The 55,439-nt window shown below is 67.6% G+C and carries 56 protein-coding genes and 3 tRNA genes (2 of these 59 running past the window's edge); 18 read left to right on the forward strand and 41 right to left on the reverse strand.

What is annotated here, in order from left to right:
- A protein-coding gene (locus tag ASC67_RS13765; protein ID WP_056321793.1) for a TldD/PmbA family protein crosses the window boundary here: on the forward strand, positions 1–473 show its 3' end. Its footprint begins 997 nt before the window's first position; 473 of the gene's 1,470 nt are visible here — the last part of the coding sequence; its start codon lies beyond the left edge, outside the window; the stop codon is at positions 471–473.
- Positions 470–1,804 carry a metallopeptidase TldD-related protein gene (locus ASC67_RS13770; protein ID WP_056321797.1) on the forward strand — a complete coding sequence of 445 codons (1,335 nt, stop codon included), beginning with the start codon at positions 470–472 and terminating at the stop codon, positions 1,802–1,804. The genes ASC67_RS13765 and ASC67_RS13770 overlap by 4 nt, the downstream gene beginning before the upstream one ends.
- Positions 1,805–1,830: 26 nt before the next feature.
- Here ASC67_RS13770 and ASC67_RS13775 read toward each other — a convergent pair whose 3' ends face one another.
- The 5 genes from ASC67_RS13775 to ASC67_RS13795 form a co-directional block, all read right to left on the reverse strand.
- The gene (locus ASC67_RS13775; protein WP_056321802.1) at positions 1,831–2,229 is read right to left on the reverse strand and encodes a hypothetical protein; all 399 of its coding nucleotides are present in this window, start codon (positions 2,227–2,229) and stop codon (positions 1,831–1,833) included.
- Positions 2,230–2,242: 13 nt separating this feature from the next.
- A complete protein-coding gene (gene aroC / locus ASC67_RS13780; protein ID WP_056321807.1) occupies positions 2,243–3,349 on the reverse strand; it encodes a chorismate synthase in 1,107 nt (368 codons plus the stop codon).
- Positions 3,350–3,434: 85 nt separating this feature from the next.
- Positions 3,435–3,872 (reverse strand): hypothetical protein, encoded by a 438-nt coding sequence (locus ASC67_RS13785; protein ID WP_056321810.1) that lies wholly within the window; start codon positions 3,870–3,872, stop codon positions 3,435–3,437.
- A gap of 152 nt (positions 3,873–4,024) precedes the next feature.
- Positions 4,025–4,489, reverse strand: coding sequence for a CBS domain-containing protein (locus ASC67_RS13790; protein ID WP_056321813.1), 465 nt, complete (start codon positions 4,487–4,489; stop codon positions 4,025–4,027).
- Positions 4,490–4,615: 126 nt separating this feature from the next.
- Complete coding sequence (locus ASC67_RS13795) at positions 4,616–5,845, reverse strand: YihY family inner membrane protein (RefSeq protein ID WP_056321816.1); 1,230 nt, start codon at positions 5,843–5,845, stop codon at positions 4,616–4,618.
- A 19-nt stretch (positions 5,846–5,864) separates the two neighbouring features.
- Between ASC67_RS13795 and ASC67_RS13800 the strand changes: the two genes are divergently transcribed.
- Both ASC67_RS13800 and ASC67_RS13805 read left to right on the forward strand, forming a co-directional pair.
- Positions 5,865–6,233 (forward strand): DUF2069 domain-containing protein, encoded by a 369-nt coding sequence (locus tag ASC67_RS13800; protein ID WP_235566331.1) that lies wholly within the window; start codon positions 5,865–5,867, stop codon positions 6,231–6,233.
- Positions 6,230–7,636 carry an FAD-binding oxidoreductase gene (locus ASC67_RS13805; protein WP_056321824.1) on the forward strand — a complete coding sequence of 469 codons (1,407 nt, stop codon included), beginning with the start codon at positions 6,230–6,232 and terminating at the stop codon, positions 7,634–7,636. Before ASC67_RS13800 ends, ASC67_RS13805 begins: the two co-directional genes overlap by 4 nt.
- A 45-nt stretch (positions 7,637–7,681) precedes the next feature.
- Here the strand turns inward: ASC67_RS13805 and ASC67_RS13810 are convergent, their stop codons facing one another.
- The 24 genes from ASC67_RS13810 to ASC67_RS13925 all read right to left on the reverse strand — a co-directional run bounded on the left by ASC67_RS13810 (position 7,682) and on the right by ASC67_RS13925 (position 30,437).
- Positions 7,682–8,122, reverse strand: a complete 441-nt coding sequence (locus tag ASC67_RS13810) for a DUF1178 family protein (RefSeq protein ID WP_056321828.1) — start codon at positions 8,120–8,122, stop codon at positions 7,682–7,684.
- 7 nt (positions 8,123–8,129) lie between these two features.
- Complete coding sequence (locus ASC67_RS13815; protein WP_056321832.1) at positions 8,130–8,753, reverse strand: NUDIX domain-containing protein; 624 nt, start codon at positions 8,751–8,753, stop codon at positions 8,130–8,132.
- A gap of 11 nt (positions 8,754–8,764) precedes the next feature.
- Positions 8,765–9,073, reverse strand: coding sequence for a DUF2818 family protein (locus tag ASC67_RS13820; RefSeq protein ID WP_056321837.1), 309 nt, complete (start codon positions 9,071–9,073; stop codon positions 8,765–8,767).
- A 7-nt stretch (positions 9,074–9,080) separates the two neighbouring features.
- On the reverse strand, positions 9,081–10,565 hold the full coding sequence (nuoN, locus tag ASC67_RS13825; protein ID WP_056321840.1) for an NADH-quinone oxidoreductase subunit NuoN: 1,485 nt from the start codon (positions 10,563–10,565) through the stop codon (positions 9,081–9,083).
- Between the two features lie 16 nt (positions 10,566–10,581).
- Positions 10,582–12,057: an NADH-quinone oxidoreductase subunit M gene (locus ASC67_RS13830; RefSeq protein WP_056321844.1), complete on the reverse strand. Its 1,476-nt coding sequence runs from the start codon at positions 12,055–12,057 to the stop codon at positions 10,582–10,584.
- Positions 12,058–12,072: 15 nt separating this feature from the next.
- Positions 12,073–14,076: an NADH-quinone oxidoreductase subunit L gene (nuoL, locus tag ASC67_RS13835; protein ID WP_082536020.1), complete on the reverse strand. Its 2,004-nt coding sequence runs from the start codon at positions 14,074–14,076 to the stop codon at positions 12,073–12,075.
- A gap of 65 nt (positions 14,077–14,141) precedes the next feature.
- Positions 14,142–14,450 carry an NADH-quinone oxidoreductase subunit NuoK gene (nuoK, locus tag ASC67_RS13840; RefSeq protein ID WP_011829012.1) on the reverse strand — a complete coding sequence of 103 codons (309 nt, stop codon included), beginning with the start codon at positions 14,448–14,450 and terminating at the stop codon, positions 14,142–14,144.
- Positions 14,447–15,094 carry an NADH-quinone oxidoreductase subunit J gene (locus ASC67_RS13845; protein ID WP_056321850.1) on the reverse strand — a complete coding sequence of 216 codons (648 nt, stop codon included), beginning with the start codon at positions 15,092–15,094 and terminating at the stop codon, positions 14,447–14,449. The genes nuoK and ASC67_RS13845 overlap by 4 nt, the downstream gene beginning before the upstream one ends.
- A gap of 40 nt (positions 15,095–15,134) precedes the next feature.
- Complete coding sequence (gene nuoI / locus ASC67_RS13850) at positions 15,135–15,632, reverse strand: NADH-quinone oxidoreductase subunit NuoI (protein ID WP_056321853.1); 498 nt, start codon at positions 15,630–15,632, stop codon at positions 15,135–15,137.
- 13 nt (positions 15,633–15,645) lie between these two features.
- Complete coding sequence (gene nuoH, locus ASC67_RS13855) at positions 15,646–16,710, reverse strand: NADH-quinone oxidoreductase subunit NuoH (protein ID WP_056321857.1); 1,065 nt, start codon at positions 16,708–16,710, stop codon at positions 15,646–15,648.
- Between the two features lie 2 nt (positions 16,711–16,712).
- Positions 16,713–19,025: an NADH-quinone oxidoreductase subunit NuoG gene (gene nuoG / locus ASC67_RS13860; RefSeq protein ID WP_056321860.1), complete on the reverse strand. Its 2,313-nt coding sequence runs from the start codon at positions 19,023–19,025 to the stop codon at positions 16,713–16,715.
- 14 nt (positions 19,026–19,039) lie between these two features.
- Positions 19,040–20,386: an NADH-quinone oxidoreductase subunit NuoF gene (gene nuoF / locus ASC67_RS13865; protein WP_056321863.1), complete on the reverse strand. Its 1,347-nt coding sequence runs from the start codon at positions 20,384–20,386 to the stop codon at positions 19,040–19,042.
- Between the two features lie 11 nt (positions 20,387–20,397).
- Entirely contained in the window at positions 20,398–20,886 is a 489-nt protein-coding gene (gene nuoE, locus ASC67_RS13870) for an NADH-quinone oxidoreductase subunit NuoE (protein ID WP_056321865.1), read from the reverse strand.
- Complete coding sequence (locus ASC67_RS13875) at positions 20,883–22,136, reverse strand: NADH-quinone oxidoreductase subunit D (protein ID WP_056321870.1); 1,254 nt, start codon at positions 22,134–22,136, stop codon at positions 20,883–20,885. The genes nuoE and ASC67_RS13875 overlap by 4 nt, the downstream gene beginning before the upstream one ends.
- Before the next feature lie 25 nt (positions 22,137–22,161).
- The gene (locus ASC67_RS13880) at positions 22,162–22,773 is read right to left on the reverse strand and encodes an NADH-quinone oxidoreductase subunit C (RefSeq protein ID WP_056321875.1); all 612 of its coding nucleotides are present in this window, start codon (positions 22,771–22,773) and stop codon (positions 22,162–22,164) included.
- 22 nt (positions 22,774–22,795) lie between these two features.
- Entirely contained in the window at positions 22,796–23,272 is a 477-nt protein-coding gene (locus tag ASC67_RS13885; protein ID WP_011829003.1) for an NADH-quinone oxidoreductase subunit B family protein, read from the reverse strand.
- Between the two features lie 24 nt (positions 23,273–23,296).
- Complete coding sequence (locus ASC67_RS13890; RefSeq protein WP_056321879.1) at positions 23,297–23,656, reverse strand: NADH-quinone oxidoreductase subunit A; 360 nt, start codon at positions 23,654–23,656, stop codon at positions 23,297–23,299.
- A gap of 191 nt (positions 23,657–23,847) precedes the next feature.
- A tRNA-Leu gene (locus tag ASC67_RS13895) sits at positions 23,848–23,932 on the reverse strand.
- 180 nt (positions 23,933–24,112) lie between these two features.
- Positions 24,113–24,526: a preprotein translocase subunit SecG gene (gene secG / locus ASC67_RS13900; protein ID WP_056321881.1), complete on the reverse strand. Its 414-nt coding sequence runs from the start codon at positions 24,524–24,526 to the stop codon at positions 24,113–24,115.
- Positions 24,527–24,562: 36 nt separating this feature from the next.
- A complete protein-coding gene (tpiA, locus tag ASC67_RS13905; RefSeq protein WP_056321884.1) occupies positions 24,563–25,318 on the reverse strand; it encodes a triose-phosphate isomerase in 756 nt (251 codons plus the stop codon).
- A gap of 13 nt (positions 25,319–25,331) precedes the next feature.
- The gene (locus ASC67_RS13910; protein WP_056321889.1) at positions 25,332–26,318 is read right to left on the reverse strand and encodes an NAD(P)H-quinone oxidoreductase; all 987 of its coding nucleotides are present in this window, start codon (positions 26,316–26,318) and stop codon (positions 25,332–25,334) included.
- 62 nt (positions 26,319–26,380) lie between these two features.
- Positions 26,381–28,636, reverse strand: a complete 2,256-nt coding sequence (gene pnp, locus ASC67_RS13915) for a polyribonucleotide nucleotidyltransferase (RefSeq protein WP_056321894.1) — start codon at positions 28,634–28,636, stop codon at positions 26,381–26,383.
- 224 nt (positions 28,637–28,860) lie between these two features.
- Positions 28,861–29,130, reverse strand: a complete 270-nt coding sequence (gene rpsO, locus ASC67_RS13920; protein ID WP_056321897.1) for a 30S ribosomal protein S15 — start codon at positions 29,128–29,130, stop codon at positions 28,861–28,863.
- Positions 29,131–29,270: 140 nt separating this feature from the next.
- A complete protein-coding gene (locus ASC67_RS13925; protein WP_056321900.1) occupies positions 29,271–30,437 on the reverse strand; it encodes a pyridoxal phosphate-dependent aminotransferase in 1,167 nt (388 codons plus the stop codon).
- Between the two features lie 153 nt (positions 30,438–30,590).
- Here ASC67_RS13925 and ASC67_RS13930 point away from each other — a divergent pair, with 153 nt between their 5' ends.
- Positions 30,591–31,046, forward strand: a complete 456-nt coding sequence (locus ASC67_RS13930; RefSeq protein WP_056321903.1) for an Hsp20/alpha crystallin family protein — start codon at positions 30,591–30,593, stop codon at positions 31,044–31,046.
- 27 nt (positions 31,047–31,073) lie between these two features.
- Here the strand turns inward: ASC67_RS13930 and tsaD are convergent, their stop codons facing one another.
- A complete protein-coding gene (gene tsaD, locus ASC67_RS13935; RefSeq protein WP_056322194.1) occupies positions 31,074–32,120 on the reverse strand; it encodes a tRNA (adenosine(37)-N6)-threonylcarbamoyltransferase complex transferase subunit TsaD in 1,047 nt (348 codons plus the stop codon).
- A gap of 198 nt (positions 32,121–32,318) precedes the next feature.
- On the opposite strand from tsaD, the gene ASC67_RS13940 reads away from it, so the two are divergent.
- The 5 genes from ASC67_RS13940 to ASC67_RS13960 all read left to right on the forward strand — a co-directional run bounded on the left by ASC67_RS13940 (position 32,319) and on the right by ASC67_RS13960 (position 36,529).
- On the forward strand, positions 32,319–32,600 hold the full coding sequence (locus ASC67_RS13940) for a hypothetical protein (protein WP_056321907.1): 282 nt from the start codon (positions 32,319–32,321) through the stop codon (positions 32,598–32,600).
- A 101-nt stretch (positions 32,601–32,701) separates the two neighbouring features.
- Positions 32,702–33,334, forward strand: coding sequence for an ANTAR domain-containing response regulator (locus tag ASC67_RS13945; RefSeq protein ID WP_056321910.1), 633 nt, complete (start codon positions 32,702–32,704; stop codon positions 33,332–33,334).
- Between the two features lie 194 nt (positions 33,335–33,528).
- Positions 33,529–34,782 (forward strand): CmpA/NrtA family ABC transporter substrate-binding protein, encoded by a 1,254-nt coding sequence (locus ASC67_RS13950; protein ID WP_056321913.1) that lies wholly within the window; start codon positions 33,529–33,531, stop codon positions 34,780–34,782.
- A gap of 15 nt (positions 34,783–34,797) precedes the next feature.
- The gene (gene ntrB, locus ASC67_RS13955; RefSeq protein WP_056321914.1) at positions 34,798–35,718 is read left to right on the forward strand and encodes a nitrate ABC transporter permease; all 921 of its coding nucleotides are present in this window, start codon (positions 34,798–34,800) and stop codon (positions 35,716–35,718) included.
- Positions 35,719–35,728: 10 nt separating this feature from the next.
- The gene (locus ASC67_RS13960) at positions 35,729–36,529 is read left to right on the forward strand and encodes an ABC transporter ATP-binding protein (RefSeq protein WP_056321919.1); all 801 of its coding nucleotides are present in this window, start codon (positions 35,729–35,731) and stop codon (positions 36,527–36,529) included.
- Between the two features lie 184 nt (positions 36,530–36,713).
- Here the strand turns inward: ASC67_RS13960 and lgt are convergent, their stop codons facing one another.
- Together lgt and ASC67_RS13970 are read right to left on the reverse strand one after the other, a co-directional pair.
- Positions 36,714–37,508, reverse strand: a complete 795-nt coding sequence (gene lgt, locus ASC67_RS13965; protein WP_056321922.1) for a prolipoprotein diacylglyceryl transferase — start codon at positions 37,506–37,508, stop codon at positions 36,714–36,716.
- A 73-nt stretch (positions 37,509–37,581) separates the two neighbouring features.
- On the reverse strand, positions 37,582–38,514 hold the full coding sequence (locus ASC67_RS13970; RefSeq protein ID WP_056321925.1) for a LysR family transcriptional regulator: 933 nt from the start codon (positions 38,512–38,514) through the stop codon (positions 37,582–37,584).
- A gap of 107 nt (positions 38,515–38,621) precedes the next feature.
- On the opposite strand from ASC67_RS13970, the gene ilvD reads away from it, so the two are divergent.
- The gene (ilvD, locus tag ASC67_RS13975) at positions 38,622–40,304 is read left to right on the forward strand and encodes a dihydroxy-acid dehydratase (protein WP_056321928.1); all 1,683 of its coding nucleotides are present in this window, start codon (positions 38,622–38,624) and stop codon (positions 40,302–40,304) included.
- Positions 40,305–40,378: 74 nt separating this feature from the next.
- Here the strand turns inward: ilvD and ASC67_RS21280 are convergent, their stop codons facing one another.
- Complete coding sequence (locus ASC67_RS21280) at positions 40,379–40,786, reverse strand: TIGR04438 family Trp-rich protein (RefSeq protein ID WP_082536021.1); 408 nt, start codon at positions 40,784–40,786, stop codon at positions 40,379–40,381.
- A gap of 108 nt (positions 40,787–40,894) precedes the next feature.
- On the opposite strand from ASC67_RS21280, the gene ASC67_RS13985 reads away from it, so the two are divergent.
- Complete coding sequence (locus ASC67_RS13985) at positions 40,895–41,203, forward strand: c-type cytochrome (protein ID WP_056321931.1); 309 nt, start codon at positions 40,895–40,897, stop codon at positions 41,201–41,203.
- Between the two features lie 81 nt (positions 41,204–41,284).
- Here ASC67_RS13985 and acs read toward each other — a convergent pair whose 3' ends face one another.
- On the reverse strand, positions 41,285–43,255 hold the full coding sequence (gene acs, locus ASC67_RS13990; protein WP_056321934.1) for an acetate--CoA ligase: 1,971 nt from the start codon (positions 43,253–43,255) through the stop codon (positions 41,285–41,287).
- A gap of 199 nt (positions 43,256–43,454) precedes the next feature.
- Between acs and ASC67_RS13995 the strand changes: the two genes are divergently transcribed.
- The 5 genes from ASC67_RS13995 to ASC67_RS14010 all read left to right on the forward strand — a co-directional run bounded on the left by ASC67_RS13995 (position 43,455) and on the right by ASC67_RS14010 (position 47,445).
- On the forward strand, positions 43,455–44,060 hold the full coding sequence (locus ASC67_RS13995) for a TIGR00645 family protein (protein ID WP_056321936.1): 606 nt from the start codon (positions 43,455–43,457) through the stop codon (positions 44,058–44,060).
- Between the two features lie 28 nt (positions 44,061–44,088).
- Positions 44,089–44,631: a DUF2062 domain-containing protein gene (locus ASC67_RS14000; RefSeq protein WP_056321940.1), complete on the forward strand. Its 543-nt coding sequence runs from the start codon at positions 44,089–44,091 to the stop codon at positions 44,629–44,631.
- A 94-nt stretch (positions 44,632–44,725) separates the two neighbouring features.
- Positions 44,726–46,249 (forward strand): fumarate hydratase, encoded by a 1,524-nt coding sequence (locus ASC67_RS14005; RefSeq protein ID WP_056321942.1) that lies wholly within the window; start codon positions 44,726–44,728, stop codon positions 46,247–46,249.
- On the forward strand, positions 46,207–46,461 hold the full coding sequence (locus ASC67_RS20335; RefSeq protein WP_082536023.1) for a cysteine-rich CWC family protein: 255 nt from the start codon (positions 46,207–46,209) through the stop codon (positions 46,459–46,461). The genes ASC67_RS14005 and ASC67_RS20335 overlap by 43 nt, the downstream gene beginning before the upstream one ends.
- A gap of 69 nt (positions 46,462–46,530) precedes the next feature.
- Entirely contained in the window at positions 46,531–47,445 is a 915-nt protein-coding gene (locus ASC67_RS14010; protein WP_056321945.1) for a c-type cytochrome, read from the forward strand.
- Positions 47,446–47,457: 12 nt separating this feature from the next.
- On the opposite strand, the gene ASC67_RS14015 is transcribed toward ASC67_RS14010, so the two are convergent.
- The 5 genes from ASC67_RS14015 to ASC67_RS14035 form a co-directional block, all read right to left on the reverse strand.
- A complete protein-coding gene (locus ASC67_RS14015; protein WP_056321949.1) occupies positions 47,458–47,736 on the reverse strand; it encodes a DUF427 domain-containing protein in 279 nt (92 codons plus the stop codon).
- A gap of 14 nt (positions 47,737–47,750) precedes the next feature.
- Positions 47,751–48,761: an L-histidine N(alpha)-methyltransferase gene (egtD, locus tag ASC67_RS14020; protein WP_056321953.1), complete on the reverse strand. Its 1,011-nt coding sequence runs from the start codon at positions 48,759–48,761 to the stop codon at positions 47,751–47,753.
- Positions 48,758–50,008, reverse strand: coding sequence for an ergothioneine biosynthesis protein EgtB (egtB, locus tag ASC67_RS14025; protein WP_056322198.1), 1,251 nt, complete (start codon positions 50,006–50,008; stop codon positions 48,758–48,760). The genes egtD and egtB overlap by 4 nt, the downstream gene beginning before the upstream one ends.
- Positions 50,009–50,120: 112 nt before the next feature.
- Positions 50,121–50,197, reverse strand: a tRNA-Arg gene (locus ASC67_RS14030).
- A gap of 93 nt (positions 50,198–50,290) precedes the next feature.
- Entirely contained in the window at positions 50,291–52,480 is a 2,190-nt protein-coding gene (locus ASC67_RS14035; RefSeq protein WP_056321956.1) for a hybrid sensor histidine kinase/response regulator, read from the reverse strand.
- A gap of 101 nt (positions 52,481–52,581) precedes the next feature.
- On the opposite strand from ASC67_RS14035, the gene ASC67_RS14040 reads away from it, so the two are divergent.
- Positions 52,582–53,544, forward strand: a complete 963-nt coding sequence (locus ASC67_RS14040) for an MBL fold metallo-hydrolase (protein WP_056321959.1) — start codon at positions 52,582–52,584, stop codon at positions 53,542–53,544.
- A gap of 59 nt (positions 53,545–53,603) precedes the next feature.
- Here the strand turns inward: ASC67_RS14040 and ASC67_RS14045 are convergent.
- Together ASC67_RS14045 and hrpA are read right to left on the reverse strand one after the other, a co-directional pair.
- Positions 53,604–53,680: transfer RNA gene (locus tag ASC67_RS14045), tRNA-Pro, on the reverse strand.
- A gap of 45 nt (positions 53,681–53,725) precedes the next feature.
- Positions 53,726–55,439, reverse strand: the end of a protein-coding gene (gene hrpA / locus ASC67_RS14050) for an ATP-dependent RNA helicase HrpA (protein WP_056321962.1). The gene runs 2,345 nt beyond the window's last position; 1,714 of the gene's 4,059 nt are visible here — the last part of the coding sequence; the start codon falls outside the window, past its right edge — the gene reads right to left on this strand; it ends in the stop codon at positions 53,726–53,728.

Raw genomic sequence — 55,439 nt, forward strand, 5'->3', positions numbered from 1 at the left:
GCAGCCTGTCGCAGGCGCGTGCCCGGGCCGCCGGCCACGACGTGGGCGGCGTGGCCACCACGCGCGCCTGCAGCTGGAACCGCGCACCGATCGACCGCATGAGCAACCTCAACGTCGAGCCCGGCAGCAGCACGCTCGACGAACTGATCGCCGCGGTCGACCACGGCGTGGTGATGCACACCAACTGCTCGTGGAGCATCGACGACTCGCGCAACAAGTTCCAGTTCGGTTGCGAGTACGGCCGCATGATCCGCCACGGCCGGCTGGCCGAGGTGATGCGCAACCCGAACTACCGCGGCGTCAGCGCGACCTTCTGGCGCTCGCTGGCAGGGGTGGGCGATGCGTCGACCTGCGAGGTGATGGGCACGCCCTTCTGCGGCAAGGGCGAGCCCTCGCAGGTGATCCGTGTCGGGCACGCGTCGCCGGCCTGCCTGTTCACCGGCGTCGACGTGTTCGGTGGGGTCGACGGATGAGCGCGCTGACGAAGCGCCCTCACTTCGACGCGCTGGCCGACAGCGTGTGCCGCGCCGATCGCGTGGACCGCGTCAGCCTGGCACTGAACGCCGAGGCCAGCGACTTCCTGCGCTTCAACCGCGCGGCAGTGCGCCAGGCCACCCACGTGCTGCAGGCGCAGGCGACGCTGGCCGTGGTGCGCGGCCGGCGCCGCGCCGAGAGCAGCCTCACGCTCACCGGCGACCTGGCGCTCGACACGCAGCGCCTGCTCGCCGAGCGCGCGCTTCTGATCCACGATCTCTCGCTGATCCCCGACGACCCCTGGCTGCTGCTGCCGGAGGAAGCGCTCAGCAGCCACCGCGAGGACCGTGGCGTGCTGCCCTCGCCGGCGGCGGTGATCGACGCCGTGCGCGAGCAGGCCGGCGGCCTGGATTTCGTCGGCTTCTACGCCGGCGGCCCGGTGGTGCGCGCCTACGCCGACAGCCTGGGTGCGCGCCACTGGCACTGCGTGGAAAGCTTCGACTTCGAGTGGTGCCTGGTCCACGCCGCCGACAAGGCGGTGAAGACGCAGTACGGCGGCACGGTCTGGTCGCTGTCCGAGTTCGCGGCACGCCTGCGCGAAGCGGCAGCACAGCTCGCGCTGCTGCGCCAGCCGGCGCGCACGCTGCCGCCGGGTGCCTACCGCGCGCTGTTCAGCCCGGCCGCGATGAACGAACTGCTGGCGACGCTGGGCTGGAGCGGTTTCGGCCTGAAGGCCCGGCGCACCGGCGTGTCCTCGCTGGCGAAGCTGGCGCTCGGCGATGCCCGCCTGCACCCGTCAGTGCGCCTGAGCGAGGCACCCGGCCGCGGCTTCACGCCGGCCTTCACGTCCGACGGCTTCGTGCGCCCGGCCGAGGTGCTGCTGGCCAGCGAAGGCCGCGCCGTCGATACGCTGAACGCGCCGCGTTCGGCGCGCGAGTACGGCCTGCCGGCCAACGGCGCGAACGCGGCCGAGACGCCGGAGGCGCTGGCGCTGGCTCCCGGCACGCTGCCGCACGGGCGCCTGCTCGAGACGCTGGGATCGGGCCTCTGCGTGAGCAACCTCTGGTACCTGAACTACAGCGACCGCCAGGCCTGCCGCATGACCGGCATGACGCGCTTCGCCTGCTTCTGGGTCGAGGGCGGCGAGCTCGCCGCGCCGCTGGCGGTGATGCGCTTCGACGACAGCTTCCTGCGCCTGTTCGGCGAAGGCCTGGTGGGCCTGGGCGACCGTTGCGAGCCGATGCCCGACAGCAGCACCTACCAGTCGCGGCAGCTCGCCTCGATCACGGCGCCGGCGGCCCTCGTCGACGGCTGGCGGCTCACGCTCTGAGTGCCGCGCTGCGCGGCGGCGGCCCGCTATTTCGCCAGGTCGTAGAGCGGCTTGCCCTTGTCGACGACGTGCACCGTGAACACCTTCAGCGAGGTGTCGCCGATCACCTTGAAGCCGCCATGCCGCACGTCGCGCAGGTTGTGGATCGCGATGCCCGTCGGCAGCGCCATCGGTTCCTTGCCGGGCAGCTGGACCGTGGCGCCCTGCACCACGTAAGCCGCCTCGACCCCATGGTGGAAATGCGCCTCCAGCGTGTCGCCGGGCTTGTATTCGGCGATCGAGGAGACCACCTCCATGCCGGGCGCGCCGCTCAGGTCGCTTCGCTTGAGTTCGACGCGCTGCGGAGAATCCTGCGCCCAGGCCGTTGCGGCCACCGCCAGGCAACACGCGGCGACCAACGATCGAACCCGGCGTCCAGGGCACATCGGCAGCTCCCGCTCAGGCGTCCGGCCGGTGCGCCGCGATCGGTGCCACCGGCAAGCGCACGTCACCGCACTGCGCGCGGTGACGCAGCGCATGGTCCATCAACACCAGCGCCAACAACGACTCGGCGATCGGCGTCGCGCGGATGCCGACGCAGGGGTCGTGGCGGCCGAAGGTCTCGACCGTCGCCGGCTGGCCCTGCAGGTCGATCGACTGGCGCGGCGTGCGGATCGAGCTGGTCGGCTTGATCGCGATCGACACCGTGATGTCCTGGCCGGTGCTGATGCCGCCAAGCACGCCGCCGGCATGGTTGCTGCGAAAGCCCTGCGGCGTGAGCTCGTCGCCGTGCATCGAGCCGCGGTGCGCGACGCTCGCGAAGCCGGCGCCGATCTCGACGCCCTTGACGGCGTTCAGTCCCATCATCACGTGGGCGATGTCGGCATCGAGCTTGTCGAACAGCGGCTCGCCCCAGCCGACCGGCACGCCGGTGGCCTCGACGACGATGCGCGCGCCGACCGAGTCGCCCTCCTTGCGCAGGGCATCCATGAAGTCCTCGAGCTGAGCGATCTGGCTGGTGTTGGGCGCGAAGAAGGGATTGTTCGGCACGTGCTGCCAGCCCTCGAAGGCGATGTCGATCTCGCCGAGCGCCGCCATGCCGCCGCGAAAGGCGATGCCGTGGTGTTCGGCCAGCCACTTCTTCGCCACGGCGCCGGCACCGACCATCGGCGCGGTGAGGCGCGCCGAACTGCGGCCGCCGCCGCGCGGATCGCGCAGGCCGTACTTGTGCCAATAGGTGTAGTCGGCGTGGCCGGGCCGGAAGGTCTGGACGATGTTGCCGTAGTCCTTGCTGCGCTGGTCGGTGTTGCGGATCAGCAGGCAGATCGGCGTGCCGGTGGTGCGGCCCTCGTGGACGCCGGACAGGATCTCCACAGCGTCGGGTTCGTTGCGCTGCGTCACGTGGCGCGAGGTGCCAGGGCGGCGGCGGTCGAGCTCGGGCTGGATGTCGGCCTCGCTCAGGCTCATGCCGGGCGGGCAGCCGTCGATCACGCAACCGATGGCCGGTCCGTGGGATTCACCGAAGTTGGTGACGCAAAACAGGTGGCCGAGGGTGCTGCCGGACATGATTCGGGGCGGATGCGGGACTCAGACCGCATTGTGACAGCGGCCCGTGGCACCGCCTTCTCGAAGGCGCCCGACCAGCGCCGGCTCAGAAGCGGCAGGCCAGCCCCAGATGCGCGCGCATCTCGACGCTCGAGCCGTCACGATCCTGCCGCAGCTTGGTGGGCAGGCGAAAGCGCGTCGCGCAGTCGGTGGCCTCGACGCCGATGGAACGCAGCATGCGCTGCGGCGTCTCGGAGCTCATGCTGAGCGCATGGTGAGCCCGGCGGGGTCGCCCGACGCCGGGCACGTCAGCGCGCGGCAGTTCGACGATGCTCAGCTTGAGTGCGCCGTCCTGTCGCGTCGTATCGCGCAGCTCGGTTTGCGCCCGAGCGGGCCAGGACGGGGACGCCGGCTTTACGGTCCACGGCGTGTTGGGGGCCGCATCCTCGCGGGGCGCCGTCTCGACAGCACCGGCGCTGCACAGCGCCGCCGTCAGACCCAGCCACGCGACGCCGCGGCCCAGCAGCCGAAATCGAAGGTTCATGATGGCTCTCCCGCAACCCATGCGGAGAGCATCTGCCTTTCAGATCGACTGCGGCTGATGCGGTAACACCCCGATACCCCTGCGCCGGGGACACCGCCAAATGCCTCACGCCGGGGTGAGACCCTTGTAACGCCGAGGTTGCGACTGGCGCGCTATTGCTGGGGCGCCGGGGCCGGATCTTCCTCGACCGGCCAGTCGCGGATGTAGGCCTTGAGCATGCGGTTCTCGAAATCCTGCCCATCGACCACCGCCTTGGCGACGTCGTAGAACGAGATCACGCCCATCAGGGTGCGCTGCGTCAGGACCGGCATGTAGCGGGCGTGGCGGCCCAGCATCATGCGGCGCACCTCGTCGATCTCGGTATCAGGTGTGCAGGTCATGGGATGGTCCTCCATGACCGTGCGCACGATGGTGTCGCCGACATTGCCCCCATTGCCGACGACCGCCTGGATGACCTCGCGGAAGGTCAGCAGGCCCACCACGTCGCCATGCTCCATCACGACCAGCGAGCCGATATCGCGCTCCGCCATGGTGCGCAAGGCCTCGGCCAAAGGCTGGTCGGGCGTGACGGTGAACAGGGTGCCGCCCTTGACGCGCAGGATGTCGCTGACTTTCATGATGGGCTCCTTCGAGATGCCGTTGAAATCAATATACCCACAATCCTCCAGGAGGGCCACAGAAGGAACTAGGAGCGCGACGGCCGATGCGCCCTGCTCGGCTAACAGGACGTGTGTCAGAACGGCTCAGAGCAGTTCCTGCAGCGTCATCTCGCCGAAGCGCGCGCGCTGCCAGAAACCCCGCAAGGCAGGGGTCGGGTCGAGCAGCAGCGCGGCGAGCAGCGGCTGCGCCGGCGTGGCGTTCGGGTCGCAGAGCAGCACGTAGCGCTTCTCACCGGCCTCGTCGAGGCGGCCGACCCAGTCGAGTTCGACCAGCATCTCGAGCGAGGGCTCGATCTGCAGCGGGTCGGTGCGGAGCGTGGCCGCCAGCCCGCCGAGGTCCAGGCCGCGCTCGCCCCGGGCGCGCGCCGCGGCGAGTTCGCGCAGCAGACGCACGGCGGCCTGGAAACGGTGGCCGGGGGTGTTGGGTTGCCGCACGATGTGCATCGACAGGCTCGGCGCGTAGGCGGCGATCACCGCGCCCAGCAGCACGATCACCCAGCCGAGATAGAGCCAGATCAGGAAGATGGGCACCGTGGCGAAGGCACCGTAGATCGTCGAGTAGGTCGGCACCTGGGCCAAATACCAGGCCAGGACCTTCTTCGCCAGTTCGAAGCCGGCCGACACGAACACCCCGCCCGCCAGGGCATGGCGCCAGCGCACCTCGGTGTTCGGAACATAGTGGAACAACCCCGCCATCGCGGCCGCCAGCAGGCCGAACTCCAGCGCGTTGAGCAGCACGCTCAGGCTGCCCGGCATCGCGCCGACCACGCCGCGCGAGGCCGAGATCGCGTAGGAGGTCAGCGTCAGGCTCGCGCCCAGCAGCAGCGGGCCGAGCGTGGCAGCGGCCCAGTAGACCAGCACGCGCTGTGCGATCGGCCGAGGCTTGCGCACGCGCCAGATCGCATTGAGCGTGCGGTCGATCGTGAGCATCAGCGCCAGCGCCGTGAGCACCAGCACCACCAGGCCAACGGTACCCAGCCGGTGCGCCTTGCCGGCGAACTGCGTCAGCGCGCCCAGCACCGGCTTGGCGATGCCGTCGGGCACCAGCGACTGAATGAAGTACTTCTCCAGTGCCCCCTGGAACTGGCTGAACATCGGGAAGGCGCTGAAGATCGCCAGCGTGACGGTGGCCAGCGGCACAAGCGCGATCGTGGTCGTGAAGGTCAGGCTGCTGGCGGTGAGGCCCAGGCGGTCTTCGCGGAAGCGCTGGCGCAGGGTCTTCAGCGTGTCGAGCCAAGGCCAGGTCTGCAGCGTCTCGGCCAGCAGCGCGATGCGTTCGCGCCAGCCGGCCTTCAGGAGATCGGGAACGGTCATGCTCGATATGATGCCAGCCATGTTTCGATGCAATGCGGTGGACGGCACTCGGGCCGTCGCGGTGGGGAGCCTGCTCGGCCTGATCGTGCTGGGCCTGCTGTGGGAGCTGTGGCTGGCGCCGACCGGCAGCGGCACGTTGGCGTTCAAGGTGCTGCCGCTCGCGCTGCCGCTGGCCGGCCTGTTGAAGCGGCGCATGTACACCTACCGCTGGGTCAGCCTGCTGGTGTGGCTCTATTTCATCGAGGGCGTGGTGCGCGCCAGTGGCGACCGCGGCCTGAGCGCGTGGCTCGCGGGGCTGGAGATCGTGCTGTGCCTGACGCTGTTCGCCGCCTGCGCGCTGCACGTGCGCTGGCGCTTCAAGCAGGCCGCCGCCGGCGCCGCGACATGAGCGCGTCACTGCTCGATGCGCTGCGGGCCACGCTGGGGCCGGCGCAGGTGCTGACCGACGGCGACCGGTCGGCCTGGGAGATCGACTGGCGCAAGCGCTACCACGGCAAGGCGCTGGCGGTCGTGCGACCCGGAAGCGCGGGCGAAGTGGCGGCGGTGGTGCGGGCCTGCGGCGCACATGGCGCCAGCCTGGTGCCGCAAGGCGGGAACACCGGCCTGGTCGGGGGCGGGGTGCCCGATGCCAGCGGCCGCCAGGTGCTGCTGAGCCTGGCGCGCTTGAACCGCGTGCGCGCCATCGATACTTCGAATTCGACGATGACAGTCGAGGCCGGCTGCGTGCTGCAGGCGGTCCAGGAGGCCGCGGCCGCGCAGGGCCTGCTGTTTCCGCTGAGTTTGGCGGCCGAGGGCAGCTGCACGATCGGCGGCAACCTGGCCACCAATGCCGGTGGCACCCAGGTGCTGCGCTACGGCAATGCGCGCGAACTGTGCCTGGGACTCGAGGTGGTGACGGCTGCCGGCGAAATCTGGGACGGCCTGAGCGGCCTGCGCAAGGACAACACCGGCTACGACCTGCGCGACCTGTTCATTGGCAGCGAAGGCACGCTGGGCGTGATCACCGCGGCGACGCTGAAGCTGCACCCACAGCCGGCGGCCCGCTGCACCGCGCTGGCGGCCTGCGCCACGCTGGCGGACTGCGTGGCCCTGCTGCAACGGGCTCAGGCCCGGCTCGGCGCCGGGCTCACCGGCTTCGAGGTGATGGGGCGCTTCGCGCTGTCGCTGGTCGAGAAGCACTTCCCCGCCCTGCCGCGACCGCTGGCGCCCAGCCCGTGGACGGTGCTGCTCGAGCAATCGGACATCGAAGACGAGGCGCATGCACGCACGCTGTTCGAGGGGTTGCTCGAGAGCGCGCTCGAGGCCGGCACGATCGTCGACGCCGCGGTGGCCGAGAGCGTGCAGCAGTCGAAGCAGCTGTGGCACCTGCGCGAGAGCATTCCGCTGGCGCAGGCAGAGGAAGGTCTGAACATCAAGCACGACATCGCGCTGCCGGTCTCCCGCATTCCCGACTTCGTGGCCGCCACCGATGCGCAGCTGCAGGCCGTGGTGCCGGGCGTACGGCTGGTGAACTTCGGCCACCTCGGCGACGGCAACCTGCACTACAACGTGCAGGCGCCGGAAGGGGTCGACGCGGCCTCGTTCCTGAGCGAGCGCGAGCCGGCCGTGAACCGGATCGTCTACGACGCCGTCCAGGCGCATGGCGGCTCGATCTCGGCCGAGCACGGCATCGGCGCGCTCAAGCGCGAGGAACTGCTGCACTACAAGTCGCCGGTGGCGCTGGCGCTGATGCGTTCGATCAAGCAGGCGCTGGATCCGCAGGGACTGATGAATCCCGGTCGCCTGCTCTGAGCGGCGATCCCGGCGCACCCGACGCCGCGGCAGTGGGGGGCTGCGCTACTGCAGCGTTCCCTTCAGCGCCTTGGGCACCGGCAGCGCATGCACCTCGATGCCTTCCTCGCGCAGCGCCTGGGTCTGCTCGGCGCTGGCCTGGCCGCGGATGCCGCGCTCCGCGGTCTCGCCGTAGTGGATGCGGCGGGCCTCGTCGGCGAAGCGCTCGCCGACGTCCTCCGTCTGGGCCATCACATGGTGCACCGCGCGCAACCACAACGCCTCGACGCTCTGTTGCTCGGGTGTCGGCGCACTGGCCACCACCTCGACCCCGCGCGACGGCGAGAGATTCAGACGCGGCGCGCTGGGCAGGCGGCTCACGTCGCCGCTGCCGCAGAGCGGGCACTCGACCAGCCCGCGATCGCACTGCGAGCGGTAATCGTCCTCGGAGCCGAACCAGCCCTCGAAGCCGTGGCCGTGCGTGCAGCGCAGACTCAGAACCTTCATGGCGACATCATGCGCCAACGATGCCTGTCGGTGCGGGCTGCCATTGCAAAACCCAACGACCAGCGCGCCAATGCGTGAGCCATAGCATGCCGATCAGCGTTTTCGCGTCGGTCAGCTCACCGCTCGCCGCCATCGCCTCGAGCTCCTCCAGCGTGATCGTGGAGACGTCGAGGAACTCGCCAGCGTCGAGATGGCGCTCACCGGCCACCAGACCGCGCGCGAACCAGACTTCGATGCCTTCGTCGGAGTAGGCAATGGCGTTGTGCAGCAGGCCGGCCCGCGCCCATTCGCGCGCACGGTAGCCGGTCTCCTCGGCCAGTTCGCGCACCGCGCAGTGCAGCACCGGTTCGCCAGCGTCCAGCTTGCCGGCCGGGAACTCGATGAAAGCGCGGTGCAGCGGGTAGCGGAACTGCCGCTCGACGACCAGGCGCCCATCGTCGAGCAAGGGCACGATCATCACGGCGCCGGGGTGGACGATGTACTCACGGGCCGCCTCGCCGCCGTCCGGCAGGCGCACCGTGTCGCGACGCACGTCGAGGAAATGGCCGCGATAGACCTGGGCGCTGGTGACGCAGTCCTCGCGCAGATGGCGGTCGTCGGTCGGTGACGTGGCGTCGGGTGCGGCACTCATCGCGTCCAGGCTCAGCGAGGATGGTGGCGCCGCAGGTAACGCCACACGAAGCCGGGAAACGCGAAGGTGAGGAACAGGCACAGCATCACCGCATAGAACTCCCAGCCCTGCGGATGGCGCTGGCCGATGCGGGCCTCGAGACCCATGCCCAGCAGCACGACGAACGCGCCCAGGCTCAGCAACTCGAGCAGACGCCAGCCGAGCGACTTGGCCGGCGCACGCTGCGGGCCGACAACGAACAGCCGTTCGTTGACGAACGGCAGGTTGGCCGCCACCAACGCCAGGGCGAGCACCAGCCAGACGGCGGGCGAGGAGGTCACGCCGGCCTCAGGTGGCCAGCGCGAGCCGGATGGCGTCGGCGCACAGCGTCATCAGACCGCCGGGCAGCAGGCCGAACACCAGCACCGCGGCGCCGTTCAGCGACAGCAGCACGCGCACCTCGGTCGGCGCCACGACGAGCGCCGGGCCCGCGACCGGCTCGTCGAAGTACATAGTCTTGACGATGCGCAGGTAATAGAAGGCGCCCACGAGCGACAGCATCACCGCGACGATGGCCAACACGATGTATCCGGTGACGTTGGTCGACACCAGCGCCTGCAGCACCGCAAGCTTGGCGTAGAAGCCCACCGCCGGCGGGATGCCCGCCAGCGAGAACATGCAGATGCCCATGATGGCTGCCAGCAGCGGGTTGCGCTGGTTCAGGCCGCGCAGGTCGTCGATCTCCTCGGCCTCGAAGCCCTGGCGCGCCAGCACCATCACGACGCCGAAGGTGCACAGCGTGGTCAGCAGGTAGGTGACCAGGTAGAACATCGCCGAGCTGTAGCCGTTGGCCGCCGAGAAGGTGTTGCCGGAGATCACGGTCGGCGTCAGGCCCAGCAGCATGAAGCCGAGCTGGGCGATCGCCGAATAGGCCAGCATGCGCTTGAGGTTGCTCTGCGCGATCGCGGCGAGGTTGCCGATCACCATCGACGCGACCGACAGCACGATGAGCATCTGCTGCCAGTCGAGCGCCAGGCCGATCATGCCCTCGACCAGCAGGCGGATGGTGATCGCGAAGGCGGCGAGCTTCGGCGCGCCGGCGATCATCAGCGTGATCGCGGTGGGGGCGCCCTGGTAGACGTCGGGCACCCACATGTGGAAGGGCACGACGCCAAGCTTGAAGCCCAGGCCGGCCACCACGAAGACCACGCCGAACACCAGCACCTGCTGGTTGATCTGCCCGGTGCCGATGGCCTTGAACACCTCGCCCAGGTCGAGCGAGCCGGTGGCGCCGTACATCATCGACAGGCCGTAGAGCAGGAAGCCGCTGGCCAGCGCACCGAGCACGAAGTACTTCATCGCCGCCTCGGTCGACACCGCATGGTCCCGGCGCAGCGCGACCAGCGCGTAGAGGCTCAGCGACATGAGCTCCAGGCCGAGGTAGACGACCAGGAAGTTGTTGGCCGAGATCATGATCGAGATCCCGAGCAGCGAGAACAGCGCCAGCGTGAACAACTCGCCCTTCAGCAACTCGCGGTCGGCGGCGTAGGGGCGCGCGTAGACCAGCGTGATGAAGGTCGCGACGGTGGCGAAGAAGGCCAGCAGGTGACCCATCGGGTCGGCCACCACCATGCCCTGCATCGCGTAGAGCGTGAAGCCACCACGGAAGTAGCTGAGGTGCATCACCGCCACGGCGACGAGCGTCCCCAGCGACAGCGCGTAGGTCAGTGTGCGCTTGGGCGACTGCGAGTACAGATCGACCAGCGCGATCACGCAGGTCATCGCGAGCAGCAGGATCTCGGGGTAGACGGCGAGCCAGTTCATGTCGTTCATAGAGGTGGCCTGGCGATCAGTTCAGCTTCGAGACGGCCACGTGCTTCAGCAGCTCGGTCACCGAGACCTGCATCACGTCGGTGAAGGGCTTCGGGTAGACGCCCATCCACAGCACCGCGGCGGCCAGCAGCGACAGCATGAAGAACTCGCGGCCGTTGATGTCGGTCAGTTCGCGCACATGGTCGTTCGCCACCGCGCCGAAGTAGACACGCTTGACCATCCACAGCGTGTAGGCGGCGCCGAAGATCAGCGTCGTGGCGGCCAGCAGGCCGATCCAGAAGTTGAACTTCACGGCGCCGAGGATGACCATCCACTCGCCGACGAAGCCGGCGGTGCCCGGCAGGCCGCAGTTGGCCATGGCGAAGAACACGGCCAGCGCGGTGAACTTCGGCATGGTGTTGACCACGCCGCCGTAGGACGCGATCTCGCGCGAGTGGACGCGGTCGTAGAGCACGCCGATGCACAGGAACATCGCACCCGAGACGAAGCCATGGCTGATCATCTGCACGATGCCGCCCGAGACGCCCAGTTCGTTGAAGATGAAGAAGCCCAGCGTCACGAATCCCATGTGGGCGATCGACGAATAGGCCACCAGCTTCTTCATGTCCTGCTGCACCAGCGCCACCAGGCCGATGTACAGCACGGCGATCAGCGACAGCGCGATGACGAAGAAGGCCCACTCGTGGCTGGCGTCGGGGGCGATCGGCAGCGAGAAGCGCAGGAAGCCGTAGGCGCCGAGCTTCAGCATGATGGCCGCCAGCACCACCGAGCCACCGGTCGGTGCCTCCACGTGCGCGTCGGGCAGCCAGGTGTGCACCGGCCACATCGGCACCTTGACCGCGAAAGCCGCGAAGAAGGCGAAGAACAGCAAGGTCTGCGAGGACAACGGCAGCGGCAGCTTGTGCCATTCGAGGATCTCGAAGCTGCCACCCGACTTGTAGTACAGGTAGATCAGCGCGATCAGCATCAGCAGCGAGCCGAGCAGCGTGTACAGGAAGAACTTGAACGCCGCATAGACGCGCCGCGGCCCGCCCCAGACGCCGATGATGATGTACATCGGGATCAGCGTGGCCTCGAAGAACACGTAGAACAGCAGGCCGTCGAGCGCCGAGAACACACCGACCATCAGGCCGGACAGGATCAGGAAAGCGCCCATGTACTGGTTCACGCGCTCCGTGATCACCTCCCAGGCGGCGATGACGACGATGATCGTGATGAAGGCCGTGAGCAGCACGAACCACACCGAGATGCCGTCGACCCCCAGGTGGTAGCGCACGTTGAAGCGGTCGATCCAGGCGAGGTTCTCGCTGAACTGCATCGCCGCGGTGGCGGTGTCGAAGCCGGTGACGAGCGGCAGCGTGATGGCGAAGCTGAGCACCGCGCCGACCAGCGCGATCCAGCGCACGACGCCGGCGTGTTCATCACGCCCGGCGGCGAGCAGCACGACGCCGAACAGGATCGGTATCCAGATGGCGAGCGAAAGCAGACCCATGTCAGATGCCCCCGCTCACTTGGCCAGCCACACGAACCAGGTCATCAGCGCGAACACGCCGACGATCATGACCAGTGCGTAGTGGTAGATGTAGCCAGACTGGAAGGGCTTGGTCAGCGCGGCGATCCAGCCGACCATGCGCGCCGAACCGTTGATCGCACCGTCGATCACGGCCACGTCGCCGCCCTTCCACAGGCCGCGCCCCAGGCCGCGGGCGGCCGGCGCCAGCAGGTTCTCGTTGATCCAGTCCATGTAGTACTTGTTCTCGAGGAGACGCACGATCGGCGACAGCGCGCGAGCGATCGCCGCGGGGATGCCCGGCTTGAGCATGTAGAACACGTAGGCCGTGACCACGCCGGCCAGTGCCAGCCAGAACGGCAGCGTCTGGAGACCGTGCAGCGCCATCGCCGCCGCGCCGTGGAACTCGTGCGCCAGCTCTTCCATCGCCGGATGCAAGGCTGCGTTGACGACGATCGAATCCTTGAAGAAGTCGCCGAACAGCATCGGCTGGATCGTCAGGTAGCCGATCACCACCGACGGGATCGCCAGCAGCACGAGCGGTACCGTCACGACCCAGGGCGACTCGTGCGGATCGTGATGCTCGGCGTGGCCGTGGTCGTCGTGGTGGTCGTGCTCGCCCGGGAAGGGCTTGTCGTGGAAGCGCTCCTTGCCATGGAAGACCAGGAAGTACATCCGGAACGAATAGAAGGCCGTGACGAACACGCCAGCGATGACCGCCAGGTAGGCGAAGCCCGATCCCCACAGGTGGCTGGCATGCACCGCCTCGATGATCGAGTCCTTGCTGTAGAAGCCCGAGAACAGCGGCGTGCCGATCAGCGCCAGCGAACCCAGCAGCGAGGTGATCCAGGTGATGGGCATGTACTTGCGCAGGCCGCCCATGTTGCGGATGTCCTGGTCGTGGTGCATGCCGATGATCACCGAGCCTGCGCCGAGGAACAGCAGCGCCTTGAAGAAGGCGTGGGTCATCAGGTGGAAGACGGCGACCGAATAAGCCGAGGCACCGAGCGCCACCGTCATGTAGCCCAGCTGGGACAGCGTGGAATAGGCCACCACGCGCTTGATGTCGTTCTGGATGATGCCCAGGAAGCCCATGAACAGCGCCGTGATCGCGCCGATCACCATCACGAAGGACAGTGCCGTGTCGGACAGCTCGAACAGCGGCGACATGCGCGCGACCATGAAGATGCCGGCGGTCACCATCGTCGCCGCGTGGATCAGCGCCGAGATCGGCGTCGGGCCCTCCATCGAATCGGGCAGCCAGACGTGCAGCGGGAACTGCGCGCTCTTGCCCATCGCACCGATGAAGAGGCAGATGCACGCGACCGTGATCAGCCGCCAGTCCATGCCGGGGAAGCCGAGCTGCGCCAGTTCCGGCGCCTTGGCGAACAGTTCGCCGTAGTTCAGCGTGCCGCCGTACGCCAGCAGCAGGCCGATGCCGAGGATGAAGCCGAAGTCGCCGACCCGGTTGACCAGGAAGGCCTTCATGTTGGCGAAGATCGCCGTCGGCTTGGTGTACCAGAAGCCGATCAGCAGATAACTGACCAGGCCCACCGCCTCCCAGCCGAAGAACAGCTGCAGCATGTTGTTGCTCATCACGAGCATCAGCATCGAGAACGTGAACAGCGAGATGTAGGAGAAGAAGCGCTGGTAGCCCGGGTCCTCCTCCATGTAGCCGATGGTGTAGATGTGCACCATCAGCGACACGAAGGTCACGACGCACATCATCATCGCGGTGAGGCCGTCGACCAGGAAGCCGACCTCCATCTTCAGGCCACCGATGACCAGCCATTCGTACAGGGTGGCATTGAAGCGTGCACCGTCGAGCACCACGGCCTTCAGCGTGATCGCCGAGAGGATGAAGGCGATCAGCACGCCGAGGATGGTGACGCTGTGTGCGCCACGTCGCCCGACGACCTTGCCGAACAGACCGGCCACCACGGCGCCCACCAGGGGCGCGAGCGGCACGGCGACCAGCATCGATTGTGAAAGTCCTGCCATCTTGTTGTTCTCTGCTCTTTTCGAACGGACGGACCCTCCGGCCCCTCCCTGCGTTGGGTCGCGGGTCAGCCCTTCAGCGCGTCGAGTTCATCGACGTTGATCGTCGAACGGTTGCGGAACAGCACCACCAGGATCGCCAGGCCGATCGCCGATTCGGCGGCGGCCACGGTCAGGATGAAAAACACGAACACCTGACCGGCCATGTCGCCCAGGTAATGCGAGAAGGCGACGAAGTTCAGGTTGACGGCCAGCAGCATCAGCTCGATCGCCATCAGCAGCACGATGAGGTTCTTTCGGTTCAGGAAGATGCCGATGACCGACAGGGCGAACAGCATTGCGCCCAGCGAGAGGTAGTGACCCAGCGTGATGCTCATGGCTTCCCTCCGGTCGCGGCGGGTTCCGTCGGCGCCGGCGGTGCGGGCGGACGCTCGGGTTGCATCTGGACGATGCGCACGCGGTCGGCCTTGCGCACCTTCACCTGGACGGACGGATCGACGTACTTGCTGTCCTTGCGCTTGCGCATCGTCAGCGCGATCGCCGCGATGATGGCCACCAGCAGCAGCACGGCGGCGATCTGCAGCGGATAGAGATAGTGCGTGTAGATCTCGATGCCGAGCAGCTTGGTGTTGCCCAGTTGCGCCGCTGCAGCGTCGAGCGGCGGCGCCTCGGGCAGGTCGAAGCCACGGCGCAGCACCCAGATCATCTCGGCCGCGATCACCGCGCCGATCGTGCCGGCCACCGGGAACAGCTGCCAGAAGCCCTTGCGCACCGTATCGGCGTTCGCGTCGAGCATCATCACGACGAACAGGAACAGCACCATCACGGCGCCGACGTAGACCAGCACCAGCGAAATCGCCAGAAACTCGGCCTTCAGCAGCATCCACACGCAGGCCGCATTGAAGAAAGCCAGCACCAGGTAGAGCGCCGCATAGACAGCGCTGCGCGCGGTGATGACGCGAAAGGAGGCGAACAGGAGGATCGCCGAGAAGACGTAGAAGAGCGCTGATTCTGTATTCATGGTGTCGTCCGCAACCGATGGCCGGGCCCCTGCGGGCCCGTCACCGGTAGGCTGCGTCGGCCTCCCTGTTGGCGGCGATTTCTTTCTCGTAGCGGTCGCCCACGGCCAGCAGCATGTCCTTCGTGAAGTACAGATCGCCGCGCTTCTCGCCGTGGTACTCGAAGATGTGGGTCTCGACGATCGAGTCGACCGGGCAGCTCTCTTCGCAGAAGCCGCAGAAGATGCACTTGGTCAGGTCGATGTCATAGCGCGTCGTGCGGCGGCTTCCGTCGTCTCGAACCTCGGACTCGATGGTGATGGCCAGCGCCGGGCAGACCGCCTCGCACAGCTTGCAGGCGATGCAGCGTTCCTCGCCGTTCTCGTAGCGGCGCAGCGCGTGCAGGCCGCGAAAGCGCGGTGACAGCGGCGTTTTCTCTTCCGGGAACTGCACCGTGATGGCCGGCGACAGGAAGTGCCGGCCGGTCAGCTTCATGCCCTTCAGCAGTTCGAGCAGGAAGAAGGTATTGAAGAACTCCTTGATGGAGGCCACAGCGGACATGGTCAGGCCCTCCTTATTTCCAGATGTTCCAGGGAGACTGGATCCACAGTCCCACGACGACCAGCCAGATCAGCGTGATCGGGATGAAGATCTTCCAGCCCAGCCGCATGATCTGGTCGTAACGGAAGCGCGGGAACGTGGAGCGCACCCACAGGAACATCGTCACGACCACGAAGGTCTTCAAGCCCAACCAGATCCAGCCCGGGATCCAGTTGAAGACGGCGCTGTCGATCGGCGGCAGCCAGCCGCCGAGAAACATGGTCACCGCCAGCGCGGAGATCAGAATCATGTTGGCGTACTCGGCCAGGAAGAACATGGCGAAGGCCATGCCCGAGTACTCGATCATGTGGCCGGCGACGATCTCGGACTCGCCCTCCACCACGTCGAAGGGGTGGCGGTTGGTCTCGGCCAGGCCGGAGATGAAGTAGACGATGAAGATCGGGAACAGCGGCAGCCAGTTCCAGCTCAGGAAGTTGAGCCCCATGTCGGCGAAGCGGCCCTTGTCCTGTCCGAGCACGATCTCGGTCATGTTCAGCGTGCCGGAGACCATCAGCACGACCACCAGCGCGAAGCCCATCGCGATCTCGTAGCTGACCATCTGCGCCGATGCCCGCAGCGCGCCGAGGAAGGCGTACTTCGAGTTGGAGGCCCAGCCGGCGATGATCACGCCATACACCTCCATCGACGTGATCGCCATCAGGAACAGTAGGCCGGCGTTGATGTTGGCCAGCGCCACTTCCGGACCGAACGGCACGACCACCCAGGCGGCGAGCGCCGGCATGATGGTCATCACCGGGCCGAGCAGGAACAGGCCCTTGTTGGCCGCCGTCGGCAGGATGATCTCCTTGAAGACCAGCTTCACCGCATCGGCGATCGGCGTCAGCAGGCCCCAGGGCCCCACGCGGTTCGGGCCGGGACGGATCTGCGTCCAGCCGATGGCCTTGCGCTCCCACAGCGTGAGGTAGGCGACGCAGCCCATCAGCGGCGCGATCAGCGCCACGATCTTGATCAGGTTCCACACGACCGGCCAGAAGCCGCCGAGCAGGCTGCTGCCGAACTGATTGAAGCTCTCGATCATGCTCAGGCCTTCTCGACGGCGATCTCGCCGAACATCGCCCCCAGCGCCGCGGTGGCGGCGTGGCCGGCCGGCAGGCGCACGGCGGTCGGCGCCAGCGTGGCATCGTGATAGGCCGCGAGCCGCAGCGACGCACTGCCCTGCTGCACGTGGACCTGGCCGCCCGCGACCAGTCCCAGGCGCTGCCACAGTGCCGTCGGCAGGCCGGCGCGCGGCGTTCGCGCATCGGCGGTGGCCTGGAGCGACGGCGCGCGGCGCACGATCGCGTCGCTGGCATAGATCGGCACGTCGGCCACGCGCTCGAGCGCAGGGCGATCCGTGGCGATCGCCACGCTCGCGCGGCTGGCGTTGCCGAGTCGCGACGCCAGCGCGGCCACGTCACCCAGGGCCTGCGCCTTGACTTCCTCGGAGGTCTCGAAGCCGAAACCCGGCAGGCCCAGCATCGAGCCGAGCACGCGCAGGACCTTCCAGGCCGGGCGGGCGTCACCGCGCGGCCGGACAACGCCGTGGAAGCCCTGCACACGGCCTTCCGCGTTGACGAAGCTGCCCGAGGTCTCGGTGAACGGGGTGATCGGAAGCAGCACGTCGGCGTGCTCGAGATTGGCGTTCTTGAACGCGCTCAGCGACACCACCATGCCGGCCTTGGCCAGCGTGGCGGCGGCCTGCCGCCCGTCGGCGGCGTCGAGCACCGGCTCGGCATTGAGCAGCAGGTAGGCCTTCAGCGGCTGCGACAGCATCTGGCCGGCATTCAGCCCGCCACTGCGCGGCTGGGCGCCGACGAGCTGCGCTCCCACGCTGTTGGCCGCCTCGCCGAGCACCCCGAACGTGGCCCCGGTCTGCTCGGCAATGAACTGGGCCAGTGCCAGCAACTGGGCGGCTTGCGGATGTTGGACCGCGGCATTGCCGAGCAGCACCGCCTTGCGTTGCCCGCTCAGCAGCGACGCGGCAATCTTCCTGGCCGGCTCGCTTGCCTCGACCGCCACCGGCGCCACGGCGCCGGTCTGCGCCGCCACCGCCGCGGCCACACCGGCCAGCGCGGCCACCCAGGCGCTCGGCGCCGCGGTGAGCTGCGTGGACACCGGCATCAGCCAATCGTCGGCCAGCGCGTGCAGGCTGGAGACCTGCGCGCCGTGCTTGGCAGCCTGGCGCAGACGCTGCGCGAACAGCGGATGGTCCTTGCGCAGGAAGGAGCCGATCACGAAGGCACGGTCCAGCGTCGACAGCGACTCGATACGGGTGCCGAGCCAGCGCGCCTGTTCGCCGGTGTCGAACGAGGCATGACGCAGCCGATGGTCGATGTTGTCCGACCCGAGGCCACGCACCAGCTGCCCGAGCAGGTAGAGCTCCTCCACCGTGCTGTGCGCGGTGGCCAGCGCACCGATGGAAGCTGCACCGTGCTCGGCCTGAATCGACTTCAGGCCGTTTGCGACGTACTCCAGCGCGGTATTCCAGTCGACGGCGCGCCATTGCCCGTCGTGCTTGATCATCGGTGTGGCGAGCCGCTCGTCGGTGTTCAATGCCTCATAGGAGAAGCGGTCCCGATCGGCGATCCAGCATTCGTTGACGGCCTCGTTCTCGAGCGGCACGACACGCATCACCTGGTGGTTCTTGACCTGCACGATCAGGTTCGCTCCGGTGGAGTCGTGCGGGCTGACCGACTTGCGGCGCGACAGCTCCCAGGTGCGGGCGCTGTAGCGGAAGGGCTTGCTGGTGAGCGCGCCGACCGGGCAGATGTCGATCATGTTGCCCGACAGCTCGGAGTCGACCGTGTCACCGACTACCGTGGTGATCTCGCTGTGCTCGCCGCGATGGATCATGCCCAGCTCCATCACGCCGGCCACCTCCTGGCCGAAGCGCACGCAGCGGGTGCAGTGGATGCAGCGACTCATCTCCTCCATCGAGATCAGCGGGCCGACGTCCTTGTGCAGCACGACGCGCTTCTCTTCCTCGTAGCGCGAGGCCGACTTGCCGTAACCGACCGCCAGGTCCTGCAGCTGGCACTCGCCGCCCTGGTCGCAGATCGGGCAATCGAGCGGGTGGTTGATGAGCAGGAACTCCATCACCGAGCTCTGGGCCTTGAGCGCCTTGTCGCTCTTGGTGCGCACGATCATGCCCTGCGTCACCGGCGTGGCGCAAGCCGGCATCGGCTTAGGCGCCTTCTCGATGTCGACCAGGCACATGCGGCAGTTGGCCGCGATGCTGAGCTTCTTGTGATAGCAGAAGTGCGGGATGTAGGTACCGGCCTTGTCGGCGGCATGCATCACCATGCTGCCTTCCTGCACCTCGACCTTGCGGCCGTCGAGTTCGATTTCAACCATCTTTAGGTGTCCCGTCAGACGTAGGCCGGGACCATGCAGGTCTTGTGCTCGATGTGATGCACGAACTCCTCGCGGAAGTGCTTGATCATCGCGCGCACCGGCATGGCGGCCGCATCGCCCAGCGCGCAGATGGTGCGCCCCTGGATGTTGTCGGCCACGGAGTTCAGCAGATCGATATCTTCCATCCGGCCGTGGCCACGCTCGATGCGATCGACCATGCGCCACAGCCAGCCGGTACCTTCACGGCACGGCGTGCACTGGCCGCAGCTCTCGTGCTGATAGAAGTAGGACAGGCGCAACAAGCTCTTGACCATGCAGCGCGTGTCGTCCATGACGATCACCGCCCCGGAGCCCAGCATCGAGCCGGCCTTCGCGATGGCGTCGTAGTCCATCGTCGTGTCCATCATGATCGAGGCCGGCAGCACCGGTGCCGACGAGCCGCCCGGGATCACCGCCTTCAGGCCGCGGCCGCCCTTCACGCCACCGGCGAGCTCGAGCAGCTTGGAGAACGGCGTGCCGAGCGGGATCTCGTAGTTGCCGGGACGCTCGACGTCGCCGACCATCGAGAAGATCTTGGTGCCGCCGTTGTTCGGCTTGCCGCATTCGAGGTAGGCCTGGCCGCCGTTGCGGATGATCCAGGGTACCGCGGCGAAGGTCTCGGTGTTGTTGATCGTCGTCGGCTTGCCGTACAGGCCGAAGCTGGCCGGGAACGGCGGCTTGAAGCGCGGCTGGCCCTTCTTGCCCTCGAGCGATTCGAGCAGCGCCGTCTCCTCGCCGCAGATGTAGGCGCCGAAGCCATGAAAGGCGTGCAGCTGGAAGCTGTGGCCGGAGCCGAGGATGGCGTTGCCCAGGTAGCCGGCGGCGCGGGCCTCCTCGAGCGCTTCCTCGAAGCGTTCGTAGATCTCGAAGATCTCGCCGTGGATGTAGTTGTAGCCGACCGAGATGCCCATCGCGTACGCCGCGATGATCATGCCCTCGATGACGATGTGCGGGTTGTAGGCAAGGATGTCGCGATCCTTGCAGGTCCCCGGCTCGCCTTCGTCGGAATTGCAGACCAGGTACTTCTGGCCCGGGAACTGGCGTGGCATGAAGCTCCACTTCAGTCCGGTCGGGAACCCGGCGCCACCGCGTCCGCGCAGCCCGGAGGCTTTGACCTCGGCGATCACCTGTTCGGGCGTCATCGGCTCGGTACCGGCGCCACCCTGCAGGATCTTGCGCAGGGCCTGGTAGCCCCCGCGCGCCTCATAGTCCTTCAGGCGCCAGTTGCGGCCGTCGAGCCCGGCGACGATCTGCGCGCCGATGTGACGGTCGTGGAAGCAGGTCTCGCGACCGGTGGCCTGGAACTTCGACAGGTCGAGCATCGTCGGTGCCCTCACTTCGGTTGCGCTGCCAGCAGCGCGAGCAACTCGTCGAGCCGTTGCTCGGTCATGTAGCTCAGCATCTGGCGGTCGTTGAGCAGCATCACCGGCGCGTCCGCGCAGGCGCCGAGACATTCGCTCGGCTGCACGGTGAACACGCCGTCGGCCGTCGAACCATAGGGCTCGACGCCGAGCTTCTTGCACACGTGCTGGAGCGCCGTCTCACCGTCGCGCAGCTGGCACGGCAGGTTGGTGCAGACGTTCAGCTTGAAGCGGCCGACCGGCTGCTGGTTGTACATGTTGTAGAAGGTCGTCACCTCGTGCACCGCGATCGGCGGCATGCCCAGGTGCTCGGCGATGGCCTTCTCGGCCTCGGCCGACACGTGGCCCTGCTCCTGCTGAACGATGGCCAGACAGGCCATCACGGCCGACTGCCTCTGGTCCGTGGGGTACTTGGCGACCTCGCGATCGAAGCGCGCCTTGGTGGCAAGCGAAAGTGTCATCGGTCAATCTCGCCGAATACGATGTCCATGGTGCCGATCACCGCCACGGCGTCGGCGATCATGTGGCCGCGCGACATCTCGTCCATCGCCGCGAGGTGGGCGAAACCGGGGGCGCGGATCTTGAGCCGGTAGGGCTTGTTGGCCCCGTCGCTGACGAGATAGATGCCGAATTCGCCCTTCGGGTGCTCCACCGCCGCATAGGCCTCGCCCTCGGGCACGTGGAAGCCCTCGGTGAAGAGCTTGAAATGGTGGATCAGCTCTTCCATGTTGGACTTCATGTCCACGCGACCGGGTGCCGCCACCTTGTGGTTGTCGGTGATCACCGGGCCGGGGTTGGCCCGCAGCCAGGCCGCGCACTGCTGGATGATGCGGTTCGATTGGCGCAGTTCCTCGACGCGCACCAGGTAGCGGTCGTAGCAATCGCCGCCCGCGCCGACCGGGATGTCGAAGTCGACGCGGTCGTAGACATCGTAGGGCTGCGTCTTGCGCAGGTCCCAGGCGATGCCCGAGCCGCGCAGCATCGGACCGGTGAAGCCGAGGTTCAGCGCGCGCTCCGGCGTCACGACGCCGATGCCCACGGTGCGCTGCTTCCAGATGCGGTTGTCGGTGAGCAGCGTCTCGTAGTCGTCGACGTTCTTCGGGAAGCGACGGCAGAAGTCGTCGATGAAGTCCAGCAGCGAGCCCTGCCGGTTCTCGTTCATCTTCGCCAGTGCCTTGGCGTTGCGGATCTTCGAGACCCGGTACTGCGGCATGGTGTCGGGCAGGTCGCGGTAGACGCCGCCCGGGCGGAAGTAGGCCGCGTGCATGCGCGCACCCGACACCGCCTCGTACATGTCGAACAGGTCCTCGCGCTCGCGGAAGGCGTAGATCAGGATGTTCATCGCGCCGCAGTCGAGCCCGTGCGCGCCGATCCACAACAGGTGGTTCAGGATGCGCGTGATCTCGGAGAACATCACCCGGATGTACTGCGCGCGGACCGGCACGTCGACGCCGAGCAGTTTCTCGATCGCCAGGCAGTAGGCGTGCTCATTGCACATCATGGACACGTAGTCGAGACGGTCCATGTAGGGCAACGACTGGATGTAGGTCTTGCTCTCCGCGAGCTTCTCGGTCGCGCGGTGCAGCAGACCGATGTGCGGGTCGGCGCGCTGGATCACCTCGCCGTCGAGCTCGAGGATCAGGCGCAGGACGCCGTGGGCCGCCGGATGCTGCGGCCCGAAGTTGAGGGTGTAGTTCTTGATCTCGGCCATGAGGGACTCGGGTTCTCGCAGCGCGTCAGTGCAGACCGCCGTAGTTGTCCTCGCGGATGATCCTCGGCGTGATCTCGCGCGGCTCGATCGTGACGGGCTGGTAGATCACGCGCCGCTGCTCGGCGTCGTAGCGCATCTCCACGTACCCGGTGGTCGGGAAATCCTTGCGGAACGGGTGACCGATGAAGCCGTAGTCGGTGAGGATGCGGCGCAGGTCGGCATGGCCCTCGAACACGATGCCATAGAGGTCGAAGGCCTCGCGCTCGAACCAGTTCGCGGCGGCCCACACCTCGTTGACCGAAGCCACGACCGGCAGCCCGTCGTCGGGGCAGAACACCTTGAGGCGCAGACGCCAGTTCTTGCTGACCGACAGCAGGTGCAGCACGACGCAGTAGCGCGGGCCTTCGGTGTACGGCGAGCCGGCGCCGTCCTTGTAGGACGAGTAGTCGAGGCCGCACAGGTCGATCAGTTGCTCGAGCTTCAGCTCGGCGTGATCGCGCAGCGTGGTGCACACGCCCAGGTAGTCGGCGGCCTTCACCGTCAGCGTCAGTTCGCCGCGATCGCGCACCAGCGAATGGATCTTGCCGGCCAGCACGGCTTCGATGGCCGGCTGCAGGAGGTCGATTTTGTGGTCCATGGTGGGGGCAGCAGCGTCCGGCTCAGCGGGCGATCGTGTTCTCGCGCCGGATCTTGGCCTGCAGTTGCAGGATGCCGTAGAGCAGCGCTTCGGCCGTCGGCGGACAGCCCGGCACGTAGACGTCGACGGGCACGATGCGATCGCAACCGCGCACGACCGAATAGCTGTAGTGGTAGTAGCCGCCGCCATTCGCGCACGAGCCCATGCTCAGCACCCAGCGCGGCTCGGCCATCTGGTCGTAGACCCTGCGCAGCGCCGGCGCCATCTTGTTGCACAGCGTACCGGCGACGATCATCAGGTCGCTCTGGCGCGGGCTGGGGCGGAACAGCATGCCGAAGCGGTCGATGTCGTAGCGCGCTGCGCCGGCGTGCATCATCTCCACCGCGCAGCAGGCGAGGCCGAAGGTCATCGGCCACAGCGAACCGGTCTTCGACCAGTTGATCAGCTTGTCGGCGGAGGTGGTGATGAACCCCTCCTTGAGAACGCCTTCGATGCCCATCTCAGCAGCTCCTGGTCATTGCGGTCATTCCCAATCCAAAGCGCCTTTTTTCCATTCGTAGGCGAAGCCGACGACGAGGATGCCCAAGAAAACCATCATGGCCCAGAAACCTGCCGGACCGATCTCCTTGAGCGCAACGGCCCAGGGGAACAGGAAGGCGATCTCCAGGTCGAACAGGATGAACAGGATGGCGACGAGGTAGTAGCGCACGTCGAACTTCATCCGTGCGTCCTCGAAGGCCTCGAAGCCGCATTCGTAGGGAGAATTCTTGTCCGCGTCGGGCCGGTGCGGCCCGAAGATGAAGCCGATCAGCTGCGGCGCGATGCCGACCGCGGCGCCCACGAGGATGAACAGGATCACCGGCAGGTAGGACTCGAGGTTCATCGTGGTGCGTGGCTCGGTACGTCGATCGGTTGGCTGCGCTCATCCGGCAAAAACAAAGCGCGCTGCGGTGACGCGGCCTGTTGCCAGACCCCTCCACACGCTCAGCGCGCCCGGTCCCCTGTGCATTGCTGTCAGGGCGCTTTGGGCTGTGCCGGATGCTGCTCCAGCCCGAAACGAACTTTCTTTGTTCTTGGTGCCGTCGGCGAGACTCGAACTCGCACAGCTTTCGCCACTACCCCCTCAAGATAGCGTGTCTACCAATTTCACCACGACGGCCTGCACTCGCTCCGCAGCCACATGCGCTGCAGAATTTGCCGCCCGACTTGCATGAGGAATTGCTCACCGGACAGCCAACGATTCTATCGTCAAACCGACCCGACTTTGCGCCATTCGCAGCATGACAACAGCGAGTTGCGATGCCATGCCACGCGCGTCGGGATTGCTAACAGCTGACTGTCACTTCGCCGGTATCTGAGCGGCGCCCGAGGCTTCGGGAGCAGGCGATTGCGGCACGGCGACCGGCGCTGCAGCCGATGCCGCACCGGGGATCTGGGATGCGGGAGCCGCGCTCGCCGACGACGACGCAGGGACGGCACGTTCCAGGATGGATTCGCCGCCGCCCGTGCTCGCGCGCAGGTTGCCGAAGTAGGCCAGCGCCAGCGTGCAGGCGAAGAAGACCGCCGCGCACACCCCCGTCGAGCGAGACAGGAAGTTCGCGCTGCCGGTCGCCCCGAACAGGCTGCCCGAGGCTCCGCTGCCGAACGACGCGCCCATGTCGGCGCCCTTGCCGTGCTGGATCAGCACCAGCCCGATCATCACCAGCGCAGAGAGCATCTGCACCACCACCATCACCGTCAACAGCATCTGCATAGATCGACTCCAGGATTCTTCGAGGACTAGCGACGTTCAGCGCGTGCTCGCGGCACGGCAGATCGCAAGAAAATCAGCGGCTTTCAGCGAGGCGCCACCGATCAGGCCGCCATCGATGTCGGCCTGCGCGAACAGCGTCGCCGCGTTGTCGGGCTTGACGCTGCCGCCGTAGAGCAGCTTCATCTGCGCGGCGCGCGGCGTGGCGGCGGCGAGTTGCGCACGCAGCAGCGCGTGAACCGCCTGCGCCTGCTCGGGGGTGGCCGTGCGGCCCGTCCCGATCGCCCATACCGGCTCGTAGGCCACCACCATCTCGCCGACGCAATGCGCCAGCGTATGGATCACGGCCGAGAGCTGGCGCTTGACCACGTCTTCGGTCTCGCCCGCATCGCGCTGCGCGAGCGTCTCGCCGACGCAGACGATCGGCGTGACGCCCTTGGCCAACGCCGCCTGCGCCTTGTCGGCCACCAGTTGGTCGCTCTCGGCATGCAGGGCGCGACGCTCCGAGTGCCCGACGATCACGTAGCGGCAGCCGAAGTCGGCCAGCATCGCCACCGACACCTCGCCGGTATAGGCCCCCTGCTCGTGCACCGAGCAGTCCTGCGCGCCCCAGGCGATCGCGCTGCGGGCCAGGCGCTCCGCGGCCTGCGCCAGGTAGGGAAACGGCGGGCACACCGCGGTGTCGCACAGCAAGGGTCCGGCGGACTTCAGCCCTTCGAGCAGGACCTCGTTCGCGGCATGCGTGCCATGCATCTTCCAGTTGCCGACCACCAGCTTGCGGCGGGTTTCGCTCATTCGGTTCTCCTTGTCACCAGGTCAAGACGAGCTTGCCCACGTGCTGGCTGGACTCCATCAGCTCATGGGCCTGCGCGGCCTGCGCGGCGGGAAACGTCTTGTGGATCATGGGCTTGAAGCGCCCAGCCTCGATCAGCGGCCAGACCCTGGCACGCAGCGCCGCGCCGATGGCGGCCTTGTATTCGGTCGTGCGCGGACGCAGCGTGGAGCCGGTGATGGTGAGCCGTCGGCGCAGCAGCGCGCCGGCGTCGAACTCCGCCTTGCTGCCGCCCTGCACCGCGATGATGGACAGGCGCCCATCGTCGGCCAGGCACTGGATCTCGCGCGCCACGTAGCTGCCGGCGACCATGTCGAGGATGACATCGGCCCCGCGGCCCTCGGTGAGGCGCCGGACCTCGGCGACGAAGTCCTGCGTCCGGTAGTTGATCGCCTCGTCAGCGCCGATCTCGCGGCAGGCTTGCGCCTTGGCGTCGTCGCCGACCGTCACGATCACCCGGCAGCCGAAGGCCTTGGCCAACTGGATCGCCGTCACGCCGATGCCGCTCGAACCGCCCTGCACCAGCAGCGTTTCGCCGGGCTGGAGCCGGGCCCGTTCGAAGACATTGATCCAGACCGTGAACAGCGTCTCCGGCAGGCTCGCCGCCTCGATGTCACTGTATGCCGCCGGCACCGGGAGACACTGGCCGAACGGCGCCACGCAGCGCTGCGCATAGCCGCCGCCGTGGGTGAGCGCACAGACGCGGTCGCCGAGCCGGAACCCGGCCGCCGACAGCGCTGCCGCATCGCCACCGACGATGCGTCCCGCAACCTCCAGCCCCGGCAGGTCCGATGCACCCGGCGGAGGCGGGTAGGCCCCCGCACGCTGCAGCACGTCGGGCCGGTTGATGCCCGATGCGGCGACCTCGATGAGCAGTTCGCCCGGACCCGGCATGGGCTCGGGCCGCTCGACGAGACGCAACACCTCGGGCCCGCCGGGCTGAGAGATTTCGATGGCTTGCATGCGTCGTGCGTGTCTGCAGCGTCAGCGGCAACGGGCCGGCGACGCCACCTCCATCGTCTGCCTCACTCGGCCTGCGGCGACGGCACGTCGGTTTCGGGGGTGGCCTGCGGCGCATCGCTGCGCTCGCGGCGCGGCGGGCGGTCGCCCCGGTCGCGGCCGCGGTCACCGCGATCGCCCCGGTCACCGTATTCACGGCGCGGACGCTCCTCCTCGACATAGCCTTCCGGACGCTCGAGCAGCGCCTTCAGCGACAGCTTGATGCGCCCCTTCTCGTCCGTCTCCAGGACCTTGACCTTGACGATCTGGCCTTCGGTCAGGAAGTCGGTGACCTTCTCCACGCGCTGGTGCGCGATCTGGCTGATGTGCAGCAGGCCGTCCTTGCCGGGCAGGATGTTGACCAGCGCGCCGAAGTCCAGGATCTTGGTGACAGGGCCTTCGTAGATCTTGCCGATCTCGGCCTCGGCCGTGATCTCCTCGATGCGCTTCATGGCCGCCTGGGCCTTGTCGCCGTCGGTCGAGGCGATGGTGATGGTGCCGTCTTCCTCGATGTTGATTTGGGTGCCGGTTTCCTCGGTCAGCGCACGGATCGTGGCGCCGCCCTTGCCGATCACGTCGCGGATCTTCTCGGGGTTGATCTTCATCACGTAGAGACGCGGCGCGAACACCGACAGCTCTTCCTTCGCACCGCCGAGCGCCTCGACCATCTTGCCGAGGATGTGCAGGCGCGCTTCCTTGGCCTGTGCCAGAGCCACCTGCATGATCTCCTTGGTGATGCCCTGGATCTTGATGTCCATCTGCAGCGCGGTCACGCCGGTGGTCGTGCCGGCCACCTTGAAGTCCATGTCGCCGAGGTGGTCCTCGTCGCCCAGGATGTCGGTCAGCACCGCGAAGCGATTGCCGTCCTTGATCAGCCCCATCGCGATGCCGGCCACGTGCGCCTTCAGCGGTACGCCGGCGTCCATCATTGCCAGACAGCCGCCGCAGACCGAGGCCATCGACGAGGAGCCGTTCGATTCGGTGATCTCCGAGACGACGCGGATCGCGTAGGCGAACTCGTCCTTCTTCGGCAGCACCGGGATCAGCGCGCGCTTGGCGAGGCGGCCGTGGCCGATCTCGCGGCGCTTGGGCGAGCCCACGCGGCCCGTCTCGCCGGTGGCGAAGGGAGGCATGTTGTAGTGGAACATGAAGCGGTCCTCGAACTCGCCAGCCAGCGCATCGATGCGCTGCGTGTCGCGTTCGGTGCCCAGCGTGGTGATGACCAGCGCCTGCGTCTCGCCACGCGTGAACAGCGCCGAGCCGTGGGTGCGCGGCAGCACGCTGGAGCGGATCTCGATCGGGCGCACGGTGCGGGTGTCGCGACCGTCGATGCGCGGCTCGCCGGCCAGGATCTGGCTGCGCACGATCTTCGCCTCGATGTCGAACAGCAGGTTCTCGACCTTGACCTTGTCGACCGCCGTGCCGTCGGCCGCCAGAGCGGCCAGCACCTCGGCATAGGCCGCGCGGGTGGCCTGCGTGCGATCCTGCTTGGAGCGGATCTGGTAGGCCGCGCGCAGCTTGGCTTCGCCCAGGCCGTTGACCTTGGCGATGAAGTCCTCGTCCTTGGCGGGCGGGGTCCACTGCCACTCGGGCTTGCCGGCCTCGCGCACCAGTTCGTTGATCACGCGCACGGCGATGTTGCCCTGCTCGTGGCCGAACACCACGCCGCCGAGCATGATGTCCTCGGGCAGTTGGTCGGCCTCGGACTCCACCATCAGCACGGCCGCCTCGGTGCCGGCGACGATCAGGTCGAGCCTGGACTCGGCCAGTTGCGTCGGGCCCGGGTTGAGCACGTACTCGCCGTTGATGTAGCCCACGCGCGCCGCGCCGATCGGGCCGTTGAACGGGATGCCGCTGATCGCCAGCGCGGCGCTGGAGCCGATCAGCGCGGCGATGTCGGCCGACGCCTCGGGATTCAGCGACAGCACGTGCACGACGACCTGCACCTCGTTGTAGAAGCCTTCGGGGAACAGCGGACGCAGCGGCCGGTCGATCAGACGCGAGGTCAGCGTCTCCAGTTCGCTCGGGCGGCCTTCACGCTTGAAGAAGCTGCCGGGGATCTTGCCGGCGGCATAGGTCTTCTCGATGTAGTCGACCGTCAGCGGAAAGAAATCCTGGCCCGGCTTCGGGTTCTTGGCCGCGACGACCGTGGCCAGCACCACGGTGCCGTCCATGTCGACGACGACCGCGCCGCCCGACTGGCGGGCGATCTCGCCGGTTTCCAGCGTGACGGTGTGCTGGCCCCATTGGAAGGTCTTGGTGATCTTGTTGAACAGGCTCATGCTTGTCTCCAGTTGGATGCCCGGCGCGGTGCGTCGGGGCGACTCGGGGCGCGATCGGTGGCGCCTGTCACCGGGAGCTCAGCTCTCGAGCGGGATGCCATTCCAGCGCGCCTGCGGCGGCAACCGCGTTGGAATGACACATCGACGCTCTCTTCGGGCTTGCTCCAAAACACGAAGAGCCTGCGCTGGGGGTGCCAGACAGGCTCTTCGTCATGCGATTCGGCTTACTTGCGCAGGCCCAGCTTCTGGATCAGTGCGGTGTAGCGGTCGGCGTCCTTGCCCTTCAGGTAGTCGAGCAGCTTGCGACGACGGCTCACCATCTTCAGCAGGCCACGGCGACCGTGGTGATCCTTGGCGTGGGTCTTGAAGTGCGGGGTCAGGTCGTTGATGCGAGCGGTCAGGATGGCCACTTGCACTTCGGGCGAGCCCGTGTCGGAAGCGCCGCGCGCATTCGACTTGACGATTTCGGGGATGTTGAGGTCGGCGACTGCCATGTCTGTTTCCTGCTTGCGATGAAACCGCTGACGCTCGCAGGAACGGCGTGCCACGGTTTCGAGTTTCCACTTGCGGTCACGGGTGAAACCGACCCATGCCGTGCTGATGTTGCGCAGCCACTGGCCGCGAAACCTCGAAATTATAGCCGCAGTCCCTTCCGCAGGCGCTCGACCCCTCGCGTCAGGCGGGCCGGATCGCGGGAAGCGAAGCACCAGCGCAGCCAGCCTTCCGCCTCCGGCCCGAAGGCCGCTCCCGGCGCAAGACCCAGGCCGGCATCGGCCACCAGCCGCTTCGCGAAGGCCAGCGAGTCCGTTTCACCGGCCACGCGGAAGAAGGCGTACATGCCGCCATCGGGCACCGCCACCTCCACGCCCGGCAGCGTCTGCAGCGCCGGCAGCAAGGTGTCACGGCAGGTTCGCAGGTGCGCGACCAGGCCGGGCACCGTCGCCCCTGCTCCCTGCACTGCCGCCAGCCCGGCCCGCTGCACGAAGACCGGCGCGCAGGAGGTGTTGAACTCGATCAGCTTGCCGACCGCGTCCAGCAGGGCGGGCGGCAGCACCAGCCAGCCGAGCCGCCAGCCGGTCATCAGGAAGCTCTTCGAGAAACTGTGCGCGACGAGCAGGCGGTCGTCGGCTTCGGCGACGTCGAGGAAGGACGGTGCAGCCGGCGGTTCGCCTTGCGTGGGGATGGCCCCGAAGTAAAGCCTTTCGTAGACCTCGTCGGCGACGATCCAGGTGCCGGTGCGGCGACAGTGCGCCAGGATCGCCGCCTGCTCGTCGCGGCTCAGCGTCCAGCCGGTCGGGTTGTTCGGCGCATTCACCAGTAGCACGCGGGTGCGTGGGGTGACGGCCGCCAGCAACTCGTCGAGGTCCAGCCGCCAGGCGCCCGCCCGCGGCCGCAGCGACACGCGCTTCACCTGCGCGCCCAGGATGACCGGCTGCGCGGTCAGGTTGGGCCAGACCGGCACGACCGCCACGACCTCGTCGCCGGCCCCGGCCAGAGCCTGCATTGCGATCATCAGCGCGTTCACGCCCGACGAGGTGACGGCGACCCGCTCCGGCCCGAGCGGCCGGTGCAACGCACTGGCGTAGGCCGCCAGCGCTTCGCGCAGTTCGGGCAGGCCGAGGTTGTGCGAGTAGAAGGTCTCGCCCTGCCCCAGCGACGCGATGGCCGCGTCGCGGACGAAAGCGGGCGTCACATCGTCGCCCTCGCCGAACCAGAAGGCCAGCACGTCGCTGCGGCCCAAGCCGGCGTTGGCCACTTCGCGGATCTTGGAGCCGGGCAGTTGCCGGATGACGTCGCGCATCGCTGGGATCTCCCGAAAAGGCGGTAGGCCGAAGGCGACGCTTCGTGAGGGCGACGCCTCGAAATGCAACGGCCTTGAAAACAAAAATGCCGCTCTCAATTCGGCGGCATGGGCAGCCGTTCGCTGCCTTCCATTCGATTCTAGGAGAACGCCATGTTCGTCATGCCCGTCACCCGTACCCATCGCCACGCCTACAACGGCCACGCCCGCGACCTGAGCCGCGCATTCGACCGCCTATTCGACAGCAGCGTGGAGCGTGTCTTCGCTGCCGCGGCCGACAGCGCCCCCCGCCAACCTTCGCTGGACCTGCGCGAGACCGAGCAGAACTACAGCGTGCAGCTCGACATGCCCGGCGTCGCGAAGGAAGACGTCAAGGTCACGATCGACGGCAAGCGCGTCAGCATCGAGGCAGCGGCACGAACCGAGGCGCCGGCCCCCGAAGGCGAGCGCCTGCTGGTGCGCGAACGCAGTGCCACCGCCTATGCCCGCAGCTTCACGCTCCCGGTCGAGGTCGACGAGTCCGCGTCGCAGGCTCGGCTGGAGAACGGTGTGCTGAGCCTGACTCTGACCAAGAAGCTCAAGCCGGCCACCCAGCTCGCGGTCGGCTGATCGCGGCGATCCGCTGGACGGTGGCGCTCAAGGCGCCAAGCCGTCCAGCGCCGCGAGCGGCCATCTGGGTTGCACATCGAAGGCGTGGTCGTGCCGCGCCACCGCGCGGCCGGCCTGCAGACGCATCGCCGCGGCCAAAGCGATCATCGCGCCGTTGTCGGTGCACAGCTGTAGCTCGGGGTAGTGCACGCGCACGCCGCGTTTCGCGCAGGCGGCATCGAGCTGCGTCCGCAGGCTGCGATTCGCCCCCACCCCGCCCGCCACCACCAGCCGCCGTAGGCCGGTCGCTTTCAGGGCGGCGAGCGATTTCTTCACCAGCACTTCCACGATCGCGGCCTGCGTGGAGGCGGCCAGGTCGGCGCGCGGCTGTTCGCAGACGCCGTCACCGAGCTTCATGACCTGGGTGCGCACGGCGGTCTTGAGTCCGGCGAACGAGAAATCCAGCGTGTCCCGGTGCAGCAGCGGCCGGGGCAACGCATAGGCGGTCGGATCGCCAAACTCCGCCAGCCTCGCGAGCGCCGGTCCGCCGGGGTAGCCCAGGCCGAGCAGCTTGGCCGACTTGTCGAACGCCTCGCCGGCCGCGTCGTCGATGGTTTCACCGAGCAATGCGTAGTCGCCCACGCCGTCGACCCGCATCAGCTGCGTGTGCCCGCCCGAGACCAGCAGCGCCACGAACGGAAACTGCGGCGGATCGGCCGCCAGGAAAGGCGACAGCAGGTGCCCCTCCAGATGATGAATACCCAGCACCGGCCGGTCCAGCGCCGCGGCGAGCGCACAGGCGACGGCGCTGCCGACCAGCAGCGCACCGGCCAGCCCGGGGCCGCGGGTATAGGCCACCACGTCGATGTCGGCCCGGCCCTTGCCCGCCTCGGCCAGCACCTGCCGCGTCAGCGGCAGCACACGGCGGATGTGGTCGCGCGAGGCGAGTTCGGGCACGACGCCGCCGTAGGCCTCGTGCATGCTGACCTGGCTGTGCAGGGCATGGGCGAGCAGTTGCGGCGGCGCGCCGTCGTTTGCCGCCACCAGCGCCACGCCCGTTTCGTCGCAGGAGGATTCGAAACCGAGGATCAGCATCGCGACAGTGTAGTGAGGCGGTTCCGGCGCCACGCCCACAAGGCCCTGCCACAAAACCACGCCACTAGTTTCCTTTGGTCACATGGCGGGTGTGACGGAACACACGATTTTCCGGACCCTCGCCCTATCGCCGCACCGGCACGATGGTTAACCTGCATCCACAGCGGCGTGAGGCCGTGCTCCCCGGTAGATCGCACCATGAAACAGTACAAGCTCTCCGCTTGGCCCGACCTGCCGGCAGGATTCCACCGCACGGCCTACCGGCGCATGCTGCACCAGATGTCCCACCGCCACGTGTCCGTCCGCCAACTGATGGACGAGAGCGGACTGGCGCGATCGGCTGTGATGCAGTTTCTGGAAACGCTGTCGGAGCGCGAGCAGCTCGACGAACGCAACCATGCCGCGCCGCCCTCCGCGTTCGGCAAGCTGTTCCCGATGATGCTGTGGCGCCGCGCCTTCGCGGCACAAAGGCCGATGTAGACGGGCCCACCCGCCCAGTGACAAGGCCCGCCTCGCGCGGGCCTTGTCGTTTCCGGCCTCGGCGCGGCCGCCGTTGGCGCGCTCCTTGCAGCGCAGCAAGCATGACTTCCCTCCAGGCGCTGCGCATCGTCATCGTCGCACCGGAATCGCTCACCCCGGCGCCGGACGACGACGAGGCGCTGGTCGAGGCGGAGCGCTCCCGCAGCCTGCGCATCGGACTGCTGGCCAATGGCTACAACATCGTCGCGGTGCTGCCGATCGATGCCTTCCTGCCAGAGCGCATCGCGCAGATCCAGCCCGACATGATCGTCGTCGACGCCCAGAGCCAGGCGCGCGACACGCTCGAGCACGTGGTGATGTCCACCCGCGACGAGCGCCGTCCCATCGTGCTGTTCACCGACGATGCCGACACCAGTCATGTCGGAGCGGCCATCGCCGCGGGCGTGACGGCCTACGTCGTCGCCGGTCTGGCGCCTGAGCGCATCAAACCGGTGCTCGACGTCGCGCTTGCACGGTTTCAGCACGAGGAAGCCCTGCGCCGCGAACTCGCCGATGCGCGCACGCAACTCAGCGACCGCAAGCTGATCGACCGCGCCAAGGGCCTGTTGATGAGCCGCCAGCAACTCAGCGAGGACGAGGCCTACGCCCGGCTGCGCAAGACCGCGATGGACCGCGGGCTGCGCGTGGCCGAGGTCGCGCAGCGCCTGATCGACGTGGCCGACATGCTGGGCTGAGCGCCGCCGCTTCCCTCCTCTGGCATGAGGTTTGCTGCAATGCAACCAAGGATCAATGGCGATCCCCTTTCCGGTGCGGCCACAGTGGGCTACACCGCAGCAGACGACGGCGTCTCACCCTGCGCAGCCCCATGGCTGTGCAGCCGTGACGACGCCGTTTTTCTTTTGAGCCCGATTCTTGGAGTCCGAATGCCATGCCGAACGACATCGCCAACCGCGCCCTGCTGGGCCGTCGCACCATGCTGAAAGCCGCCGCAGCCGCCACCGCCGTGGGCGCCGTGCCGGGGCTGCAATCCGCCGTCTGGGCGGCCGGCTCCGACAAGCCCGAGAAGGAAGAAGTGCGGATCGGCTTCATCCCGTTGACCGACTGTGCCTCTGTCGTGATGGCCTCGGTGCTGGGCTTCGACAAGAAGTACGGCGTAAAGATCGTACCCACCAAGGAAGCCTCCTGGGCCGGCGTGCGCGACAAGCTGGTCAATGGCGAACTCGACATGGCGCACGTGCTCTACGGGCTGATCTACGGCGTGCATCTCGGTACCGGCGGCCCCAAGAAGGACATGGCCGTGCTGATGGCGCTCAACAACAATGGTCAGGCGATCACGCTGTCGAAGGCGCTTGCGGACAAGGGCGCCGTCGACGGGCCTTCGCTGTCCAAGCTGATGGCGACGGAGAAGCGCGAGTACACCTTCGCCGGGACCTTCCCGACGGGCACGCACGCGATGTGGATGCACTACTGGCTGGCGGCCGCCGGCATCAACCCCCTGTCCGGCGCGAAGCTCATCACGGTGCCGCCACCGCAGATGGTGGCCAACATGCGCGTGGGCAATATGGACGGCTTCTGCGTGGGCGAGCCCTGGAACCACCGCGCCATCATGGACGGCATCGGCATCACGGCCAACACGACGCAGGACATCTGGAAGGACCATCCCGAGAAGGTGCTGGGAACGACCAACGACTTCGTCAAGAAGAACCCGAACACCACGCGCGCGGTGATGATGGCCGTGCTGGAAGCCGGCCAGTGGATCGACGCCGGTCTGCAGAACAAGATGAAGATGGCTGAGACGGTTGCGCAGAAGGCGTACATCAACACTTCGGTGGATGCCATCAACCAGCGCATTCTCGGTCGCTACCAGAATGGTCTCGGCAAGACCTGGGACGACCCCAATCACATGAAGTTCTTCAACGATGGGGCCGTCAACTTCCCCTACCTGAGCGATGGCATGTGGTTCCTCACGCAGCACAAGCGCTGGGGTCTGCTGAAGGAACACCCGGATTACCTGGCCGTGGCCCAGCAGGTCAACCAGATCGCGCTCTACAAGGACGTGGCGAGCGCCATGAAGATCAATGTGCCGAAGGATTCGATGCGCAGCAGCAAGCTGATCGACGGCGTGGTCTGGGATGGCAAGAACCCGAAGGCCTATGCCGACGGATTCAAGATCAAGGCTTGAGGCAAGGAGAACTCCATGGTCAGTGCCGTGTTCCACGATCCTTCCGGTACCGGCGTCGCCGGCACCCCGCCCGCGGTGAGCGTCAGCAAGCCTGTCGCAGCAACCTCTGCGACCCCTACCCCCGCCGCCGTGCCCGCGGTCGCTCGCCCGAGCGCCGAGCCGTTCGACTGGCGCGGGTTGGCGCTGCGCGTGCTCCCTCCGATCGCCGGCTCCGGTCTGCTGATCGGCATCTGGGCGCTGCTGACGATGAACGGCGGATCGTTCCCGACCCCCGCCGCCACCTGGACCGAACTCGTCAAGCTGTTCAGCGACCCGTTCTACAGCAATGGACCGAACGACCAGGGCATCGGCTGGAACATTCTGTTCTCGCTCGAGCGCGTCGCACTGGGTTTCGGCTTGGCGGCTTTGATCGGCATACCGGCGGGCTTCGTGCTCGGACGCTTCAGCTTCGTCAACCACATGATCTCGCCGCTGATCAGCCTGCTTCGCCCGGTGTCGCCGCTGGCTTGGCTACCGATCGGTCTGCTGGTCTTCAAGGCCGCCAACCCGGCGGCCATCTGGACGATCTTCATCTGCTCGATCTGGCCGATGGTCATCAACACCGCCGTCGGCGTGCAGCGCGTTCCGCAAGACTACCTGAACGTCGCGCGGGTGCTGAACCTCAGCGAATGGAAGGTGATGACGCGCATCCTCTTCCCCGCCGTGCTGCCCTACATGCTGACCGGCGTGCGTCTGTCGGTGGGCACGGCGTGGCTGGTGATCGTGGCCGCCGAGATGCTGACCGGCGGCGTCGGCATCGGGTTCTGGTTGTGGGACGAATGGAACAACCTCAACGTGGCGCACATCCTGATCGCGATCTTCGTCATCGGCATCGTCGGTCTGCTGCTCGAGCAGGCGCTGATGCTGATCGCCCGCCGCTTCAGCTTCGACGATTGAGGAGATTTCCATGACCAGTTTCATCGAAGTCCAGAACGCCGAAATGGTGTTCACCACGCGCAAGGGCCGCTTCCACGCGCTGCGCGAGATCAACCTGCAGATCGAGCGCGGCGAGTTCATCACGCTGATCGGCCATTCGGGCTGCGGCAAGTCGACCCTGCTCAACCTGATTGCCGGCCTGCTGACGCCCAGCAGCGGCGTGTTGCTGTGCGACAACCGCGAGATCGCGGCACCGGGTCCGGAGCGTGCGGTGGTGTTCCAGAACCACTCGCTGCTGCCGTGGCTGACCTGCTACGAGAACGTGCATCTCGGCGTGGAGCGCGTGTTCGGCGCCAACGAAGGCAAGGCCCGTCTGAAGGAACGCACCGAGGCCGCGCTGGCGCTGGTGGGCATGGCGCACGCCACTGCCAAGCGCCCGCACGAGATCTCGGGCGGCATGAAGCAGCGCGTGGGCATCGCCCGCGCGCTCGCGATGGAGCCGAAGGTGCTGCTGATGGACGAACCGTTCGGCGCGCTCGACGCGCTGACGCGTGCCCATCTGCAGGACGAGTTGCTGAAGATCGTCGCGCGCACCCAGAGCACCGTGGTGATGGTGACGCACGACGTCGACGAGGCCGTGCTGCTGAGCGACCGCGTGGTGATGATGACCAACGGCCCAGCCGCGACGATCGGCGAGATCTTGAAGGTCGAACTCGCTCGCCCGAGGTTGCGGGTGGAACTCGCCGAAGATCCGGCCTACGTGCACTACCGCAAGGAAGTGCTCGACTTCCTGTACACCCGTCACGGCCACGTCGAACGCGAGGCCGCATGAGACCCGGCGGCTCTGCCACACACCTGGCATACCAGTTGCTGATGATGCAGTGACTGGTGCCTGAGCGGCGCAGTCGCTGTCTCCTCAGCAGGGCTCGGCCCTTTTACCCCCGCCCGACCGCTTGGTCGGGCGGTTTTTCTTGGTCGAGCGCACACAAAGAGTGCGCCCCCTCCGAGTGCGACGGTCAGGCTCGTCGGCTGGCCCAGACCCAGAGCGCCACGCCGGCCGCCACCATCGGCACGCACAACCACTGCCCCATGCTCATGCCCAGCGCCAGCAGGCCCAGGAAGCCGTCCGGCTCTCGGAAGTACTCGGCGACGAAACGCAGCACGCCGTAGCCCACCAGGAAGGCCCCCGAGACCTGGCCGGTCGCGCGCGGCTTGCGCGCATAGAGCCACAGCAACACGAACAGCAGCAGGCCTTCGAGAGCGAACTGGTACAGCGGCGACGGATGGCGGGGGATTTCAGTGCCCGACTGCGGATAGACCATCGCCCAGGGCAACGAAGGATCGGCCGCCCGGCCCCACAACTCGCCGTTGATGAAATTGCCGATGCGCCCGCAGGCCAGGCCGGTCGGCACGCACGGCGCAATGAGATCGGTCACCTCGAGCCAGCGTCGCCCGCGCGTGCGGGCGAACAGCGCCATCGCCGCGATCACGCCGAGCAGACCGCCATGAAAGGCCATGCCGCCCTTCCAGACCTCGAACACCTCCAGCGGGTGAGCCGCGTAGTAGCCGGGCTTGTAGAACAGCACATAGCCGAGCCGCCCGCCGATGATCACGCCCAGCACACCGTAGAACAGCAGATCCTCGACATCGCGTCGCGTCCAGCCGGTCTCCTTGAACGGCGAATGCCGCACCCGCAAGGACGCGAGCCAGAGGAACAGCCCGAAGGCCACCAGGTAGGTCAGGCCGTACCAGTGGATCGCCAGCGGCCCGAGCTTCAGGGCCACGGGGTCGAACTGCGGATGGATCAGCATGAGCGGGTCGGCTGCGGCCGTGGGGCCACGGGAGTCTGGACAGGCCGGGACGATAACGCAGGGCTCCGCGGCTTCAGCCGCCCGACGCGGGCGCGGTGCGCACGAAGTCGACGAAACGCCCCACCACCGCCGGCGGATCATGGCGCCACACCAGGCTCGTCTCGCAACGCGGCGCGCCGACCGCCAGCGAAGACGGCAGGGCCCGGTAGACCACGCCGCGGCGCTGCAGCCGAGTCACCACCTCGGGCACCCAGGCCACACCCAGGCCGGCCGACACCAGGTTGACGATGGTCTGCATCTGGATCGCCTCCTGTGCGATGACCGGCGCCGTGCCGTGGCGGTGGTAGTAGGCCAGCACCGCGTCGAACAGCGACGGGGCGATCGGCCGCGGAAAGATCACCAGCGGTTGCGCCATCAGCACCGGGAGCGACAGGCGTGCCGCCTTCGCCAGCGGATGCGCCTCGGGGAGCGCCAGCACCAGAGGCTCCTCGAGCACCCGCAAGACGTCCAGGCCCGCGTTCTCCACGCCGGGATCCATGCCGCTCGCATGCAGCATGAAGCCGGCGTCGAGCTCGGATTGCGCGAAGGCCTGTCGCTGCACGTCGGTCGTGACCTCGCGCAACTCGACCTCGATGCGCGGGTAACGTTCGCGGAAGCCACGCAGCCAGTCGGGCAAGGGGCCGAAGCCGAGCGTGGACACAAAGCCCAGTCGCAGCCGGCCCACGTCGCCCTCGCCCACTCCGCGCGCCAGCGCCGACAAGGCCTCACCCTGCGCCAGCCACTGCCGCACCGGCTGCAGCAGCGCCGCGCCGGCAGGCGCGAGCGCCACCGCACGACGGTTGCGCACGAACAGCGGCTGTCCCAGGCGCCGCTCCAACTGCTGGATCGCCATCGTCAGCGGCGGCTGCGTCATGTGCAGTCGCTGCGCGGCGCGGCCGAAGTGCAGCAGTTCCGCCACCGCGAGGAACTGCCGCCAGAGGCGCACGTCGATCAGGTCATCACTCATTCGCCAAGCATATCAATGCGGTACTCAACATATATTGGACGACCCTACAAGCCGCGGTCGATACTGGCGCCGCAGCCCACCATCCGCCAGCCGAGGAGCCAGCCATCATGAGCATCAACCGCCGATCGAAGAACATCACCGAAGGCGTGGCGCGAGCGCCCAACCGCTCGATGTACTACGCGATGGGCTACCAGGAAGCCGACTTCAAGAAGCCGATGATCGGCGTGGCGAACGGCCACTCGACGATCACGCCTTGCAACTCCGGCCTGCAGAAACTGGCCGATGCCGCGGTCGAAGGCATCGAGGCCGCCGGCGGCAATGCGCAGATCTTCGGCACGCCCACCATCAGCGACGGCATGGCGATGGGCACCGAGGGCATGAAGTACTCGCTGGTCTCGCGCGAGGTCATTGCCGACTGCGTGGAAACCTGTGTCGGCGGCCAGTGGATGGACGGCGTGCTGGTGGTCGGCGGCTGCGACAAGAACATGCCCGGCGGCATGATGGGCATGCTGCGCGCCAACGTGCCGGCGATCTACGTCTACGGCGGCACCATCCTGCCGGGCAAGTACAAGGGCCAGGACCTCAACATCGTCAGCGTGTTCGAGGCCGTCGGCCAGTTCACCGCCGGCAACATGAGCGAGGAAGACTTCTGCCAGATCGAGCGCCGTGCCATTCCCGGCAGCGGCTCCTGCGGCGGCATGTACACCGCCAACACCATGAGCTCGGCGTTCGAGGCCCTGGGCATGAGCCTGCCGTTCGCGTCGACCATGGCCAACGTCGAAGACCCGATCGTCGCCCACACCAAGGAAGCGGCGCGTGTACTCGTGGAGGCGGTGAAGGCCGATCTCAAGCCGCGCGACATCGTCACGCGCAAGAGCATCGAGAACGCCGTCGCGGTGATCATGGCGACCGGCGGCTCGACCAATGCCGTGCTGCACTTCCTGGCCATCGCCCACGCCGCCGAGGTGGAGTGGACGATCGACGACTTCGAGCGCGTGCGCCGCAAGGTGCCGGTGCTGTGCGACCTCAAGCCCAGCGGCAAGTACCTGGCGATCGACCTGCACCGCGCCGGCGGCATCCCGCAGGTGATGAAGACGCTGCTGGCCGCCGGGCTGATCCACGGCGACTGCATCACGATCACCGGCAAGACCGTGGCCGAGAACCTGGCCGACATCCCCGATGCACCCCGGGCCGACCAAGACGTGATCCGCCCGATCACCAAGCCGATGTACGAGCACGGCCACCTGGCCATTCTGAAGGGCAACCTGTCGCCCGAGGGCGCCGTGGCCAAGATCACGGGTCTGAAGAACCCCAGCATCACCGGGCCTGCCCGCGTGTTCGACGACGAGCAATCGGCGCTGGCTGCCATCATGGCCAAGCAGATCAAGGCCGGCGACGTGATGGTGCTGCGCTACCTGGGCCCGATGGGCGGTCCGGGCATGCCCGAGATGCTGGCGCCGACCGGGGCTTTGATCGGCCAGGGGCTCGGCGAATCGGTCGGCCTGATCACCGACGGCCGCTTTTCCGGCGGCACCTGGGGCATGGTGGTCGGCCATGTCGCCCCCGAGGCCGCGGCCGGCGGCACGATCGCGCTGGTGCACGAGGGCGACTCGATCACCATCGACGCGCGCACGTTGGTGCTGAAGCTCAACGTGAGCGATGCCGAAATCGCAACGCGCCGTGCCACCTGGAAGGCGCCCGCGCCGCGCTACACCCGCGGCGTGCTCGCCAAGTTCGCGAAGAACGCGTCGAGCGCCAGCAGCGGGGCGGTACTGGACCGCTTCGAGTAGGCGAGCCCGCGTCGCTCAGAAAAAAGGCGACCCGCGGGTCGCCTTTTTGTTGCTGAGCATTGCTCGGTGTGCGGCTAGCGCTTGGTGTCCGGCGCGCCGTCGATGCGGCTGGTGCTCTGGCTGTTATCGAAGCGGCTGTTGAGCACGGAATCCCTGGCCTTCTTGCGCTCCGCTTCGCGCTGCCCCTCGATCTTGTCGGTCCGCTTGGCGTGCGAGGCCTTGAAGGCAGCCGCCTTCTTCTTCTCGAAGGCACGCGGATCGATGCCCAGGGCCGCCATGCTCTTGTTGCGCCGAGCGACCTTGCGCTCGTCCATCTTTTCCATTTCCTTGCGCTTGGTGTAGCCCGACATGTCGGCCCAGGTCCACCAGATCACGGCCAGAGCGAAAGGCGCCAGCACCACCCACCAGGACCACACGCCGACCGCTCCGATATCGAGTAGTTTCAACGCGGACAACAGAACGCCAAGGACCACGAACCACATCGCCATCTCCTCTGCCGACGGGTGCCGGCCGCGCGCGCAAGTCAACCCCGCCCACGTACAATGCGTTCTGCACTTTACCCCAGCCATGACACAGCAAGGAGACCCGCGATGAACCCGAAAGTGATGATGTGTGTGGTCGTTGGCGCCTTGAGCGCCGCACCCGCCTTCGCCAACGCCGATCTGGCGCAGAAGAAGAACTGCATGGCTTGCCACCAGATCGACCAGAAGGTCCTCGGCCCGGCGTTCAAGGCGGTGGCCGCCAAGTACGCCGACGACAAGGATGCCGTCGCGAAACTCTCCACCAAGGTCATCAAGGGCGGCTCGGGTTCCTTCGGCCAGATCCCGATGCCGGCCAACCCGCAGGTGAGCGAAGCCGAAGCCAAGCAATTGGTGACCTGGATCCTCGGCCTGAAGTGATCACGGCGGGCCGCGCACCAGCGGCCTCGAACAAAAAAGGGCCCCGCATGCGGGGCCCTTTTTCCTGCGCGGCCAGGAGCGTCAGTTGGTCTGCGCCAGTTGCTCCAGGATCGCCGGATTCTCCAGGGTCGACGTGTCCTGCGTGATGGCCTCGCCCTTGGCGATAGAGCGCAGCAGGCGGCGCATGATCTTGCCGGAGCGGGTCTTGGGCAGGTTGTCGCCGAAACGGATGTCCTTGGGCTTGGCGATCGGGCCGATCTCCTTGCCGACCCAGTTGCGCAGTTCGGCAGCGATCTTCTTCGCTTCCTCGCCGGTCGGACGCGGCCGCTTGAGCACCACGAACGCGCAGATCGCCTCGCCCGTGGTGTCGTCCGGCCGACCGACGACGGCCGCCTCGGCCACCAGCGCGGTGTGCGACACCAGCGCCGACTCGATCTCCATCGTGCCCATGCGATGGCCCGAGACATTCAGCACGTCGTCGATGCGGCCGGTGATGGTGAAGTAGCCGGTCTTCTCATCGCGGATCGCGCCGTCGCCGGCGAGGTAGTACTTGCCCTTGAAGTCGTCGGGGTAGTAGCTCTTCTTGAAGCGCTCCGGATCGCCCCAGATCGTGCGGATCATGCTCGGCCACGGCTTCTTCACCACCAGGATGCCGCCCTGCCCGTTGGGCACGTCCTTGCCGGTCTCGTCGACGATCGCCGCCTGGATGCCCGGGAAGGGCAGCGTGCACGACCCCGGCACCAGCGGTGTCGCGCCCGGTAGCGGCGTGATCATGTGGCCGCCGGTCTCGGTCTGCCAGAAGGTGTCGACGATCGGGCAGCGGCCGCCACCGATGTGCAGGTGGTACCACTCCCAAGCGGCCGGGTTGATCGGCTCGCCCACCGATCCGAGGATGCGCAGGCTGGAGAGGTCGTACCTCCTCGGGTGCACCGCCTCGTTGCCCTCCGCGGCCTTGATCAGCGAGCGAATCGCGGTGGGCGCGGTGTAGAACACAGTGACCTTGTGCTTCTGGATCATCTGCCAGAAGCGGCCGGCGTCCGGGTAGGTCGGCACGCCCTCGAACACGATCTCGGTGCCGCCCAGCGCGAGCGGGCCGTAGGTGATGTAGCTGTGCCCGGTGACCCAGCCAATGTCTGCGGTGCACCAGAAGATGTCGTCGTCCTTCAGGTCGAAGGTCCACTTGGTGGTCAGCGCGGCATGCAGCAGATAGCCGCCGCTGGCGTGCTGCACGCCCTTGGGCTTGCCGGTCGAGCCCGAGGTGTAGAGCAGGAACAGCGGATGCTCGGCCTCGACCCATTCCGGCTCGCAGGTGTCGGCCTGCCTGGCGAGCAGTTCGCTCAGCCAGACGTCACGCCCGGCCTGGAAGCCGATGTCGGCACCGGTGCGCTTGGCGACGACGACATGCTTGACGCTCTCGCAGCCGCCCAGCGCCAGCGCCTCGTCGACGATCGCCTTCAGCGGCAACTGCTTGCCGCCGCGCACCTGCTGGTCAGCCGTGATCACGGCCACTGCGCCGGTGTCCGAGATGCGGTCGCGCAGGCTCTGCGCCGAGAAGCCGCCGAACACGACCGAGTGCGTCGCGCCGATGCGCGCGCAGGCCTGCATCGCCGCCACGCCCTCGATCGACATCGAGATGTAGATGACGACGCGGTCGCCCTTCTTGACGCCCAGCGAACGCAGCCCGTTGGCGAGCCGGCAGGTCTGCGCCAGCAGCTCGCGGTAGGTGGCGGTGGTCACCTTGCCGTCATCGGCCTCGAAGATGATGGCTGTCTTGTCGCCGAGACCGCGTTCCACATTGCGGTCCAGGCAGTTGTAGGAGACATTCAGCGTGCCGTCCTCGAACCACTTGAAGAACGGCGCGTCGCTGTCGTTCAACACCTTGGTGAAGGGCTTCTTCCAGCTCACCAACTCGCGTGCCAGCCGCCCCCAGTAGCCCTGGTAGTCGGCTTCGGCCTCGGCGACCAGCTTGTCGTAGGCGGCCATGCCCGACACATGGGCAGCGCCGGCCAGCGCCGGCGGCGGGAGGTAGATGTGGGGTTCCTGACTGCTCATGTTCGTCTCCTCGAGGCGTAGTTGTCGGACGGCACCATAGGCAGACGCTCTTACGATGCCCTTACTCGCAGCTTGGCAATGTAGCGCGGACCGGCAGACCCTGACCATTGCGGCTAGCCCCGAGCCATTGCTTCATGCGGGCACGCTCCCACGGAGCGGTGTTCAATAGAATCTGCCCCTCACCCCTCGCTCCCATCCCATGTCCGCCTCCCCCGATCCGATCAAGAACAAGCTCCCCGCCCTGCCCAACCTGATATTTGCCAGCCGCTGGCTGCAACTGCCGCTGTACCTGGGCCTGATCCTGGCTCAGGTGGTCTATGTCTTCCACTTCTGGGTGGAACTGGTGCACCTGATCGAGGCGGCGTTCGGCAACGCCGATGCGCTGCAGAAGTTGGTGACCAGCATCGGCTACAAGACCGATGCGCCCATCACCAACCTGAACGAGACGGTGATCATGCTGGTCGTGCTGGCGCTGATCGACGTGGTCATGATCAGCAACCTGCTGATCATGGTCATCGTCGGCGGCTACGAGACCTTCGTGTCGCGCATGAATCTAGAGGGCCACCCCGACCAGCCCGAGTGGCTGAGCCACGTGAACGCCTCGGTGCTGAAGGTCAAGCTGGCCACGGCCATCATCGGCATCAGCTCGATCCACCTGCTGAAGACGTTCATCAACGCGGGCAACTACACCGACAAGGTGCTACTGTGGCAGACGTTGATCCACATCACGTTCCTGCTGTCCGCGCTCGCCATCGCCTACACAGACAAGCTGATGACGGTCGCACCTCATCAGGACAAGCACTGAGGCGATCGCGGATCGGGCATCAGACCGCGTGAAACGCTGGATTCCCACGCGCGAGCAGCTTCGCCGCTCGAAATGGCTGCGCCCGGTAGCGCACCATCTCGACAACGAGCGCCTCTGGCGCACCGACCGCGGCAGCGTGGCGCGGGCGGTCGCGATCGGGGTGTTCGTCGGCTTCATGCTGCCGGTGGCGCAGTTCCTGTTTGCCATCGCCGCGGCGATCGCGCTGCGCGGTCATGTCGCGATCGCGGCAGCGGCCACGTTGATCACCAACCCCTTCACCTTCCCGCCGATCTACTGGGCCGCCTACAAGATCGGTCGCCTCCTGCTCGGGGAACCGGACGACGAGGCCGCGGCGCTGCGGGTCGAGAGCGAGACCGCGGCGCTGCTCGAGCAGCAGGGTTTCATCGAGGGACTGTGGACAGCCGCGCAATCGGCTGGCGCGCCGCTGCTCTTGGGACTGGCGTCACTGGCGGTGATCGGTGCAGCCACCGGTTTCACGCTGGTCTGGCTGCTGTGGCGGCCCCGGCCCGAGCGACCGCCGGACGACGACGAGCGGCCCCCTGAACAGTAAACTCGACCACTTGCCCTGGTGCCGCAGCGCCGGCTGACCGGCCGGGTAACGCGGCCATCGTTCCGCAGCCACTCCCCGATCACGGGACAGCCCCATGACCACGATCCGACACGCCGATCTCGTTGACAGCATCGCCGCCGCGCTGCAGTACATCAGCTACTACCACCCGGCCGACTACATCACGCATCTGGCGCGCGCCTACGAGCAGGAGCAGAGCCCGGCCGCCAAGGACGCGATCGCGCAGATCCTCACCAACTCCAAGATGTGCGCCGAAGGGCGCCGGCCGATCTGCCAGGACACCGGCATCGTCAACGTGTTCCTGAAGATCGGCATGGACGTGCGCTTCGAGGGCTTCGCCGGCTCGATCGAGGACGCCGTCAACGAGGGCGTGCGCCGCGGCTACCTGAACCCCGAGAACACCCTGCGCGCCAGCATCGTGGCCGACCCCCACTTCGAGCGCAAGAACACCAAGGACAACACCCCGGCGGTCGTGCACATGACGGTGGTACCGGGCAACACGGTCGATGTGCAGGTGGCCGCCAAGGGTGGCGGCTCCGAGAACAAGAGCAAGTTCGTGATGCTCAACCCCAGCGACAGCCTGGTCGACTGGGTGCTGAAGACCGTGCCGACGATGGGCGCGGGCTGGTGCCCGCCGGGCATGCTGGGCATCGGCATCGGTGGCTCGGCCGAGAAGGCCATGCTGATGGCCAAGGAGTCGCTGATGGGCGACATCGACATGTACGAGCTGAAGGCCCGCGGCCCGCAGAACAAGCTCGAGGAGCTGCGCATCGAGCTGTGCGACAAGATCAATGCGCTGGGCATCGGCGCCCAGGGCCTGGGCGGCCTGACCACGGTGCTCGACGTGAAGATCTCGACCTTCCCCACGCACGCGGCCAGCAAGCCGGTGGCGATGATCCCGAACTGCGCCGCCACGCGCCACGCGCACTTCATCCTCGACGGCTCCGGCCCGGCCTACCTCGAGCCGCCCAGCCTCGACCTGTGGCCCGACGTGAAATGGGCACCCGACTACAACAAGAGCAAGTCGGTCAACCTCGACACGCTGACGCGCGAGGAAGTGGCGAGCTGGAAGCCGGGCGACACACTGCTGCTCAACGGCAAGATGCTGACCGGCCGTGACGCCGCGCACAAACGCATCCAGGACATGCTGGCCAAGGGCGAAACGCTGCCGGTGGACTTCACCAACCGCGTCATCTATTACGTCGGTCCGGTCGATCCGGTGCGCGACGAGGTGGTGGGGCCTGCCGGCCCGACCACCGCCACCCGCATGGACAAGTTCACCGAGATGATGCTGGCCCAGACCGGCCTGATCGGCATGATCGGCAAGGCCGAGCGGGGCCCGACCGGCATCGAGGCGATCAAGAAGCACAAGAGCGCTTACCTGATGGCGGTGGGCGGCGCAGCCTACCTGGTCGCCAAGGCGATCAAGCAGGCCAAGGTGCTCGGCTTCGCCGACCTCGGCATGGAGGCGATCTACGAGTTCGACGTCAAGGACATGCCGGTGACGGTGGCCGTCGACTCGACCGGCAGCTCGGTGCACCAGACAGGACCGGCCGAATGGCAGGCGAAGATCGGCAAGATCCCGGTCGCCACCGTCTGAGCGCGGTGCCGCTGCAAGCACCGGCCTGCCCGGCCTGCGGCGGACCCAATGGCTGCGCCGTGGCGGCGGAAGGCCGCTTTGACGTGGCCTGCTGGTGCAGCTCGGTGCGCATCGCACCCGAGCGCCTGGCGATCCTGGCACTCGAACAACGCGGGGTCGCCTGCCTGTGCCGCCATTGCGCCGGCGCGGCAGAATCGTCTGCCTCACCGTGAGGCGGTGACCCGGCTCCGCAGACAGCGCGCTCGCCGGGCGCAGGGGGAGCAGACCGAGGGAGGTCGAAGATGACGACGAAACGATGGATGCGCCGCACTGCCGTGGCGCTGATGGCCGGGGTGCTGCTGGCCGCGGTGGCGGTCTTCGTCGGCACCCGACTCGCCGACCGCAAGGCGCAGCGGCTGGTCGTGCTGCCACCCTACCCGCTGATGCTCGGACAGGGCGCCGCCGCCGTCGAGCGCGGCCGCTACCTCTACACCTCCCGCGGCTGCGCGGACTGCCACGGCGACGACGCCGGCGGTCGCGTCGTCATCGACGATACCAAGACCGGTTTTCTCGTGCGCGGCCCGGACATCAGCCCGGGGCCCGGCAAGGGGGTCGCCGGCTACACCGCGGCCGACTGGGAGCGCAGCATCCGCCACGGCGTGCGTCCCGACGGCCGGCCCTTGCTGGTGATGCCGAGCGAGGACTACAACCGGCTGACCGACGACGATGTGTCGGCGCTGGTCGCCTATCTGCTGCAGCTGGCGCCAGCCTCCGGCGGACCGGGCGTGGTGCGCATGCCAGTGTTCGTGAAGCTGCTGTATGCGGCCGGCCTGGTGCAGGACGCGGCCGAGAAGATCGATCACGGCCGTCCGCCTTCGCAGCCCGTGGCCGAAGGCGTCAGCCTGGCCCACGGCGGCTACGTGGCCAGCATGTGCATCGGCTGCCACGGCGGCCAGTTGTCGGGTGGCAAGATCCCAGGTGCACCGCCCGACTGGCCAGCCGCGGCCAACCTCACGCCCGGCGACGGCAGCGCGATGACGCGCTATGCCGATGGGCCGCAGTTCGCGGCGATGATGCGCACCGGCCGCCGGCCCGACGGCAGCGCGGTGAGCCCGGTGATGCCGTTTTCATCGCTCGCGCGCATGAACGACACGGACCTCGCCGCGCTCTACCTCTACCTCAAGACCGTGCCGCCACGGCCCTTCGGCGGGCGCTGAGGCAGTGCGACGCTAAGAGACCTTCACGCCCTTCCAGAACGCGACGCGGCCCTTGATCTCGGCCGCGGCTTCCTTCGGTTCTGCGTAGTACCAGACGGCGTCCGGATTCAGGTCGCCGTCGACCAGCAGCGAGTAGTAGCTCGCCTCGCCCTTCCACGAGCACATGGTGTGGTGGTTGCTGCCCACCACGTACTCGCGCTTGAGCGCGCTCGCGGGGAAATAGTGGTTGCCCTCGACCACCACGGTATCGTCGCTTTCGGCGATGACCACGCCGTTCCACTCTGCCTTCATCGAAGCTTCTCCCTTCAGGCCGGCAGGGCCAGCCAATGGACGCTGAACAGCCGCTGCGGGTCGACCCACACCGCCCGGGGCGTGTAGCCGGCCTGCTCGGCCAGTGCGCGGAAACCCGCGACGCTGAACTTGTGCGAATTCTCGGTATGCAGCGTATCGCCTTCGGCGAACTCGAACGCGTGGCCGCACAGGCGCACCTGCTGGGCGCGCCGGCTCACCAGGTGCATCTCGATGCGCTTCTGCACCGGCTGGTAGAAGGCGTAGTGCGCGAACTGCCCCAGATCGAAGTTCGCACCGAGCTCGCGGTTGGCGCGCGCCAGCAGGTTCAGGTTGAACGCCGCCGTGACCCCGGCCGTGTCGTTGTACGCCGCATGCAGCAGCGCCGGATCCTTGACCAGGTCGACGCCGATCAGCAGCCCGCCGCCGCGCAGCAGCGCAGCCGTGCAGCGCAGGAAGTCCAGTGCCTCGTCCGGGGCGAAGTTGCCGATCGACGAGCCGGGGAAGAAACCGACGCGGCGACGGCTCGCGGCATGCGGCGCCGGCAGATCGAAGGCCCGGGTGAAATCTGCGGCGATCGGGCGCACGTCCAGCCCGGCGTGGTCGGCGCGCAGCGCATCGGCAGCGGCATGGAGGTGCTCGGCCGAGATGTCGATCGGCACGAAGCGGCGTGGCCGCTGCAGCGCGCCCAATAGCACCCGGATCTTGCGGCTCGAGCCGGCGCCGAACTCCACGATCTCGGCGTCCGGCCCGATGCACTCGGCCATCTCACCGGCCCGCTCGCGCATCAGGGCCAGCTCGGTGCGCGTCGGGTAGTACTCGGGCAGCTCGCAGATGCGGTCGAACAGCGCCGAGCCCTCGCGGTCGTAGAAGAACTTGGGCGCGATGCTGCGCGGCCGGCGCGCCAGCCCCGCGAGCAGTTCACGGGCGAAGTCGCCGTCGATCACCTGGTGCGGCGGCGACGCGGCGGCCACCGGCAGCAGGTGGGCGCGGGCGTCGGGCGTGGCCCGCAGCGGCTGCGTCGTCATTCGAGATCCCTTGCGAGCCGCAGGCCCGCGAACTGCCAGCGCGCGCCCGGCGCAAAGAAGTTGCGGTAGCTCGGCCGCGCGTGCCCGCTCGGCGTGGCGCAACTGCCGCCGCGCAACACCAGCTGACCCACCATGAACTTGCCGTTGTATTCGGCCACGGCCCCGGCCAGCGGCCGGAAGCCCGGGTAGGGATCGTAGGACGAGCGCGTCCACTCCCAGACCTCGCCGCAGCCCTCCAGCACGCCCTCGGCCGCGGCGGCCTCCCACTCGAACTCGGTCGGCAGGCGCGCACCGGCCCAGGCGGCGTAGGCGGACGCCTCGTAGAAGCTCAGGTGGCTCACGGGCTCGTCGAGGACCAGCGCCCGCGGACCGTGCAGCGTGAAGACCTGCGGGCGTGCCGCCTCGATGTCGCTCCAGTACAGCGGCGCGACCCAGCCGTGCTGCTGCACGGCCGCCCAGCCGTCGCTGAGCCACAGCTCGGGCCGGCGGTAGCCGCCGTCGCACACGAAATCGAGGAACTCACCGTTGCCGACCGGCCGGCTGGCCAGTCCGTGCGCCTGCAGCAGCGCACGGTGGCGTGGTGTCTCGTTGTCGAAGGAGAAGGCTTGCCCGGCGGTCGCGCCGATCTCCGCGATGCCGCCGGGTCGCTCCAGCCAGCGCATCGGCTGCGACGGGCCGCACACCGGGGCGGGATGCAGGCCGCGCGCCGCGAACACCCTGCCCTCGTCGTCCGATGGCGCAGACCGGTAGGCAGGCTGCAGCGGATTCAGCGACAGCAGATGCTTCGCGTCGGTCAGCATCAATTCCTGATGCTGCTGCTCGTGCTGCAGACCCAGCGCGATCAGCGGCAGCGCTGCAGCCCAGGCCACATCGTCAGACTCCCGGACAAAAGCGAGCAGCGCGTCGTCGACATGGCGCCGGTACTGCAGCACTTCCTCGTTGGACGGTCGCGTCAGCAGGCCCCGCTGGGCGCGTGGATGGCGCGGCCCGAGCGACTCGTAGTAGGAATTGAACAGGAAGGCGTAGCGCTCGTCGTGCACGCGGTATCCCGGCTGGTGGGCCTGCAGCACCACGGCCTCGAAGAACCACGTCGTGTGCGCGAGATGCCACTTGGTGGGGCTGGCGTCCGGCATCGACTGCACGCAACGGTCCTCGGCCGACAGGGGAGCCGCGAGCTGCAGCGAGTGCGATCGCACCGCCTCCAGTCGGCGGCGCCACACGATGCGCAGGCTGCGATCGACGGCCAGCGCGGAGGACGACAACTCGGCAACACGGGAGCTCAAGACTTCACTCCTCGGTGGGCAACATCGGCAGGCATGAAGGCCATGTCGTGGATCGCCGGGACGGCGGTTTTCCTACTGGCCTGCCCGACAGGAATCGAACCTGTAACCCCCAGCTTAGAAGGCTGGTGCTCTATCCAGTTGAGCTACGGGCAGACGCGGCCGGAGAAGTGTACGCGGCACCCCGGCGACCTGCAGGGCGTGGCGGCGTAGGCATCGAGCCCGCGCAGCGCATGGCGGCCTCGCGCTTCAGACTTGGCGCGAATGCTTCAGCAGCACGCTCACGAGTTCATCGGCATCGAGCGGCTTGGTGACGCGCTCGACCATGCCGGCCTCGATGCAGTGTGCGCGATCCTCCGCGAGCGCGTGACCGGTCTGACCGATGATGGGCAGCTCCGCGTCCAGCGTGTGGATGCGTCGCGCGGTCTCGTAGCCGTCGATGCCGGGCATCATCACGTCCAGCAGCACCGCGTTGTACTTCGGGTCGAGTTGCGCGGCCACGCGGTCGATGGCCTCGTAGCCATCGGCCACCACCTCTGCGAAGGCCCCCTCCATCGACAGCATGCTCTCGATGACGATCTGATTGACCGGGTTGTCCTCGGCCACCAGCACGCGCATCCCGTCGAGCCTCGAATGCGGCAATCGGCCTGCGGTCTCTTCGCGCTCGCCCCGCTGCACCGCCGCGCCGACATCGACGAGATCCTCGCCGGTGCTGGTGGGCCTTTCGGGCTCCACGAAGGTCAAGGTCGAGCGCGCGAGAGGAAGGCGGATGGAGAAGGTGGATCCGGCCCCCAGGTGGCTCGTGACCACGATCGAGCCGTTCATCATCTCGACCAGCCGCTTGGTGATCGCCAGGCCCAGACCCGTGCCGCCGTAACGCCGCGTGGTCGATCGATCGGCCTGCTCGAAGGCCATGAAGAGCCGGGAGATCTGCTCCTCCGACATGCCCAGACCGCTGTCCCGCACGTTGATGACCAGCTTGTCACCGGAGACGCCGACCGTCACGTCCACCTGGCCGGTGGCGGTGAACTTGACCGCGTTCGACAGCAGGTTGAGCAGGATCTGCCCCAGCCGCAGGGGATCGACGACGATGACCTCGGGCACGCGACGGTCCACCAGGAGACACAAGGCGATGCCCTTGTCGCGCGCGAAGCCCCGGACCAGGTCGACCGCGCGCTCCAGCGCGGGCCGCAACATCGTGGGGGTCGGGTCCAGCAGCAGCTTGCCTGCCTCGATCTTGGACATGTCCAGCACATCGTTCAGGATGCCCTGCAGCAGCTTGCCGGACTCGAGGATGCGGGCGAACTTCTGCCGCGCCTCCGGGGCGACCGACGGATCGCGGTAGCCGATCTGCGCGAAACCCAGCACGCCATTGAGGGGCGTGCGGATCTCGTGGCTCATGTTGGCCAGGAACAGCGACTTGGACTCGTTGGCCCGCACCGCCTGCTCCTTGGCCTCCTGGAGCAGCCGGAGCGCCCGCACCTGCTGGAGCCCCGCCCGGTATTGCCGGACCAGCAGCAGGAGCAGCGCGCCCGCCAGGGCGAGCCAGAACACCACCGTGATCGCCAGTTCCCGGTGCCAGGGCAGCAGGAAGTCCTGCTCCGCCAGTCCGGCCAGGATGAAGACGGCATAGCCCCCCACCTGTCGGTACATCACGGCCCGCAGCACGCCGTCGATGGAGCTGCGCGTGCGGAACAGGGCCACCTGCTTGCCCGCCGCCAGCGAGCTCAAGACCTCAGGCGCCGCCACGCGCACCGGTTGCTCGTCCTGCGCCATCGGCGCGGCCGGCAGGCGCAGCAGGATCTCGCGCCGGGCGTTGAACAGCGTGATGACGCCATGGGCACCGAGCTTCAGCGAGCCCAGGAATTCATTCAGTTCCTCGAGGTCCAGGTTGACATAGACGACGCCGGCAAAGGCGTTGCGGTGGTCGCGCAACTGCTGTGCGAGCGGCAGCACCCAGCGGCCGGTGATCCGGGACTTGAGCGGCAGCCCCAGCACCATCGTCGAAGAGACCTTGGCTTCCTGGAAGAACTGCCGCCGCTCGATGCTCAGCCGCTGCGCGGGATCGACGCCTCCGCCATAGAGCACCTGCCCGGAGCGGTCGGCAGCCCGCAGGGCCGGCGCGTCGGGCAGGCGCTTCTGCAGTTCGAGCAGCGCGGCATTGAACTCGTTTTCGCTCACCGGGCCCGCGGCACTCAGGTGAGAGAAGCTTTGCGCCGCCGACTGCAGCACCAGGTCGGCCGCCTGCAGGCGGGTGAAGAGATAGCGCTCGAGGTTGAGCGTGAGGTTCTCGATATCGTCGTCGGCCGCGGCCTGGTAGCGGCCGTGGCTCTGGCTGAGCGAGACGGCCAGAAAGACCGCCACGGCACCGAGCAGCAGCAGCGACCACAGGGCCTGCCGCTTGAACGTACGACGCCATTCGACCAGACGAGCGCCCAAATCGGTTTCCTTGGCGGCAATGCCGCGAACTCCGGCGCTTTTATCGCAAGCGGCCTAGACTGCCTACCGCTCTATCCCTTAGCCACTCCCGAGATCACACGATGACCCGCAAACTCGCCGCGCTCGGACTCCTCGTTGCGCTGTTGACCGGCGGCCCAGCCGTCACGACCAGCCACGCCGAGGCCCCTCAGCAGAAGACCCAGGCGCCGGGCTACTACCGGATGATGCTGGGCGACTTCGAGATCACCGCGCTGTCCGACGGCACGGTCGACCTGCCCGTGGACCAGTTGCTGAGCGGCGCCAGGCCGGGCCAGGTTCAACGTGCGCTGAAGCGAGCCTATCTCGGCGTGCCGCTCGAGACCTCGGTCAACGCCTACCTGATCAACACCGGGACCCGGCTGGTGCTGATCGACACCGGCGCCGCCGGCCTGTTCGGACCGACGCTCGGCAAGCTGTTGGCCAACCTGAAGGCCGCCGGCTACATGCCCGAGCAGGTGGACGAGGTCTACATCACCCACCTGCACCCCGACCACGTGGGCGGCCTGCTCGCCGATGGCAAGGCGGCGTTCCCGAACGCGACGCTGCGCTTCGACCAGCACGATGCCGACTTCTGGCTCAGCAACGACCGGATGACCAAGGCGCCCGACGACGCCAAGGGCTTCTTTGCGGGCGCGATGAGCGCCGTGAAGCCCTACCAGGAGGCCGGCCGCCTGAAAACCTTCTCCGGCACCACCGAACTGGTGCCCGGAGTACGCGCCGAGCCCGCGCCGGGCCACACGCCGGGCCACACCTTCTACGTCGTCGAGAGCCGCGGCCAGAAGCTCGTGATCTGGGGCGACATGATGCACGTGGCCGCCGTGCAGTTCCCCGACCCGTCGGTCGTGATCAAGTTCGACGTCGACTCGAAGGCCGCGCTGCCACAGCGCCGCAAGGCCTTCGCCGACGCGGCCCGGCAGGGCTACTACGTCGCGATCGCGCACGTCTCGTTCCCGGGCATCGGCCGTCTGCGGGCCGAAGGCAAGGGCTATGTCTGGGTGCCGGTGAACTACAGCAGCAAGCCCTGAGCCGCCTGCAAGAATGCAAAGCGGCCTGGAGGCTTCTACCTGCCAGGCCGCATGAACATTGGTCGGGGCGGCGGGATTCGAACTCGCGACCTACTGGTCCCAAACCAGTTGCGCTACCAGGCTGCGCTACGCCCCGACTGAGCCGCGATTGTAGCCAGGGCCCTCGGGGCGAAGCCCGCGTTCACGCGCTGAGTTGCGTCCAGGCCTTCTCCAGGCGCTTGGCGCTCACCGGTTGCGGCGTCCGCAGTTCCTGCGCGAACAGGCTCACGCGCAGCTCCTCGAGCAGCCAGCGGAACTCGTCGAGGCGCGCATCGGCCGCGCCCTTGAGCTCGGCCACGCGGCGCAGGTAGCGCTGCTCGATCGGTCGCAGCTCGGCCAGGCGGGCCGCGTCGCGCGCCGGATCGGCGCGCCACTTGTCCAGCCGCAGCGTGACGCCCTTCAGGTAGCGCGGCAGGTGGTGCAGCTGTGCGTAGTCCGTCTCGGCGAGAAAGCGCTTGGGGCACAAACGCGCCAGTTGTGCCGCCACGTCGTCGGCCACGTCCTTAACCGGCCGCGTGTCCTTGAGCTTGCGCGCGGCGCTCGCGTGCTCAGCGAGCACGGTCGCCGCCAGCCGCGCCACCTCCTGCGCGACCAGGTTGAGCCGCGTGCGGCCCTCGTCGATGCGCCGGGTGAAACCGGCCGCGTCGGTGGGCAGCGGCTCGACGAGGAAGGCGCGGTCCAGCGCCACGTCGATGATCTGCGCCCGCAGCTCGTCGGCACTGCCGCCGAGCGCCATGTAGGCCACCGCCATGCGCGGCAGGTCGGGGATGTTCTTCTCCAGGTACTTCAGCGGCTCCTTGATCTGCAGCGCGACCAGCCGGCGCAGCCCGGCGCGGTGGCGCGTGGCCGCGACGTCGGGCTCGTCGAAGACCTCGATCTCGACGTGAGCGCCCTTGTCGATCAGCGCCGGGAAGCCGACCAGGCTCTGCGCGCCGCGGCGGATCTCCATCAGTTCGGGAAGTTCGCCGAAGGACCAGGTGGTGTGGCGTTGGGGCGGTGTGGCGGGGGTCGGAATGCCCTCACCCCGGCCCTCTCCCGCCAGTGGGAGAGGGTGAGAATCTGCGCGGCCCCCTCCCCCGGCGGGAGAAGGTTGGGGTGAGGGCGGCCCTGCGCCCTGCTCCACTGCACCGATCTTCAAGGCCGCCAGCGCCTGGAACGCCGACCTCGCCTGTGCGCCCAGCTCGGCCTTCAGCGTCGGCAAGTGGCGGCCCATGCCGAGCTGGCGGCCGTGCTCGTCGACGACGCGGAAATTCATGAACAGGTGGGGCTGCAGCGTCTCGAGCTTGAAGTCGTTGCGCTGCACCGCGATCTGGGTGCGTTCTCGCACCGCCTTCAGCAGCGCGTCGATCAGGCCGCCCTGCGCAAACGGCACCAGCTCGCAGAACTCGGCCGCGGCGTCGGGCAGCGGAACCAGCCGCGAGCGCGGCCGCTGGTGCAGGCTCTTCATCAGCGCGAGCACCTTGTCCTTCAAGAGGCCGGGCACCAGCCACTCGCAACGCTCGTCGTTCACCTGGTTCAGCGCGTAGATCGGCACCGTGACGGTCAGGCCGTCCTTGCTGTCGCCGGGCTCGTGCAGGTAGGTCGCCTCGCAGTCGATGCCGCCCAGGCGCAGCGTCTTCGGGAAGGCCGCGGTCGTGATGCCCGCCGCCTCGTGGCGCATCAGCTCGTCCTTCGTCAGCATCAGCAGCTTCGGCTGCTGCGGGCTCTGGGCGCGGTACCAGCGCTCCAGCGTCGTGCCGGAGCACACGTCCTCGGGCAGTTGCTGGTCGTAGAAGGCGAAGATGAGTTCGTCGTCGACCAACACATCCTGCCGGCGCGACTTGTGTTCCAGTTCCTCCACCTGGCGGATCAGCTTG

Source organism: Methylibium sp. Root1272 (genome assembly GCF_001425905.1).
Taxonomy (GTDB): domain Bacteria; phylum Pseudomonadota; class Gammaproteobacteria; order Burkholderiales; family Burkholderiaceae_C; genus Methylibium.

Bases quoted from the DNA above. Each gene is read 5' to 3' on its own strand.
- ASC67_RS13770 (WP_056321797.1), top strand. From the start codon at position 470: ATGAGCGCGCTGACGAAGCGCCCTCACTTCGACGCGCTGGCCGACAGC.
- ASC67_RS13775 (WP_056321802.1), bottom strand. From the start codon at position 2,229: ATGTGCCCTGGACGCCGGGTTCGATCGTTGGTCGCCGCGTGTTGCCTG.
- aroC (WP_056321807.1), bottom strand. From the start codon at position 3,349: ATGTCCGGCAGCACCCTCGGCCACCTGTTTTGCGTCACCAACTTCGGT.
- ASC67_RS13785 (WP_056321810.1), bottom strand. From the start codon at position 3,872: ATGAACCTTCGATTTCGGCTGCTGGGCCGCGGCGTCGCGTGGCTGGGT.
- ASC67_RS13790 (WP_056321813.1), bottom strand. From the start codon at position 4,489: ATGAAAGTCAGCGACATCCTGCGCGTCAAGGGCGGCACCCTGTTCACC.
- ASC67_RS13795 (WP_056321816.1), bottom strand. From the start codon at position 5,845: ATGACCGTTCCCGATCTCCTGAAGGCCGGCTGGCGCGAACGCATCGCG.
- ASC67_RS13800 (WP_235566331.1), top strand. From the start codon at position 5,865: ATGTTTCGATGCAATGCGGTGGACGGCACTCGGGCCGTCGCGGTGGGG.
- ASC67_RS13805 (WP_056321824.1), top strand. From the start codon at position 6,230: ATGAGCGCGTCACTGCTCGATGCGCTGCGGGCCACGCTGGGGCCGGCG.
- ASC67_RS13810 (WP_056321828.1), bottom strand. From the start codon at position 8,122: ATGAAGGTTCTGAGTCTGCGCTGCACGCACGGCCACGGCTTCGAGGGC.
- ASC67_RS13815 (WP_056321832.1), bottom strand. From the start codon at position 8,753: ATGAGTGCCGCACCCGACGCCACGTCACCGACCGACGACCGCCATCTG.
- nuoN (WP_056321840.1), bottom strand. From the start codon at position 10,565: ATGAACGACATGAACTGGCTCGCCGTCTACCCCGAGATCCTGCTGCTC.
- ASC67_RS13830 (WP_056321844.1), bottom strand. From the start codon at position 12,057: ATGGGTCTGCTTTCGCTCGCCATCTGGATACCGATCCTGTTCGGCGTC.
- nuoL (WP_082536020.1), bottom strand. From the start codon at position 14,076: ATGGCAGGACTTTCACAATCGATGCTGGTCGCCGTGCCGCTCGCGCCC.
- nuoK (WP_011829012.1), bottom strand. From the start codon at position 14,450: ATGAGCATCACGCTGGGTCACTACCTCTCGCTGGGCGCAATGCTGTTC.
- ASC67_RS13845 (WP_056321850.1), bottom strand. From the start codon at position 15,094: ATGAATACAGAATCAGCGCTCTTCTACGTCTTCTCGGCGATCCTCCTG.
- nuoI (WP_056321853.1), bottom strand. From the start codon at position 15,632: ATGTCCGCTGTGGCCTCCATCAAGGAGTTCTTCAATACCTTCTTCCTG.
- nuoH (WP_056321857.1), bottom strand. From the start codon at position 16,710: ATGATCGAGAGCTTCAATCAGTTCGGCAGCAGCCTGCTCGGCGGCTTC.
- nuoG (WP_056321860.1), bottom strand. From the start codon at position 19,025: ATGGTTGAAATCGAACTCGACGGCCGCAAGGTCGAGGTGCAGGAAGGC.
- nuoF (WP_056321863.1), bottom strand. From the start codon at position 20,386: ATGCTCGACCTGTCGAAGTTCCAGGCCACCGGTCGCGAGACCTGCTTC.
- nuoE (WP_056321865.1), bottom strand. From the start codon at position 20,886: ATGACACTTTCGCTTGCCACCAAGGCGCGCTTCGATCGCGAGGTCGCC.
- ASC67_RS13875 (WP_056321870.1), bottom strand. From the start codon at position 22,136: ATGGCCGAGATCAAGAACTACACCCTCAACTTCGGGCCGCAGCATCCG.
- ASC67_RS13880 (WP_056321875.1), bottom strand. From the start codon at position 22,773: ATGGACCACAAAATCGACCTCCTGCAGCCGGCCATCGAAGCCGTGCTG.
- ASC67_RS13885 (WP_011829003.1), bottom strand. From the start codon at position 23,272: ATGGGCATCGAAGGCGTTCTCAAGGAGGGGTTCATCACCACCTCCGCC.
- ASC67_RS13890 (WP_056321879.1), bottom strand. From the start codon at position 23,656: ATGAACCTCGAGTCCTACCTGCCGGTGATCCTGTTCATCCTCGTGGGC.
- secG (WP_056321881.1), bottom strand. From the start codon at position 24,526: ATGCAGATGCTGTTGACGGTGATGGTGGTGGTGCAGATGCTCTCTGCG.
- tpiA (WP_056321884.1), bottom strand. From the start codon at position 25,318: ATGAGCGAAACCCGCCGCAAGCTGGTGGTCGGCAACTGGAAGATGCAT.
- ASC67_RS13910 (WP_056321889.1), bottom strand. From the start codon at position 26,318: ATGCAAGCCATCGAAATCTCTCAGCCCGGCGGGCCCGAGGTGTTGCGT.
- pnp (WP_056321894.1), bottom strand. From the start codon at position 28,636: ATGAGCCTGTTCAACAAGATCACCAAGACCTTCCAATGGGGCCAGCAC.
- rpsO (WP_056321897.1), bottom strand. From the start codon at position 29,130: ATGGCAGTCGCCGACCTCAACATCCCCGAAATCGTCAAGTCGAATGCG.
- ASC67_RS13925 (WP_056321900.1), bottom strand. From the start codon at position 30,437: ATGCGCGACGTCATCCGGCAACTGCCCGGCTCCAAGATCCGCGAAGTG.
- ASC67_RS13930 (WP_056321903.1), top strand. From the start codon at position 30,591: ATGTTCGTCATGCCCGTCACCCGTACCCATCGCCACGCCTACAACGGC.
- tsaD (WP_056322194.1), bottom strand. From the start codon at position 32,120: ATGCTGATCCTCGGTTTCGAATCCTCCTGCGACGAAACGGGCGTGGCG.
- ASC67_RS13940 (WP_056321907.1), top strand. From the start codon at position 32,319: ATGAAACAGTACAAGCTCTCCGCTTGGCCCGACCTGCCGGCAGGATTC.
- ASC67_RS13945 (WP_056321910.1), top strand. From the start codon at position 32,702: ATGACTTCCCTCCAGGCGCTGCGCATCGTCATCGTCGCACCGGAATCG.
- ASC67_RS13950 (WP_056321913.1), top strand. From the start codon at position 33,529: ATGCCGAACGACATCGCCAACCGCGCCCTGCTGGGCCGTCGCACCATG.
- ntrB (WP_056321914.1), top strand. From the start codon at position 34,798: ATGGTCAGTGCCGTGTTCCACGATCCTTCCGGTACCGGCGTCGCCGGC.
- ASC67_RS13960 (WP_056321919.1), top strand. From the start codon at position 35,729: ATGACCAGTTTCATCGAAGTCCAGAACGCCGAAATGGTGTTCACCACG.
- lgt (WP_056321922.1), bottom strand. From the start codon at position 37,508: ATGCTGATCCATCCGCAGTTCGACCCCGTGGCCCTGAAGCTCGGGCCG.
- ASC67_RS13970 (WP_056321925.1), bottom strand. From the start codon at position 38,514: ATGAGTGATGACCTGATCGACGTGCGCCTCTGGCGGCAGTTCCTCGCG.
- ilvD (WP_056321928.1), top strand. From the start codon at position 38,622: ATGAGCATCAACCGCCGATCGAAGAACATCACCGAAGGCGTGGCGCGA.
- ASC67_RS21280 (WP_082536021.1), bottom strand. From the start codon at position 40,786: ATGTGGTTCGTGGTCCTTGGCGTTCTGTTGTCCGCGTTGAAACTACTC.
- ASC67_RS13985 (WP_056321931.1), top strand. From the start codon at position 40,895: ATGAACCCGAAAGTGATGATGTGTGTGGTCGTTGGCGCCTTGAGCGCC.
- acs (WP_056321934.1), bottom strand. From the start codon at position 43,255: ATGAGCAGTCAGGAACCCCACATCTACCTCCCGCCGCCGGCGCTGGCC.
- ASC67_RS13995 (WP_056321936.1), top strand. From the start codon at position 43,455: ATGTCCGCCTCCCCCGATCCGATCAAGAACAAGCTCCCCGCCCTGCCC.
- ASC67_RS14005 (WP_056321942.1), top strand. From the start codon at position 44,726: ATGACCACGATCCGACACGCCGATCTCGTTGACAGCATCGCCGCCGCG.
- ASC67_RS20335 (WP_082536023.1), top strand. From the start codon at position 46,207: ATGGCAGGCGAAGATCGGCAAGATCCCGGTCGCCACCGTCTGAGCGCG.
- ASC67_RS14010 (WP_056321945.1), top strand. From the start codon at position 46,531: ATGACGACGAAACGATGGATGCGCCGCACTGCCGTGGCGCTGATGGCC.
- ASC67_RS14015 (WP_056321949.1), bottom strand. From the start codon at position 47,736: ATGAAGGCAGAGTGGAACGGCGTGGTCATCGCCGAAAGCGACGATACC.
- egtD (WP_056321953.1), bottom strand. From the start codon at position 48,761: ATGACGACGCAGCCGCTGCGGGCCACGCCCGACGCCCGCGCCCACCTG.
- ASC67_RS14040 (WP_056321959.1), top strand. From the start codon at position 52,582: ATGACCCGCAAACTCGCCGCGCTCGGACTCCTCGTTGCGCTGTTGACC.